The 44,719-nt window shown below is 46.4% G+C and carries 37 protein-coding genes, 1 pseudogene and 1 riboswitch; of the genes and pseudogenes, 21 read left to right on the top strand and 17 right to left on the bottom strand.

Annotated features, from left to right (window positions below):
• On the top strand, positions 1–238 hold a 238-nt coding region (locus tag YWE_RS31480; protein WP_029096631.1), incomplete at its 5' end, for a transposase.
• Positions 239–324: 86 nt separating this feature from the next.
• Here the strand turns inward: YWE_RS31480 and glpK are convergent.
• The gene (gene glpK, locus YWE_RS0115845) at positions 325–1,836 is read right to left on the bottom strand and encodes a glycerol kinase GlpK (RefSeq protein ID WP_029095430.1); all 1,512 of its coding nucleotides are present in this window, start codon (positions 1,834–1,836) and stop codon (positions 325–327) included.
• 47 nt (positions 1,837–1,883) lie between these two features.
• Positions 1,884–2,702, bottom strand: coding sequence for an MIP/aquaporin family protein (locus YWE_RS0115840; protein ID WP_029095429.1), 819 nt, complete (start codon positions 2,700–2,702; stop codon positions 1,884–1,886).
• 509 nt (positions 2,703–3,211) lie between these two features.
• On the opposite strand from YWE_RS0115840, the gene zapB reads away from it, so the two are divergent.
• Positions 3,212–3,454 carry a cell division protein ZapB gene (gene zapB / locus YWE_RS0115835; protein WP_029095428.1) on the top strand — a complete coding sequence of 81 codons (243 nt, stop codon included), beginning with the start codon at positions 3,212–3,214 and terminating at the stop codon, positions 3,452–3,454.
• Positions 3,455–3,596: 142 nt separating this feature from the next.
• Here the strand turns inward: zapB and rraA are convergent, their stop codons facing one another.
• The 7 genes from rraA to priA all read right to left on the bottom strand — a co-directional run bounded on the left by rraA (position 3,597) and on the right by priA (position 11,833).
• A complete protein-coding gene (gene rraA / locus YWE_RS0115830) occupies positions 3,597–4,082 on the bottom strand; it encodes a ribonuclease E activity regulator RraA (protein WP_029095427.1) in 486 nt (161 codons plus the stop codon).
• A 147-nt stretch (positions 4,083–4,229) separates the two neighbouring features.
• Positions 4,230–5,147 (bottom strand): 1,4-dihydroxy-2-naphthoate polyprenyltransferase, encoded by a 918-nt coding sequence (locus tag YWE_RS0115825; RefSeq protein ID WP_029095426.1) that lies wholly within the window; start codon positions 5,145–5,147, stop codon positions 4,230–4,232.
• Positions 5,148–5,424: 277 nt separating this feature from the next.
• Entirely contained in the window at positions 5,425–6,756 is a 1,332-nt protein-coding gene (gene hslU, locus YWE_RS0115820) for an ATP-dependent protease ATPase subunit HslU (RefSeq protein WP_029095425.1), read from the bottom strand.
• A gap of 11 nt (positions 6,757–6,767) precedes the next feature.
• Positions 6,768–7,298, bottom strand: a complete 531-nt coding sequence (gene hslV, locus YWE_RS0115815) for an ATP-dependent protease subunit HslV (RefSeq protein ID WP_029095424.1) — start codon at positions 7,296–7,298, stop codon at positions 6,768–6,770.
• Positions 7,299–7,492: 194 nt separating this feature from the next.
• Positions 7,493–8,278: a cell division protein FtsN gene (gene ftsN / locus YWE_RS0115810; RefSeq protein ID WP_071605884.1), complete on the bottom strand. Its 786-nt coding sequence runs from the start codon at positions 8,276–8,278 to the stop codon at positions 7,493–7,495.
• Between the two features lie 56 nt (positions 8,279–8,334).
• Complete coding sequence (cytR, locus tag YWE_RS0115805) at positions 8,335–9,357, bottom strand: DNA-binding transcriptional regulator CytR (RefSeq protein WP_029095422.1); 1,023 nt, start codon at positions 9,355–9,357, stop codon at positions 8,335–8,337.
• Positions 9,358–9,637: 280 nt separating this feature from the next.
• A complete protein-coding gene (gene priA / locus YWE_RS0115800) occupies positions 9,638–11,833 on the bottom strand; it encodes a primosomal protein N' (RefSeq protein ID WP_029095421.1) in 2,196 nt (731 codons plus the stop codon).
• A 226-nt stretch (positions 11,834–12,059) separates the two neighbouring features.
• Here priA and rpmE point away from each other — a divergent pair, with 226 nt between their 5' ends.
• A complete protein-coding gene (gene rpmE, locus YWE_RS0115795) occupies positions 12,060–12,275 on the top strand; it encodes a 50S ribosomal protein L31 (protein ID WP_029095420.1) in 216 nt (71 codons plus the stop codon).
• A gap of 195 nt (positions 12,276–12,470) precedes the next feature.
• Here rpmE and metJ read toward each other — a convergent pair whose 3' ends face one another.
• A complete protein-coding gene (metJ, locus tag YWE_RS0115790; protein WP_029095419.1) occupies positions 12,471–12,788 on the bottom strand; it encodes a met regulon transcriptional regulator MetJ in 318 nt (105 codons plus the stop codon).
• Positions 12,789–13,145: 357 nt separating this feature from the next.
• Between metJ and metB the strand changes: the two genes are divergently transcribed.
• The 3 genes from metB (at position 13,146) to metF (ending at position 17,874) form a co-directional block, all read left to right on the top strand.
• Positions 13,146–14,300: a cystathionine gamma-synthase gene (gene metB / locus YWE_RS0115785; RefSeq protein ID WP_029095418.1), complete on the top strand. Its 1,155-nt coding sequence runs from the start codon at positions 13,146–13,148 to the stop codon at positions 14,298–14,300.
• A gap of 10 nt (positions 14,301–14,310) precedes the next feature.
• Positions 14,311–16,746 (top strand): bifunctional aspartate kinase/homoserine dehydrogenase II, encoded by a 2,436-nt coding sequence (locus tag YWE_RS0115780; protein WP_036016286.1) that lies wholly within the window; start codon positions 14,311–14,313, stop codon positions 16,744–16,746.
• A 240-nt stretch (positions 16,747–16,986) separates the two neighbouring features.
• The gene (gene metF / locus YWE_RS0115775; protein WP_029095416.1) at positions 16,987–17,874 is read left to right on the top strand and encodes a methylenetetrahydrofolate reductase; all 888 of its coding nucleotides are present in this window, start codon (positions 16,987–16,989) and stop codon (positions 17,872–17,874) included.
• A gap of 195 nt (positions 17,875–18,069) precedes the next feature.
• On the opposite strand, the gene ppc is transcribed toward metF, so the two are convergent.
• Both ppc and argE read right to left on the bottom strand, forming a co-directional pair.
• Complete coding sequence (gene ppc / locus YWE_RS0115765; protein WP_029095415.1) at positions 18,070–20,706, bottom strand: phosphoenolpyruvate carboxylase; 2,637 nt, start codon at positions 20,704–20,706, stop codon at positions 18,070–18,072.
• 240 nt (positions 20,707–20,946) lie between these two features.
• Entirely contained in the window at positions 20,947–22,101 is a 1,155-nt protein-coding gene (argE, locus tag YWE_RS0115760; protein WP_029095414.1) for an acetylornithine deacetylase, read from the bottom strand.
• Positions 22,102–22,303: 202 nt separating this feature from the next.
• Between argE and argC the strand changes: the two genes are divergently transcribed.
• From argC to argH, 4 genes are all read left to right on the top strand, one after another.
• Complete coding sequence (argC, locus tag YWE_RS0115755) at positions 22,304–23,308, top strand: N-acetyl-gamma-glutamyl-phosphate reductase (protein WP_029095413.1); 1,005 nt, start codon at positions 22,304–22,306, stop codon at positions 23,306–23,308.
• A gap of 11 nt (positions 23,309–23,319) precedes the next feature.
• A complete protein-coding gene (gene argB / locus YWE_RS0115750) occupies positions 23,320–24,093 on the top strand; it encodes an acetylglutamate kinase (protein WP_029095412.1) in 774 nt (257 codons plus the stop codon).
• A gap of 99 nt (positions 24,094–24,192) precedes the next feature.
• Positions 24,193–25,413, top strand: coding sequence for an argininosuccinate synthase (locus tag YWE_RS0115745; protein WP_029095411.1), 1,221 nt, complete (start codon positions 24,193–24,195; stop codon positions 25,411–25,413).
• Positions 25,414–25,552: 139 nt separating this feature from the next.
• A complete protein-coding gene (argH, locus tag YWE_RS0115740; protein ID WP_029095410.1) occupies positions 25,553–26,929 on the top strand; it encodes an argininosuccinate lyase in 1,377 nt (458 codons plus the stop codon).
• Positions 26,930–27,007: 78 nt separating this feature from the next.
• On the opposite strand, the gene YWE_RS0115735 is transcribed toward argH, so the two are convergent.
• Entirely contained in the window at positions 27,008–27,586 is a 579-nt protein-coding gene (locus YWE_RS0115735) for an Ail/Lom family outer membrane beta-barrel protein (protein ID WP_029095409.1), read from the bottom strand.
• A gap of 547 nt (positions 27,587–28,133) precedes the next feature.
• On the opposite strand from YWE_RS0115735, the gene YWE_RS0115730 reads away from it, so the two are divergent.
• The gene (locus tag YWE_RS0115730) at positions 28,134–28,688 is read left to right on the top strand and encodes an RNA 2'-phosphotransferase (RefSeq protein ID WP_029095408.1); all 555 of its coding nucleotides are present in this window, start codon (positions 28,134–28,136) and stop codon (positions 28,686–28,688) included.
• 354 nt (positions 28,689–29,042) lie between these two features.
• Positions 29,043–29,936 (top strand): LysR family transcriptional regulator, encoded by an 894-nt coding sequence (locus YWE_RS0115725; protein WP_029095407.1) that lies wholly within the window; start codon positions 29,043–29,045, stop codon positions 29,934–29,936.
• Between the two features lie 17 nt (positions 29,937–29,953).
• Here the strand turns inward: YWE_RS0115725 and YWE_RS0115720 are convergent, their stop codons facing one another.
• Complete coding sequence (locus tag YWE_RS0115720) at positions 29,954–30,802, bottom strand: DMT family transporter (protein WP_029095406.1); 849 nt, start codon at positions 30,800–30,802, stop codon at positions 29,954–29,956.
• 364 nt (positions 30,803–31,166) lie between these two features.
• On the opposite strand from YWE_RS0115720, the gene xapA reads away from it, so the two are divergent.
• The 4 genes from xapA to YWE_RS0115700 all read left to right on the top strand — a co-directional run bounded on the left by xapA (position 31,167) and on the right by YWE_RS0115700 (position 35,416).
• Complete coding sequence (xapA, locus tag YWE_RS0115715; RefSeq protein WP_029095405.1) at positions 31,167–32,030, top strand: xanthosine phosphorylase; 864 nt, start codon at positions 31,167–31,169, stop codon at positions 32,028–32,030.
• A gap of 147 nt (positions 32,031–32,177) precedes the next feature.
• Positions 32,178–33,440, top strand: coding sequence for a nucleoside permease (locus YWE_RS0115710; RefSeq protein WP_345917566.1), 1,263 nt, complete (start codon positions 32,178–32,180; stop codon positions 33,438–33,440).
• A gap of 66 nt (positions 33,441–33,506) precedes the next feature.
• A complete protein-coding gene (gene deoC / locus YWE_RS0115705; protein ID WP_029095403.1) occupies positions 33,507–34,193 on the top strand; it encodes a deoxyribose-phosphate aldolase in 687 nt (228 codons plus the stop codon).
• Between the two features lie 23 nt (positions 34,194–34,216).
• The gene (locus YWE_RS0115700; RefSeq protein ID WP_029095402.1) at positions 34,217–35,416 is read left to right on the top strand and encodes a phosphopentomutase; all 1,200 of its coding nucleotides are present in this window, start codon (positions 34,217–34,219) and stop codon (positions 35,414–35,416) included.
• A gap of 158 nt (positions 35,417–35,574) precedes the next feature.
• Here YWE_RS0115700 and YWE_RS0115695 read toward each other — a convergent pair whose 3' ends face one another.
• Together YWE_RS0115695 and YWE_RS0115690 are read right to left on the bottom strand one after the other, a co-directional pair.
• A complete protein-coding gene (locus YWE_RS0115695; protein ID WP_029095401.1) occupies positions 35,575–37,023 on the bottom strand; it encodes a dihydrolipoyl dehydrogenase in 1,449 nt (482 codons plus the stop codon).
• Between the two features lie 115 nt (positions 37,024–37,138).
• Positions 37,139–37,870, bottom strand: coding sequence for a glutathione peroxidase (locus YWE_RS0115690; RefSeq protein WP_029095400.1), 732 nt, complete (start codon positions 37,868–37,870; stop codon positions 37,139–37,141).
• Positions 37,871–38,029: 159 nt separating this feature from the next.
• On the opposite strand from YWE_RS0115690, the gene oxyR reads away from it, so the two are divergent.
• From oxyR to YWE_RS0115675, 3 genes are all read left to right on the top strand, one after another.
• Entirely contained in the window at positions 38,030–38,947 is a 918-nt protein-coding gene (gene oxyR / locus YWE_RS0115685) for a DNA-binding transcriptional regulator OxyR (protein ID WP_029095399.1), read from the top strand.
• A gap of 146 nt (positions 38,948–39,093) precedes the next feature.
• The gene (gene fabR / locus YWE_RS0115680) at positions 39,094–39,729 is read left to right on the top strand and encodes an HTH-type transcriptional repressor FabR (RefSeq protein WP_029095398.1); all 636 of its coding nucleotides are present in this window, start codon (positions 39,094–39,096) and stop codon (positions 39,727–39,729) included.
• 20 nt (positions 39,730–39,749) lie between these two features.
• Positions 39,750–40,121, top strand: a complete 372-nt coding sequence (locus YWE_RS0115675) for a YijD family membrane protein (RefSeq protein ID WP_029095397.1) — start codon at positions 39,750–39,752, stop codon at positions 40,119–40,121.
• A 78-nt stretch (positions 40,122–40,199) separates the two neighbouring features.
• Here YWE_RS0115675 and trmA read toward each other — a convergent pair whose 3' ends face one another.
• On the bottom strand, positions 40,200–41,300 hold the full coding sequence (gene trmA / locus YWE_RS0115670) for a tRNA (uridine(54)-C5)-methyltransferase TrmA (protein ID WP_029095396.1): 1,101 nt from the start codon (positions 41,298–41,300) through the stop codon (positions 40,200–40,202).
• 154 nt (positions 41,301–41,454) lie between these two features.
• A riboswitch (cobalamin riboswitch) is annotated at positions 41,455–41,672 on the top strand.
• 69 nt (positions 41,673–41,741) lie between these two features.
• On the opposite strand from trmA, the gene btuB reads away from it, so the two are divergent.
• Entirely contained in the window at positions 41,742–43,604 is a 1,863-nt protein-coding gene (btuB, locus tag YWE_RS0115665) for a TonB-dependent vitamin B12 receptor BtuB (protein WP_029095395.1), read from the top strand.
• 35 nt (positions 43,605–43,639) lie between these two features.
• Positions 43,640–44,428, top strand: a pseudogene (murI, locus tag YWE_RS0115660) (glutamate racemase); the annotation flags it as partial.
• Positions 44,429–44,719 lie beyond the last annotated feature (291 nt).

The raw sequence follows: 44,719 nt of genomic DNA, 5'->3' as shown, positions 1-44,719 counted from the left end.
AAAACAACATCATGGTCACCGTTATGCCCGGTTCCGTGGACTAATGAAAGTGCAGATGCAGTGTCTTCTGGCGGCTACAGCGCAGAATATGAAGAAGATAGCGCTGATGGTGGCGCTTTTTTGGCTTTATAAGCAGTCCTGGATGAGGTTACAACTGATAATGAAGCTATCAAGGGCTCTAAACAGACAAAATGAATGTAGGCAAAAAAATATCGCGATCGCGACCTTCGGTCGCTAGAAAGAACGAACCCCATGTAAAAAACATGGGGTTCGTCAGCAGTCTGAGGCCCGCATTGCGGGCCTCTCAACTTATCAATACGCATACTATGCGTCGTGCTCTTCCCAATCCTGAGCGCGAGCAACGGCTTTCTGCCAGCCTTTATAGCGATAGTTACGCTCGGTAGTTTCAATACCCGGCTTAAATACCCGCTCAATATCCGCTTTGCTCTTCACTTCATCCAGATCGCTCCAGAATCCAACGGCTAAACCGGCAAGGAAGGCGGCACCTAACGCAGTAACTTCACGAACCGCCGGGCGTTCCACTGATGTGCCCAGAATATCTGACTGGAACTGCATCAGGAAGTTATTCGCCACTGCACCGCCGTCTACGCGCAGTGCTTTCAGGCGAGTACCTGAGTCAGCCTGCATCGCATCCAGAACGTCGCGAGTTTGGTAAGCAATCGACTCCAGAGTGGCTCGAATAATGTGGTTGGAGTTAACACCACGGGTCAGGCCTAGGATCGCACCACGGGCATACGGGTCCCAGTATGGTGCACCCAGTCCGGTGAATGCCGGAACAACATACACGCCGTTGCTGTCTTTAACTTTAGTGGCAAAGTATTCGGAGTCCATTGCATCGTTGAACAGTTTTAGCTCATCGCGCAGCCATTGAATAGATGCACCACCGATAAATACCGCGCCTTCTAAAGCGTAGTTAACTTCACCGCGCGGACCGCAGGCAATCGTGGTTAACAGGCCATGTTCTGATTTCACCACTTCTTTACCCGTGTTCATCAGCAAGAAGCAGCCAGTGCCGTAGGTATTTTTCGCCATGCCCGGCTGTACGCATAGGTGGCCGAACAGCGCCGCCTGCTGGTCACCGGCAATGCCAGAAATTGGAATACGCGTTCCGCCCTTACCACCGATATTGGTTTTGCCATAGATTTCTGATGACTGGCGTACTTCCGGCAGCATTTCGCGCGGAATATCCAGCTCTTTCAGCATACGCTCATCCCATTCCAGCGTACGGATGTTAAACATCATGGTACGGGAGGCGTTGGTGTAATCCGTGACGTGAGAACGCCCTTGAGTCATATTCCAGATTAACCAGGTATCGATAGTACCGAACAGCAGCTCGCCGCGTTTTGCCCGCTCACGAGAGCCTTCTACGTGGTCCAGAATCCATTTTACTTTGGTACCGGAAAAGTACGGGTCGACAACCAGTCCGGTATTTTCGCGAATATACTCTTCCAGACCGGCCTTTTTCAACTGCTCACAAATACTGGCCGTTCTGCGGCACTGCCATACGATGGCATTGTAAATTGGCTTACCGGTTTCTTTATCCCAAACTACCGTGGTTTCACGTTGGTTAGTGATACCAATGGCCGCTACTTCATCAGAACTAATACCGGTTTGCGCCAGAACTTCAACCAAGACGGCGCTTTGCGTTGCCCAAATTTCCATCGGATCGTGTTCTACCCAACCGGCATGCGGATATATTTGGGTAAATTCGCGCTGTGATACGCCAATAACATTGGCGTCATGGTCTAAAACCACTGCTCGTGAACTGGTCGTTCCCTGATCTAGGGCGACAATATACTTTTGCTCAGTCGTCATTGCGGTAACTCCGTGAATTGACGTAGTAAAAAAGGTGAAAACAGCCGTTATTTTTTATCTTCGATAGAACAGGCATCACACGGCAGATGACCACCAATAAATACCCGATAGCCCCATGCACCCAAACAGCCACCGATAATAGGTCCCAAAATTGGAACGATAAAGTAAGGAATATCACGACCACCGGTCATGGCTATATTGCCCCAGCCGGCGAAATAGGCAAACAGTTTTGGTCCGAAGTCACGCGCAGGGTTCATGGCAAATCCGGTTAACGGCCCCATTGATGCACCAATTACGGCAACTAAAATACCAATCAGTAATGGCGCTAATGAACCGCGAGGTACACCGTTACCGTCATCCGTTAAGGCCAAAATCAGCGCTAACAGAGTGGCAGAAATGACCACTTCGACACAAAATGCCTGAAATACGTTAATTGCAGGGTGTGGATAGGTAGAGAAAGTACCCGCCAGCGACAAACTCTCTGCGCTGCCTCTAACAATATGCTGTGCTGCTTCAACTTCATGAAACAGGCTGAAATACAGGGCGTACACCATTGCCGCACCACAAAATGCGCCGGCAACTTGAGAAAGAATATAAGGAATAACTTTTTTACGGTCAAAGCAGGCAAATAGCCACAGCGCGATAGTTACCGCCGGGTTAAGGTGAGCACCAGAAACGCCGGCAGTCAGATAGACACCCAACGCCACGGCTAAACCCCAGATAATACTAATTTCCCACTGGCCAAAGCTTGCGCCGGCAACTTTTAATGCAGCAACGCATCCAATACCAAAAAAGAGAAATAAACCAGTACCGAGAAATTCAGCAATACATTGACCTTTAAGGGTCGGACCGGCCGTTTGGCTCATAATAATATCCTGCAAAATAGAGGGAAAGGGGGTAAATTAGATGATTCAGGTTACCCGTAAAGCTTTGGCTGGCGAGCCAAAGAAATCGCGCTGATTTTAGCGTTATCGAGCCATTTCGAAGAATAACGAAAGTTTAATTCTGTGTTATCGGTCAAATAATTCGAGTTTTTTGCTCGAAAAGTGATATCTGGCGCAAGATTTTTGCTTAAGCCGAGTGTTTGAGTTCAATCTTATATAGAGGTAGCGGGCTATGTTTTGGTGTGAAATGCTAATCGTTCAACGTTATCTCACCAATAGCGGCTTTGTGGCTTCTATTTGAATTGATAATGATAATATTTTTGAACATTCGGGCTTTATATCAGTCTATTGCTAGACAGCGTCCTGTCGGGTTAATACAATCACTTTATTGATTTTAGCGTTCCACTATCGGGATGAGTATTTTACCGCTAGCGGCTGTTAGTAATTTTTGATTTTCCGCTTTGCGGTTATGTCTATAAGAGGACGAAATAATGTCATTTGAAGTATTTGAAAAATTGGAAGCTAAGGTCCAACAGGCCATTGATACCATCACGCTGTTGCAGATGGAAATTGAAGAACTGAAAGAGAAAAATAACTCTCTGGGTCGCGAAATTGAGGCTGCCGCCAACGGGCGTGAGTCATTAGTAAACGAAAATGCTCAGCTCAAGCAAGAACAACAAGCCTGGCAAGAACGTTTACGTGTGCTGTTAGGTAAAATGGACGACGTTAGCTGATATCCGCCATCTTTTAAGCTGCATCAACGTTGGCTGCGTTCAGTTACCATCTTGATGCAACCCCGATTATTTGGGATATAGTTTGCTTAACGACAAAACGCCGCAATAGCGGCGTTTTTTGTGGGCGAAGCTTGGCAAATTATTATTCTAAGTCTAGTGCTTCTTCCGACAGGATTATGCCGGTATTGTCGGCATAAAGATGGTCACCGGAGAAGAACGTTACGCCACCAAAGTTTACGCGGATATCACTTTCACCGATGCTCTGCGCATCTGCTCCAACCGGGATAGAGGCCAAAGCCTGAATACCGATATCCAGCTCTTCTAACTCATCGACCTGACGAACGGCACCGTAAACAACTAAGCCTTCCCATTGGTTTTGCGTAGCTAAACGGGCTAATTCTGCATCGATCAGTGCACGGCGTACAGAGCCACCTCCATCAACCAGCAGTACTCGGCCTTGGCCGTTTTCTTCTAGCAGGTCATAGAGTAACCCGTTGTCTTCGAAGCATTTTACTGTGGTGATTTGGCCGCCAAATGATGACCGCCCGCCGAAGTTAGAGAACAGGGGCTCCACAACGTTTACTTCTTCATGGTAGATGTCGCATAGTTCGGAAGTATCATATTTCATAAGATAGTTGCCTGTTTGCGTTGTCCGTTTATCGCTGGGAATTTTCAGTATATCCCGAACCCAGCCAAGATGGCAAAGCCATCCTTGATTTGGTTCGGATTATACGAACGTTTACATCAAATTTATGATGTAAATGAGTTGAGTGGATTAACTGAGTACCACACCAATAGCAAATAGCAGGTTTGTCAGCAGAGCACCTTTGACCATTTGTTCTAACATCGGGCGCATCGCGACCGCTGTAGGTTCATGCAGAACATACATAGCGTGGCGATAGAGTAGCGGAACGGCCAGAATAAATAACCAACCCACCCAACTGCGCAGATCGAACAGCGCAAAAAGAATTAAGCATAATAGCGCACCGGACAGCAGCATAAAGTGATAGCGGCGCCCCCACAGTGGGCCTAAACGAACCGCAAGGGTGTTTTTACCATTCATCCGATCGCTGTCGATATCCCGCAGGTTATTAATATTGAGTACTGCGGTGGCTAATAAACCACAGGCGGTAGCGGGTAGCATCACGACGCTGTCGAAAGTTCCGGCCTGAAGGTAGTAAGTGCCGGCAACGCTTAGCCAGCCAAAGAAGATCAGAACCGAAATATCGCCAAGGCCCATATATCCGTATGGTTTACGGCCAACGGTATAGGTAATGGATGCCACGATGGCCATTAATCCGAGTGCCAGAAATCCGAGAATGTCTTCAGGTTTTTTACAGGCAATAGCAATCAGGCCGATACCGGAGGCAACGGTCAGAACAATCACGATAATCAGCGCCCGTTTCATTTGGGCAAGGTTGATCAGGCCTTTTTGCATACCGCGATTAGGCCCGATACGGGTTTCGGTATCGCTACCTTTAATCGCATCGCCATAGTCGTTAGCCAAATTAGATAAAATCTGCAACAGACCGGCAGTTAGCAAGGCCATTAATGCGATATCTAGCTGGAAGTGGTTCATCCATGCAGCCAGCGCTGAGCCCGTGACAATAGATGCCAGCGCGAGTGGTAATGTTCTTGGACGTAGGCTTTCTATCCAGGCCGTCGTTTTACTTGTTGAGTGAGTTTGGCTCATGTTCTACTTTAAATTCTGTTCAGGTTCAATTCAGGTCGGTGACGAAAAAACACCGCTGATTATACGCGTATTATAAAAAATTTAACGAGAGTTTGCTTTGATTCTAGGATAAAACCGGTCCAATGCCAGTTATAAAGTGTCTTATAGACGAAAGCGGGAACAACGGATAAACCTGATGATTATTGGTTATCAATATTACGGGAGACTGATGTCTCCCGTAAATACAGCATTTAGAACATCGCTATTGTGAAATACTTTAGAAACGCGTGGCGATAAATTACAGAATAAATCGACTTAAATCTTCGTTCTCAACCAGTTCATCTAAGTGATTACGGACGTAGTCAGCGTTAATTTCAAACGTTGAACCCGCGCTTTCGCTGGCGTCATAGGAAATGTCTTCCATCAGACGTTCAAGCACGGTATGTAAACGTCGGGCACCAATGTTTTCGGTACGCTCGTTAACCTGCCATGCAGCTTCAGCAATCCGGCGGATACCATCGGTTGAGAAATTGATGGTCACACCTTCTGTTGCCATCAGCGCTTTATATTGCTCAGTCAGCGATGCACTTGGTTCAGTCAGAATTCTTTCAAAATCTTCGGTAGTTAATGCCTGTAGCTCAACGCGGATAGGTAACCGACCCTGTAGTTCAGGAATGAGATCTGACGGGCTGGCAGTCTGGAATGCGCCGGAGGCAATAAACAGAATATGGTCAGTTTTCACCATGCCGTGCTTAGTTGATACGGTACAGCCTTCAACTAAAGGCAGTAAGTCACGCTGTACGCCTTCGCGTGAGACGTCCGGACCTGAGGTTTCGCCACGCTTACAGATCTTGTCGATCTCATCAATAAAGACGATACCGTGCTGTTCAACCGCATCGATAGCCTGTTGCTTAAGTTCTTCAGGATTAACCAGCTTACCGGCTTCTTCTTCAATTAGCAGCTTGAAAGCCTCTTTGATTTTCATCTTGCGCGGCTTTTGCTTTTGCCCGCCCAGATTCTGAAACATCGACTGAAGCTGATTGGTCATCTCTTCCATGCCGGGAGGGGCCATGATTTCAACGCCCATTGATACGGACGCTAATTCAATTTCGATTTCTTTGTCGTCTAGCTGGCCTTCACGCAGTTTTTTGCGAAATGCCTGACGGGCTGCCGAACTGTCTGAACTTCCTTCCGACTGGCCCCAGTTATCTCGTGCTGGTGGAATAAGAACGTCGAGAATACGCTCTTCTGCCAGCTCTTCAGCGCGAAAACGCATTTTTTCCACTGACTGCTGGCGTACCATTTTAATCGCCGCATCGGTTAAATCACGAATGATTGAGTCAACCTCTTTACCGACATAACCTACTTCGGTGAATTTTGTTGCTTCAACTTTGATAAACGGAGCGTTGGCTAATTTAGCCAAACGGCGGGCGATTTCAGTTTTACCGACGCCGGTAGGACCGATCATCAGAATATTTTTGGGCGTCACTTCATGGCGCAGCATTTCGTCTAACTGCATCCGGCGCCAGCGGTTACGTAAAGCGATAGCAACGGCGCGTTTAGCTTTATTTTGACCGATGATATAGCTGTCGAGTTCACTGACGATTTCGCGAGGGGTCATTTCAGACATTATTTCGGTCCTTATTGTTTAGCCGTTAATTCTTCAATAGTTTGGAATCTGTTGGTATAGATACAGATATCACCGGCGATAGTGAGTGATTTTTCTACGATATCGCGAGCGCTTAAATCGGTATTCTCAAGCAGGGCTCTGGCCGATGACTGAGCATAAGGGCCACCTGAACCGATGGCGATCAGGTCATTTTCTGGCTGAACGACATCACCATTACCGGTGATGATTAATGAGGCGTTTTCATCAGCGACGGCCAGCAGTGCTTCCAGTTTGCGCAGCATGCGGTCAGTCCGCCAGTCTTTTGCCAATTCGACTGCGGCTTTGACTAAGTGACCCTGATGCATTTCAAGCTTACGCTCGAACAGTTCAAATAAGGTAAAGGCATCAGCAGTGCCACCGGCAAAACCGGCAATGACTTTATCGTTATACAGGCGACGGACTTTACGGGCGTTGCCTTTCATTACGGTGTTGCCCAGAGTAACCTGGCCATCACCACCTATTACCACATGACCATTACGGCGAACGCTTACAATTGTTGTCACGTGCATACCCTCATTAGCTGACAGAAACGGCCTTACAACAGTTGTAAGGCATATTGATTATGTAGATGGGGAAAGAACTATCAGATTTCAACCCTTATAGGTTAAACATCTCCATAAGAACTGTGTGGCTGATAGTATTACGGCCACCTGATGGTGACCGTAATACTAAGCTAATTATATGAAATTAAGCTATTTTACTTGCCGGACGCAACGGGAATACAGTTACCTACTCCGGCGCCTTTTAACCGTTGTAAAGTTTTGTCTGCACCATCTTTATTATTATATGGGCCCAGAACAACGCGGTTCCATCCGCCGCTGGCGGTGATCCGGCTTTCAAAACCGGCGAAGGCCAGACTGACTTTAACTGACTCTGCCTGCTCTGTTGTTTTGAACGAGCCACACTGAATAGTCCAGCGTTGGTTTTGTGCCTGTGCCGCAGTTTGTGTCGTTGATGGCGTAGCGGGCGGTGGAGTGACCGGTGGCGGCGTTCTCTTTGGCTGCTCTGCCGGGGTTTGAGTTTGTTGTTGAGCAGCCGGTTTTGCTCCACCGTCACGTGACGTGGCGTTAGACGGAACTTCGGCTAACTGTGTCGGCTGTTGGCGCATATCAGCCTGCATCTGCTCTAAAAACTGGCGCTGTTCCGGCGTTAAATTGGCCTGAGGGCTGATACCCGGCGTTTTTGCCTGTGCGCTCTCGGAGTTAGTCACCTGACGGTTTTCCAGCTCTTTAATATAGGTCCAGCGCTCTTCCGGCTTTGGCGGAAGGCCATTGCCCGGTCTGGCCGGCTGGCCGGTAACTTCCGGTGATGTATCCGGTTTATGCTGAGTAATAAAATAGAGGCCAGCCGCAAAAATCACCAATACGGCGGTGGCAAGCACGATCATGAGCTTAGAGGCGCCGCCCGATGAGCCTTTTTTCTTCCGGCTATTTTTTTTCCGCGTCCCTGAACGGCTACGGCTTACATAATCTCGTTGTGCCACTATAACTTCGCTACGTATGATTTCAAAAATAAAGAGAAAAGAGAGTCGCAGCAAACCTAACTATGAGGTTTGGCCGTGCTCTCACGAATAATGAGTTCACTATCAAGCAGTATTGAACCACTTTTTACACTATTTTTTTGCAGCAGCTCAAGCAGCAGTAAAACGGCCTTTTGGCCAATTTTATAACGGGGCTGCGCCACCGTAGTGAGCGGCGGATCGGCATATTGTGCCAGAGCAATATCATCAAAGCCAACAATAGAGAGATCTTCAGGGATTTTTATGCCCAACTGCTTGGCCTGATGAATCGCGCCGATAGCAACAATATCACTATGACAAAAGATAGCACTTGGTGGCTGAGGCAGTGACATTAGCTGAGATAATGACGTTGCACCGGTCTCAAAGCTTAATGGTCCCGAAATAATATAGCTTTTTTCAATGGCAATACCATTTCGCTGCAGTGCCTGAATATAGCCCTGTTGGCGATAATGGCTCAGGTGTAAATGTACCGGGCCGGAGATACATGCGATACGATTATGACCAATATGTTGTAAGTAATGAACGGCATTAAATGCCGCTGTCATGTTATCAATGTGGATCGTGGGCAGCTTTAGCTCCGGCAGATACTCATTGGCCATGACCATTGGTGGTAGTTGATGTGACTCCTCATCGTGCATATCAAAGGGAGTATTGGCACCTAACAGAATGACACCGTTAATGTGTCGCATGATGGCGGACAGAGAGATAGCTTCAATCGGCTGTTGGCGGTTATCAAGAAAAAGGACGATATAGCCGTGTGCTGCAGCAGTCTCTCTGATGCCCTGTATTACATCCGTGAAAAACGGATCGGTAATATCTAATGCCATAGCAAGGAAGATCTTAGATTCGTTGTTTTTGTTGCCCTTTGCCAACATATGGGGGACATACCCGGTTTGTAGTATTGCCTGTTCTATTTTATTACGGGTTTTATTTGCGACCTTATCAGGCAACATTAAAGCACGCGACACGGTGGCAGTAGAGACTCCGGCCAAATCGGCGACATCTTTCATGGTGACCGGTGGGTGAGTATTGTTCTGTTCCAACGAGAGACTCCTTCTTGCCAGCGTTTAGGCCGACCGCTGACAAGATGTTGGCTGATGTTTATATCCTCAATTTATTCTGATTAGAATGGGGTTTTGTGTGTGGCGATATCATTCCAACCGTATCTGGAAAATAATCATTTGTGCTGTGGGGGAGTTTCCAGTGATAGATGAATAAATAATAAGGGCTCGTTTTTAATAACCCACAGTTTTATTCTATTCTTTGGTGGAATAGTACGATGTAAATGTGTTTTTTAGATCTGGTTCGCAAAAGATGTCTTTTTTACCCTTCAATAGGGTCAACGTCCAACGTCCATTTCACTTTTTTTGCCTGCGGAAGCGTTGCTATTTGCGATCTTAATGTGTGTAAAACTTGCTGTAGGCGACCTCTCGAAGGGTGCTGAATTAGCAGTTGCCAGCGGAATCGACCACTACGCTTTGCCTGAAGTGCGGGAACGGGGCCGAGAACCCAAAGATGACTGTCATTCGCCTGATGAGCTTCTAGCAACTGCCGCAACGCTTGTAGGAATAATGAGGCCTGTTGGTTGTCATGATCTTCAGCACGAAATATGGCATGGTAGGTAAACGGTGGCAGAAATACGCTTTTTCGTTCCTGTAGCGCTTCTTTGGCAAATGCGTCATAACCCTGGCGCAGTAAGGTTTGTAATAGCGGGTGTTCCGGATGGTGGGTTTGTAATAGTACTTCGCCCTGTTTTCCGGCCCGCCCGGCCCGGCCTGAAACTTGAGTATAAAGCTGGGCAAAGCGCTCTGCCGCGCGAAAATCGGCAGAAAATAGCGCACCGTCGACATCAATAAGCCCGACCAGTGTGACGTCCGGAAAGTGATGGCCTTTTGCCAGCATTTGAGTACCGATCAGGATACGGGCGCCACCCTGATGAATATCTGATAAATGTTGTTCCAGAGCCCCTTTTCGACTGGTGGTATCGCGGTCGACTCGGGTAATCGGGGTATCAGGAAAATGTTTAGCCAACTCATGATCCAGCTGTTCTGTACCGACGCCGACCGGAACCAGATGAGTTGATCCGCATTTCGGGCACTGATACGGAATCGGCCTCTGGCTGTCACAGTGGTGGCAGCGTAGCATGCGTTGATTCTGATGTAGCGTGTAGTAGCGTTCGCAGCGAGTACATTCTGCGATCCAGCCACATTCATGGCACAACAGCGTAGGTGCATATCCCCGGCGATTAAGAAATAGAATCACCTGATTATTGGCGCGTAAGTGATCCTGCATTCTTTTTAGCATCGGCGGCGCGAGCCCGGCTTTAAGCGGCAGACCTTTTAAATCAAGAATATGCTGTATCGCTGGTTTGGCATGGCCGGCACGAATCGTCAGGCGTAAGTGATGGTACTTACCGCTTTGAGCGTTATACAAACTTTCAATTGCCGGCGTAGCGGAGCCCAGAATAATTGGAATGTTCTCTTCTCGGGCATGAAGAATCGCCAGATCTCTGGCATGGTAACGCCAGCCTTCCTGTTGTTTATAGGAGCTGTCGTGTTCTTCATCAATGACAATAATGCCCAGATGCTTAAAGGGAGTGAACAGGGCGGAACGGGTACCAATAACAATGGCGGTTTCTCCGCGGCGGGCCCGTAGCCAGACGGCCAGACGTTCACTGTCATTAAGTCCCGAATGGACAACGTCGACCGGGGCATTAAATCGTTCCCTAAAGCGCGCAATAGTTTGGGGCGTTAAGCCGATTTCAGGTACCAAAACTAGCGCCTGACGGCCTTCTGACAAAACGTTTTCTAATACGCTAAGATAAACTTCTGTTTTTCCTGAACCGGTAATGCCTTCCAACAGCCAGACGCCAAATTTCTTATCATCACTGCGGATAGCGCCAATGGCCGTTGCTTGTTCAGTATTCAGTTTTAGTCGTTCACCGTTAATTTGGAAATGAGTTTGCCAAGCAACGCAAGAAGGATAAGTGGCCTGTAAATCAGCCAGCTTTTTGGTTCGTAACGCCTGAAATGCCGCTTCGTTGAGCTCTAATTCACTGATTTGGTGACGATAGATATTAGTTTTCAGCAGCGCGGCTAAAGCCTGTTGCTGTTTAGGGGCGCGCTTGAGTGAAGCCAGATCGGTCGATTTGCCAGCTTCTGTCACTTCCCATTGCCAAATGGGTTGTTCCTGAGCCGGTTTTCCTTGGCGAAGCAGAACCGGTAACGCATGGAAAAGTACTTCACCTAGCGGAAATTGATAATAGCCCGAGGCCCAAATTAAAGTCTTCCACATGGTCTCTGGAAATAAGGACTCTTTATCAATCAGATGATTAATTTGTTTAAGCTGCGATAGCGGTAGTTCACTGGTTTCGCTGATGCCGATAATTATGCCAATTGCTTCCCGGTTACCAAAAGGCACGCTGACTCTGACGCCGATAGTGGCGCTCTCGCCCTGCGGCAGGAGATAGTCAAAGGAGCGGTCCAGAGGAACGGGTAAAACAATGCTAGCGACGGTCATTATGGCAATCCAGATCCGGCAAAGGTAAATAATAATATGCGAGCCAAGAAGCATACCACAAGCTGAGTTAACTGCTTATCTTGCGCTGATAATATCAACTCTGTATAATGCGCCTCCTTTGGTTCATTTAGGTGAATCCAAAACACGACTCATCATCATTATTTATATTTCGCGTGGTGTTCGGCAATAGTGACCGGATAGCGACGCGGCTTAAGAGAGGCCTACCATGAGAAAAGGTATTCACCCAGAATACAAAGAAATTACTGCAACTTGTTCTTGCGGCAATGTAATCAAAACTCACTCTACTGTGGGTCATGATTTAAACCTGGACGTTTGTGGCGAATGTCACCCGTTCTATACTGGTAAACAACGTGATGTTGCTACCGGTGGCCGTGTAGATCGCTTTAACAAGCGTTTCAATATGGTTGGCGGCGCGAAGTAATTTTGCTGAGCTCGAAAAAAGGCGCCTGAGGCGCCTTTTTTGTATCTGAATGATTCTTTCTTCATGCTAAAACTGGGCGCTAAAGCCAAAAATATCGGACTCCGAGCACCTAAAAAGGTGATATCCCGGAGTTATCTTAGCGGGCAAAACGGGCTCTAAAATCAGGTGATTTGTTCCTAGCGCCTGAAATCAGATTTAATATTCCCAAGAATCAGGATCAATGCCCATTTCACGCATTAAAATCTTAGCCGCCTCAGGTATTTCATCGCTGCGTTCTTTTCTTAAATCTTCATCGTTTGGCAGCGGTTGGCCGGTAAATGCGTGAAGAAAAGCCTCGCAAAGCAGTTCACTATTGGTGGCGTGTCGTAGGTTATTAATCTGACGGCGAGTACGCTCATCAGTCAAAATTTTCAGTACTTTCAGTGGAATAGATACTGTAATTTTCTTAACCTGTTCGCTCTTTTTGCCATGTTCAGCATATGGGCTGACATATTCACCGTTCCACTCAGCCATGGGGCACCTTACATTAGTTAAAAGCTGGAATGTTAAAGTTAGCTCAGATTGAGATAACTTTGCTGACTTATGAGTGCGCGATCTCACAAGTATGTTAAATGACTATGCCCTTAGTTCTTGAAGCTGTGCACACACTCTCACTTACTGACTAGAATAAGCTCATGGTGCTTCAGTTGCTCGCTATCTTGCCGTCACTTCAATGACTTTGGGTATCAACCTGACAATTTTAACGGATATTTATAATTTCCTCAATCTACACGTCAAGAGGTTTAGATGTCTAGAAGTATTGACGTCCATTGCCATTAAGTATTATCTTAGTCACATATTCGGTAATTCCCTTGCATTGAGGTGACTCTGGTGAAGCGCAAATTAGCAACAATCGCAGTACGTGGCGGACTTAATTCAGACGAGCAGTATGGTTGCGTCGTTCCTCCGATCCACCTTTCCAGTACCTATAATTTTGCTGATTTTAATCAGCCCAGAGCGCACGACTATTCTCGCCGAGGGAACCCGACCAGAGATATTGCTCAGGCTGCACTGGCTGAGCTTGAAGGCGGCAGCCGTGCAGTACTGACCAGCAGCGGCATGTCAGCGATTCATCTGGTTTGTACCGTATTATTAAAGCCGGGTGATTTATTAGTTGCTCCTCATGACTGTTATGGTGGCAGCTATCGTCTGTTTGACAGCTTAAGCCGCCGTGGTGCCTATCGGGTGCTGTTTATTGACCAGGGCGATGAGAAAGCGCTTGCAGAGGCGATGGCCCAGAATCCGAAACTGGTGCTGATTGAATCACCAAGCAATCCGCTGCTGCGCGTCGTCGATATCGAAAAAATTTGTCAGGCTGCCCATCAGGCAGGGGCATTAACCGTGGTTGATAACACCTTTTTAAGCCCGATACTTCAGCAACCGATTTCACTGGGTGCGGATATTGTTATCCATTCCTGTACTAAATATCTTAATGGCCACTCTGACGTGGTTGCCGGCGTAGTCATCACCAAAGATGATGAACTGGGCGTTGAGATGGCGTGGTGGGCAAATAATATCGGTGTCACGGCAGCGGCATTTGACAGCTACTTATTATTACGCGGTTTACGCACGCTGGCTCCGCGGATGAGGCAGCAACAGATTAATGCTGATGCCGTCGTTGCATATTTACAACAGCAGCCTCAGGTGAAAAAATTGTATCATCCGTCATTGCCGGATAATCAAGGGCATGAGATTGCCTGTAAACAACAGTCAGGTTTCGGTGCAATGCTAAGTTTTGAATTAGCGGGTGATGAACAGACCATGAGGCGGTTTCTTGCTGCGCTGGATTTGTTTACACTGGCCGAATCGCTGGGTGGCGTTGAAAGTTTAATTTCCCATGCGGCTACCATGACGCATGCGGGTATGGTTGAAGAGGCCCGTAAAGCTGCGGGCATATCAGACAGCTTATTACGAATTTCTGTTGGTATTGAAGACAGTGAAGATTTAATTGCCGATCTGGAACAGGCTTTCAGGGCGTCAGCTTAAGAGGGTTAGTATGAGCACATTAGGGGCCTCAGTGCTTCCTGCAAGCCGTCAGTTGCATAAGTTTGGCGGAAGTAGCCTGGCAGACAGCAAATGCTATCTGCGTGTCGCAGGGATAATGGCAGAATATAGCCGCGTCGGAGACATTATGGTGGTCTCTGCCGCGGGAGGAACGACCAATCACTTAATTAGCTGGCTTCAGCTAAGTCAGAGCGATCGGATTGCTGCCCATCAGGTTCAGCAAGAGCTGCGTCGTTACCAAAGCGATCTGATTAATGGTCTGTTACAGGCGCAACAGGCAGCACCCTTGCTTCAGCAGCTTATCGGCGATCTTGAGTATTTAGCCGGATTGCTCGACGGCCCGATGACCGATGCAGTATATGCTGAGGTTGTTGGTCACGGTGAGATTTGGTCTGCTCGTCTGATGTCGGCACTATTAAATATTCAGGGTATGGAAGCTGAATGGCTCGATGCCCGCGACTTCTTACGTGCGGAACGCTCGGCACAGCCACAGGTAGACGAAGGGCGTTCTTATCCGCTGCTTCAGCAATTACTGGCTCAGAATCCGAATAAACGGCTGGTGGCTACCGGTTTTATTTCACGTAATGAAATCGGCGAGACGGTTCTGCTTGGCCGCAACGGTAGTGACTATTCCGCCACCCAGATTGGTGCGTTAGCCGGTGTTGTTCGAGTGACTATCTGGAGCGATGTGGCCGGCGTATTCAGTGCCGATCCGCGTAAAGTGAAAGATGCCTGCTTACTTCCTCTTCTGCGATTGGATGAAGCCAGTGAACTGGCTCGCTTAGCTGCGCCGGTGCTTCATACTCGCACTTTGCAGCCGGTATCCGGCAGTGATATTGATCTTCAACTGCGCTGTAGCTATCAGCCGGAACAGGGTTCTACCCGTATTGAACGGGTTCTTGCTTCAGGAACCGGTGCTAAAATCGTTACCAGTCATGATGATGTGTGTTTAATTGAATTACACGTTTCGGCTCAGCACGATTTTGCCCAGATTCAAAAAGACGTTGAGCGGATACTTAATCGCGTTCAGGTTAAACCGCTAGCAACCGGCGTCCATCCGGACCGTAACTTACTTCAGCTGTGCTATACCTCTGAAGTGGTTAACAGTGTGTTACAGATTCTGGACGATGCGCGCCTTCCGGGGCGGTTACAGCTTCGCGAAGGTCTGGCATTAGTCGCTTTAGTCGGTGCCGGTGTGTGTAAGAATCCGCTTCATAGCCATCGTTTTTATCAGCAGCTTAAAGATCAGCCGGTTGAGTTTATCTGGCATGCTGAAGATGGAATCAGCCTAGTGGCGGTACTGCGCTTAGGGCCGACCGAGCATCTGATTCAAGGATTACACCAAAGCCTGTTCAGAGCGGAAAAGTGTATCGGTTTGGTGCTATGCGGCAAAGGCAATATCGGCTCACGCTGGTTAGAGCTGTTTGCCCGCGAGCAGAAAAATATTTCAGCCAGAACCGGATTTGAGTTCGTTCTTGCCGGTGTCGTGGACAGCAGCAGAGGGTGGCTGAATTATCAGGGATTGGATGCCAGTCGGGTTCTGGCCTTCTTTGATGATGAAGCACAGCCTTTTGATGACGCTTCTCTGGTGACTTGGATGCGTGAGCACCCGTTTGACGATTTGGTTATTTTAGATATTACCGCCAGTAAAGAGCTTGCCGGGCAGTATTTAGATTTTGCCAGCTATGGGTTCCATGTCATCAGCGCCAATAAGGTTGCCGGCGCTTCACCCAGTAATGTTTATCGGCAGGTTCGTGACGCTTTTGAGAAAACCGGTCGCCATTGGCTGTATAATGCGACGGTCGGGGCGGGGTTACCCATTAATCATACCGTGCGGGATCTGCGTGACAGTGGCGATACGATTCTCTCCTTGAGCGGTATTTTTTCCGGCACGCTGTCATGGCTGTTTCTTCAGTTTGACGGCACGGTACCCTTCTCTGAATTAGTGGAGCAGGCATGGCAGCAAGGGCTTACTGAGCCCGACCCAAGGGTTGACCTCTCCGGGCAGGACGTTATGCGTAAGCTGGTTATTCTGGCCCGAGAAGCAGGCTATGATATTGAGCCGGACCATGTACGGGTTGAATCTTTGGTCGCTGAAGGTGCTGAAGAGGGATCGGTTGATAACTTCTTTGAGAATGCTCAAGCGTTGAATCATCAAATGCTGGATCGTTTGGAAGCCGCCCGTGAGATGGGACTCGTGCTGCGTTATGTGGCTCGTTTTGACGCTAATGGTAAAGCCCGCGTCGGCGTTGAGGCGGTGCGGGACGACCATCCATTAGCCTCTTTGTTGCCGTGTGATAATCTTTTTGCCATTGAGAGCCGCTGGTATCGGGATAATCCATTGATTATTCGCGGTCCGGGTGCGGGCAGAGATGTTACCGCCGGGGCGATACAGTCAGACTTAAATCGCTTAGCCAAGTTACTGTAATTAAATTGCTTTTCACGTTATTAACGCCTGAGTGCCGGATCGGCTCAGGCGTTGTTATTTAAATATCCCCCTCGTTTCTTCCCCTGCATATTGACCGCCCGTCATTTATTCTTTCTTAATATTTATTTTTGGTGTTGACAGATTGAGCGACTTAAGTCATCTTGTTTAGACGTCTAAACATCCATACGTACGGATGTATAATAAAAGTGTCAGGTAATTAGCAAAATAGGATGACAGGATATGAGTTTTTTTCACGCTAACCAACGGGAAGCACTGAACCAGAGTCTGGCAGAGCTCAGTGGCCAAATTAATGTGTCTTTTGAATTTTTTCCGCCAAGTACCAGCGAGATGGAACAAACTCTGTGGCAGTCTATCGATCGTTTAAAAACGTTGAAGCCAAAATTTGTTTCTGTCACTTACGGTGCTAATTCCGGCGAGCGTGACCGAACTCATAGCATTATTAAAGGCATTAAAGATAAGACCGGCCTGGATGCTGCACCGCACCTGACCTGTATCGATGCCAGTAAAGGGCAGTTACTGGAAATCGCACAGGATTACTGGAACAGCGGTATTCGCCATATTGTCGCTCTGCGTGGAGATTTACCTCCGGGTGGCGGCAAGCCAGAAATGTATGCAGAAGACCTTGTTCACCTGCTGAAAGGCGTTGGCGATTTTGATATTTCTGTTGCGGCCTATCCTGAAGTTCATCCCGAGGCGAAAAGCGCTCAGGCTGACTTAATTAATCTTAAGAAGAAGATTGATGCCGGTGCTAATCGCGCCATTACTCAGTTTTTCTTTGATGTTGAAAGCTACCTGCGTTTTCGCGACCGCTGTGTAGCGACAGGTATTGACGTTGAAATTGTACCGGGAATTTTGCCGGTATCTAACTTCAAACAGTTGCAGCGTTTTGCAACGATGACGAATGTGCGCGTTCCTCAGTGGATGACTCAGATGTTTGCTGGCCTTGAAGATGATGCTGAAACCCGTAAGTTTGTCGGCGCCTCTATTGCGATGGATATGGTGAAAATTTTGTCCCGTGAAGGGGTGAAGGATTTCCACTTTTATACCCTGAACCGCGCAGAGTTGAGCTACGCAATTTGCCATACTTTAGGCGTGCGCCCGGCTTAGTATTATGGTTTGAAGACCAAGTAGTTTAATTTGGTTACAGCGAAAATTTCGTCCGCATAGTCAACATTGGAATATTCATTTTTTCTAGCGGCCGAGGGGGCAAAGTTTTTGAGTGCAGAGCGCTTTGGGCCTATCTTCAGTGTGTCATCAATAAAAAATGCCGCAGATTGCGGCATTTTTTTATCTCTTAACCCACTAACCGGTATTACGCATACCGGCGGCGATGCCGGCAATGGTTACCATCAGGGCTTGCTCTACGCGCGGATCCGGGGTTTCCTGCTGACGTGAGCGATGAAGCAGCTCAGCCTGCAGCACGTTTAGCGGATCGGTATAAACATTACGTAATCTAATTGATTCAGCAATCCAAGGCAGTTTCTCCATCAGATGCTGGTCATTGGCCAGTGTGAGCACCACTTTGATATCTTCTGACAGCAGAGAACGCAGCTTATTGCCCAGCGGCCAGAGATTCTTATCCACTAACCGCTGATCGTAATATTCAGCTAACCACAGGTCGGCTTTGGCATAAACCATCTCCAACATATTGATGCGGGTGTTAAAGAATGGCCAGTCTCTGCACATTTCGGCTAACTGCTGTTGTTTACCGCTTTTAATCGCGTGCTGTAATCCGGTACCCGCACCCAGCCAGGCCGGTAACATCAGGCGGTTCTGGGTCCATGCGAAGATCCATGGAATGGCTCTCAGGCTTTCTACACCGCCGTTAGGCTTACGCTTTGCCGGGCGAGAGCCCAGAGGGAGTTTGCTGAGCTCCAGTTCTGGCGTTGCAGAGCGGAAGTACGGAACAAAATCCGGCTCTTCGCGCACGATATCCCGATATTCCTGACAGGAAACCTCAGAAAGCTCATCCATCAGATCGCGCCACTCTTGCTTAGGTGCCGGAGGTGGCAATAAGTTAGCTTCAAGAATCGCACTGGCATAGTTGGATAAACTGCCCAACGTCACCTCAGGCAGGCCAAACTTAAAGCGGATCATTTCGCCCTGTTCGGTTACCCGTAGGCCACCTTTCAACGAACCCGGTGGTTGGGATAGTAATGCATCATGAGCCGGTGCACCGCCGCGACCAATAGTACCGCCACGGCCGTGGAACAGCGTCAGATCAACGCCGGCATCTTCGCAGGTTTTAATTAAGGCTTCTTGTGCATAGTATTGCGCCCATGAAGCCGCTAATACGCCGGCATCTTTCGATGAGTCTGAATAACCGATCATCACCATTTGTTTGTTGCCGATGAAGTTGCGATACCATTTGATATTCAGCAACTGGGTCATTACATCGTTGGCGTTATTTAAGTCTTCCAGCGTTTCAAACAGCGGGCAGACCGGCAGAGCGAAAGTACAACCCGCCTCTTTTAGCAGCAAATGCACGGCCAGCACATCGGAAGGCGTTCGCGCCATAGAGATAACATAGGCGGCAATAGAACCTTCAGGCGCTTTGGCGACTACTTTACAGGTGTCGAGAACTTCCTGAGTCTCGGCACTTGGCTGCCAGTCGCGCGGAAGCAGAGGCCTTTTAGATTGGAGTTCGTTAACTAAGAAGGCTTGCTTATCTTTTTCCGTCCATTCACTGAAATTACCCAACTCCAGATACTGGGTCAGTTCAGATAGTGCATCGCTATGGCGGGTGCTTTCCTGACGGATATCAATACGTACCAGAGGTAGGCCAAAGCAACCAATACGGCGTAAGGTATCCAGAAGTTGGCCGTTAGCAATAATACCCATTCCGCAGGCGCGCAGTGATTGGTAGCAAGCGTAGAGCGGATCCCATAGCTGATGGTTATGAACCAGCATATCGTCCGGACAGTTGACGCGTTCACCATTCAAGCGGGCAGTCAGATAACTGTGAGTACTCATTAACTGGCTGCGTAGCTGTTTCATTAGTTCGCGGTAAGGCTCAAGGACTTCGTCTCCGCCGGCTATTGCTCTGAGCTCAGGAGTACAGTCAGACATAGAGAGCTCTGAAACCAAAAACTGAATATCTTTGAGGAATAATTCAGCGGCCTTCCAACGGCCGTATAACATGACGTGTTCGGTAATTTTAGCGGTTACATTCGGGTTACCGTCGCGGTCGCCACCCATCCATGATGTAAAGCGAACCGGCACTGCCTGCACCGGAAGGTTATAGCCAAGGGAGTCGACTAACTGATCGTTAAACTCCCGTAGGAATGCAGGAACGCCTTCCCATAGGCTATTTTCAACGACGGCAAATCCCCATTTGGCTTCATCTACCGGCGTCGGGCGAATTCTTCTGATTTCGTCGGTATGCCATGACTGTGCCACCAACTGGCGCAGACGGCGCATAATTTTATCGCGCTCATAATCGGCCAGATCGTTATGGTCCAGTTGGCTAAGGCAATTGTTTACTTCAACCAGCTTGTGAATCATGGTGCGACGAGCGATCTCTGTAGGATGCGCAGTAAGCACTAACTCAATGGATAATTGATCAACCGCTTTACGGATTTCATCATCACTGAGATTCTGTTCTCTTAGCCGGTTAAATAAGTTGGCAAATACCACCGGATTTCCCGATGCTTCACCATGCGATGAAATGCTGTGATATTGCTCTGCGGTATTGGCGAAGTTCAGGAACTGGTTAAAGGCTCTGGCTACCGGCAACAGCTGGTCGTTAGACAGGTTTTGTAGCGTTGAAAGCAATGCCTGACGGTTGGCATCATTACCGGCGCGGGATGATTTGGACAATTTCCGGATGGTCTCTACCTTCTCCAGAATATCTTCTCCTAGGGCTTCTTTGATGGTGTCGCCGAGAAGTGTGCCAAGCATACTGACATTGCTTCGCATTGCTGAATATTGTTCGTTCATATGTCTCCTGCCTGGTTAACGAGAATTCTATTTTTTTTTCGCTAAAGTAGAGTTGTATCACACAAAATGAGTAGTTCCTCATTTTTGTTGAATCCTTTTAGCTTTTTTTACGCACTCATCCCTTAAAAATGGATAATCCACGCCATTTTCTTGTTTTTCGCACCAGTTCACCTCTATTACCTACCTGTTTATTACGATAAGAAAATAAAATAAAAGGGGAATAGGTGCGGCCAGTCCACACTACTTTTTAATGCAAAAATGCTGGATAACCTGCGTCAGCAAATGGCGGGTCGGTTGTATAAAAGAGGTGGCCAGAAATTCATCCGGTTGGTGAGCCTGCTCGATAGAGCCGGGGCCCAATACTAACGTCGGACACATCTGCTGTATAAACGGGGCTTCAGTACAATAGTTAACAACCTCTGCCTTGGTACCGACCAGTTTTTCAACCACCTGAATCAGCGGATCGTCCGCTGAACATTCATATCCGGGAATGGCTTCATGCAGGTGTTCTATCGCAACGCGCCCCGGCCAAACGTGACTTAACGGCGTTAAGGCCTGATTGACCAGTTCATCTAAATCATTCAGCGTTAGGCCCGGTAACGGGCGAATATCTAAGTGTAGTTCACAGCAGGCACAAATCCGATTAGGGGCATCGCCGCCGTGAATATGGCCGAAGTTCATGGTCGGATAGGGAATGGCAAACGCATCGTGGTGATAGCGTTCTTTTAAACCATCGCGCAGGGTCATCAGGTGACCGATAGCCTCATGCATCAGTTCAATGGCGTTAATACCACGTGACGGATCGCTGGAGTGGCCTGATTGCCCGGTAATGCGTATTGCATTGGCAATATGGCCTTTATGCGCTCGTACCGGTTGCAGCGACGTTGGCTCGCCGATAATGGCACAGTCAGGTTTTAAGTGGCTGGTGGTGGTGAAATAGCGGGCGCCGGCCATAGACGTCTCTTCATCGGCGGTAGCCAGAATGTATAACGGCTTGGTGAACTGCTTTTTATCAATATCTCTCAGGGCATCGAGTATAAAGGCGAAAAATCCCTTCATATCGGCGCTGCCTAATCCATAGAGCTTATTATCTTGCTCAGTCAGGGTGAACGGATCTCGCGTCCATTGACCATCGTCGAAGGGCACGGTGTCAGAATGGCCGGATAGCAGAAGCCCTCCCGGGCCTTCACCCAGTGATGCCAGCAGGTTGAATTTATGGCGCGTGCCCGGAACCGGCTGAACTTCAACATTGAAACCTAAGGTGGTAAACCACTCCGCCAGCAGATGAATCAGCGTTTCATTGCTCTGATCAAGAGCCGGATCGGTTGCACTAATGCTGGGAATGGCAATAAGTTTACTGTACAGCTCGATAAAGGGAGGTAATGTTTTATTCACAAGTAGCGGCCTATTTCAGTAATCAATCAATATAAATTCATTTATTTTGCATAAAAATACAATAAAGGATTGTTTAAGGGAACAGAATTTCGTACCTTAAGCACTAATTACTTCACATTACCGTAAGCGTGCTGCCCTTATCAATTGGCGCTACCAAATATCGTTGTCAGGTCATGCTCACGCACTTAAATAGGTCATTTTTATGTTAGATACACTTATTGTTGGCGCAAGTGGTTATACCGGTGCAGAGCTGGCAGCGTACTTAAGGCGTCATCCTGAGATAAACATTGCCGGTTTAATGGTGTCAGCACAAAGTGCCGACGCAGGAAAAATCTTTTCGGACCTTCATCCGCAGCTAAAAGGGCTGGTTGATCTGCCCCTGCAACCGCTGACTGACGTTGCTGAGGCCGCTAAAGGTATTGATGTGGTTTTTTTAGCCACGGCACATGAAGTGAGCCACGATTTAGCACCCCAGTTTTTGGCTGCCGGCTGTGTGGTTATTGATTTATCCGGCGCTTTCCGGGTTGATCAAGCCGAGTTCTATACTCAATATTATGGTTTTACTCATCAGCATGGTGATTTGTTAAAGCAGGCGGTTTATGGGCTGGCAGAGTGGAATGCAGATAAAATCAAACACACCCAGCTTATTGCCGTTGCCGGTTGTTATCCCACGGCATCACAGCTGGCATTAAAACCTCTGGTAGAGGCCGGTTTGTTAGATGAGCAGCAGTGGCCGGTGATTAACGCGGTAAGCGGTGTCAGCGGCGCTGGGCGTAAAGCCAGTATGACCACCAGTTTTTGTGAAGTCAGTCTGCAACCTTATGGCGTATTTACTCACCGTCATCAGCCTGAAATTTCAACTCATTTAGGTATTCCTGTTATTTTCACTCCTCATCTTGGTAATTTCCCGAGAGGAATTCTGGCGACGATTACCTGTAAGTTGAAAGATGGCGTGAGCGAATCTGATATTAACCGTGCGTTTTACAATGCCTATCACAATAAACCGTTAGTTCGGGTGTATGAAAAAGGGCTGCCGGCGCTAAAATCAGTGGTCGGGCAACCCTTCTGCGATATCGGTTTCGCCGTAGACGGTCGGCATATTATTGTGGTTGCGGCTGAAGATAATTTACTAAAAGGCGCGGCTGCTCAGGCCGTTCAGTGTATGAACCTGCGGTTTGGCTTTAATGAAACCCAATCCTTACTCTAGGGAGAAGAAGGATGAATCCGTTAATTATTAAACTTGGTGGGGCGCTGTTGGACAGCGATGAAGCAATGGAACGCCTGTTCGTTGCACTGGCAGGTTATAAAGAAAAAAACCAGCGGGATTTGCTGATTGTGCACGGCGGTGGCTGTTTGGTTGATGAACTGATGAAAAAGCTGGCTTTGCCGGTTATCAGAAGAAACGGTCTGCGGGTCACGCCGGAAGATCAAATTGGCACTATTACCGGTGCGTTAGCCGGGACGGCCAATAAAACCCTATTAGCCGTAGCGAAGAAGCACAAAATTAGTTCTGTGGGACTATGCCTGGCCGACGGTGATATGGTTGAGGTGAGTCAGCTATCCGATGATTTGGGTCACGTAGGCGAAGCTAAAGCGGGCAGTAAAAAATTTATTGAAACTTTGCTGGCCGGTGGTTACCTGCCAATTATCAGCTCGATCGGTATTACGCCGCAAGGCGCATTGATGAACGTTAATGCCGATCAGGCTGCAACGGCACTGGCGGCAACCTTAGGGGCTGATTTGGTGTTGTTATCCGATGTGAGCGGGATTCTTGATGGTAAGGGGCAGCGCATTGCCGAAATGACGGCAGAGAAAGCTCAAAAACTGATAGATCAGGGCATTATTACTGATGGAATGGTGATTAAGGTTAATGCTGCTTTAGATGCGGCACGTACCTTGGGTCGCCCGGTAGATATCGCCAGTTGGCGGCATGCAGAGCAGCTGCCGGCACTGTTTAACGGCGTGCCTGTTGGTACCCGAATATTAGCTTAGTGGTGTTACTGGTTAGAAAAGATCCGCATTTATTTTCTATCTTTTACTCAATAGTCAGTGAATTAAAAATTTCAGATTAGCAATCAAGGAAATATAGTGATGAATAACAACGGCATTAAAAAAATTGTTTTAGCATACTCAGGCGGTCTGGATACTTCGGCCATCATTCCATGGCTGAAAGAAAACTACGGTGACTGCGAAGTAGTGGCATTTGTGGCTGATATCGGTCAGGAACGTGCAGATTTAGAAGGCGTAGAGCAAAAAGCGCTGAATTCTGGCGCGTCATCTTGCTACGTTGTTGACCTGCGCGAAGAGTTTATCAGTGAGTATGTTTATCCTGTACTGCAGACCGGCGCACTGTACGAAGGCAGCTATTTGCTGGGTACATCAATGGCACGTCCTTTGATTGCCAAAGCTCAGGTTGAGTTAGCGCTGAAGCTCGGTGCAGACTCACTGTGCCACGGTGCAACCGGCAAAGGTAACGATCAGGTTCGTTTTGAAACGACGTATACCGCTTTGGCTCCGCATCTTAAAGTTGTTGCACCTTGGCGTGAGTGGAACCTGCGTTCCCGTGAGGCTCTGCTGGATTATCTGAAAGAGCGTAATATCCCGACGACCGCGTCATTAGAGAAAATCTATAGCCGTGATGAGAATGCATGGCACATTTCAACCGAAGGCGGCGTATTAGAAACGCCTTGGAATGCATCAAATAAAGATTGTTGGGTGTGGACTGTTGCTCCTGAAGATGCTCCCGATCGGGCTGAGCTGGTTACCGTTACCGTTGAGAAAGGAAAAGTCACTGCGGTTAATGGCAAAGCCATGAGTCCGTTCAAATGCTTAGAAGCACTGAATGAACTGGGTGCTAAACACGGTATCGGGCGTATTGATATTGTTGAAAACCGTTTAGTGGGTATTAAATCCCGTGGCTGCTACGAAACCCCGGGAGGCACTATTATGGTGACTGCGCTGCGTGGCGTTGAGCAGTTAGTGTTAGATCGTGATAGCTTCAAATGGCGTGAGCAGTTAGGTCTGGAAATGGCCTATGTGGTATATGACGGTCGTTGGTTTGCTCCATTACGCCGGTCATTACAGGCTGCGGCAGAATCACTTGCTCAGGATGTTAATGGCGAAGTCGTGGTTAAGCTCTATAAAGGTCAGGCAACGGCGATTCAGAAAAAATCACCAAACAGCCTGTATTCTGAAGAGTTTGCAACCTTCGGCGAAGACGAAGTTTATGACCACAGCCACGCCGGTGGATTTATCCGTCTGTTCTCACTTTCTTCACGTATTCGTGCGTTGAATGAGCTGAAGACCAAGTAATAAATAAAACGGTTAACGTTTATCTGATGAAACGTTATTCTGTACGGATAGGTAGTTCACATAAACTATAAGCCGAGGTTTATAGGATAAAACCAAGGGCGATGATGATATCGCCCTGATTTTTTAGGAGTAGGAAGGTATGGCATTGTGGGGTGGCAGATTCAGTCAGGCGGCGGACCAACGCTTTAAACTGTTCAATGACTCATTGCGTTTTGATTATCGCTTAGCCGAGCAGGATATTATCGGTTCGGTAGCCTGGTCAAAAGCGCTGGTAACCGTCGGTGTGTTAAGTTCTGAAGAGCAGAAAAAATTAGAACAAGCTTTAGACCAACTGCTGACCGAAGTTCAGGCCGATCCGGATGCTATTCTTGCCAGTGATGCGGAAGATATTCATAGCTGGGTTGAACAAAAGCTGATCGGTAAAGTGGGTGATTTAGGTAAAAAGCTGCACACCGGCCGTAGTCGTAACGATCAGGTCGCGACCGACCTCAAGCTGTGGTGCAAAATGCAGGTAGCTTTACTGCTACAGGGCGTTAAAGAGTTACAGCAAGCGCTGGTTATCACGGCTGAACAGAATCAGGATGCAGTAATGCCGGGCTATACGCATTTACAGCGAGCTCAGCCGGTTACTTTTGCCCACTGGTGTATGGCTTATACCGAAATGCTGGCCCGTGATGAAAGCCGTTTACAGGATGCGTTAAAGCGTATGGATACCAGCCCGTTAGGCTGTGGTGCCTTGGCCGGAACGGCTTATCCAATCGATCGCGATCAGCTTGCCGGTTGGTTAGGATTCAGCGCCGCTACTCGCAATAGTCTGGATAGCGTTTCCGATCGTGACCACGTGTTGGAATTGCTGTCTGATGCCTCTATCAGCATGGTGCATTTGTCTCGTTTTGCTGAAGATCTGATTTTCTTTAACACCGGTGAAGCGGGCTTTATTGAACTATCAGATCGCGTGACTTCGGGGTCATCCCTGATGCCACAGAAGAAAAACCCGGATGCGTTGGAATTGATTCGCGGTAAATGTGGCCGGGTTCAGGGCGCACTTACTGGCATGATGATGACGCTAAAAGGCCTGCCTCTGGCATATAACAAAGATATGCAGGAAGACAAAGAGGGGATCTTTGATGCGTTGGATACTTGGCTAGACTGCTTACATATGGCCGTGCTGGTGCTGGACGGCATCCAAATTAAGCGCCCTCGCTGTCAGGAAGCGGCTCAACAGGGCTATGCTAACGCCACTGAGCTGGCTGATTATTTAGTCGCCAAGGGAGTTCCGTTCCGCGAAGCGCACCATATTGTCGGGTCAGCGGTGCTGGAAGCTATTCAACAAGGTAAGGCGCTAGAAGAGCTATCGCTGGAACAGTTGAAGACGTTTAATATTGCGATTGAAGATGATGTCTATCCGGCATTGTCGCTGAAATCTTGTCTGGAAAAGCGCAGCGCCAAAGGCGGCGTAAGTCCGGATCAGGTTGCCAGTGCCATTAATGCAGCTAAAACTCGGTTAGATATTTAGTCTTAAAATTTTTACTAAAAAGGGGAAATAATTAAATTATTTCCCCTTTTTGTTTGGCGTTCAGCTTAAGTCTAAAACTTAGAAACGGTAGCCAAGGCCTACGTTAAATCCATTGATGGAATAATTTTGGCCATCAATATCTAATTGTGAGCCTTCATAGCCAACATCTACTGTAACACCTTCCCATGCATTAATTTGTAAACCTGCACCATACATCAGAGACGCTTTACGCTCGCTACCACTAATGGAGCCCATATTAGTGTAGTTTCCAAAACCTTCATAATTCAACCATGAAGACGAGTAATCAACTTTATTCAGATTAACGCCGAGCAAACCATAGATACTGACCATTTCGTTAATTCGATAGGCTGGTCCAGCAGACAGAGAGTAGTATTTAATCTCTGCGTGGGTGTTGATAATATCTCTGCTCACCATATAGCTGGCATCATCATTTCCACTCATATAAGTGAATGATGAAATAATACTTAAAGGGGAATCCCACTCGTAGCGATATTTTACGTTGATACCGTCAATATCATCAAAATTCTGAACGGTACTTTGAGCATATCCTAACGTTACCGTGTGGTTATCTGCCTGAGCGATGTTGCTTACACCTAGCGCTAAAAATACTGCAGTGGCTATAATTGCCTTTTTCATTCACTATCTTCCTTAATAAATATAAATAGTATGGAGCGCTGCGTATTATACATATTTTGAAAAATGTGTCTGTTGTTATTATTGATTTAATGGATGGGTGCTAGTCTAGTTGCATATTGTAAATGATATTCGAATTATTAGTGTATTGATGAAACAATAAGACCCGTTTCCAGAGAGATAGTGATATCTATATTACTATAAGTGATCGTTCCAGTATTATTATGGTTAAACATGTTGATGAGCTAATGTGAAAACATTTATTTAAACTTGATAAAGTCATGAAAATCATAGAAATGTAGGTGGGTGGTTTTTTTCTTATATGAATAGATTAAATTTTAAGCTGTTGTTAATCTAAGTTCGACAGTGATAACGATATTTTCTATATTCATTTTACTTTCTATTGTTAATTATTTTATCGGCGTATATTGAGTTTAAATTTTAATGATTAATTGGTACCAATCTAACGCGGACTATATTTTTTCTCTTAATTTTTCAGGTAAATGCGCTTAGTATCACGAGATATTATAAAGATAGCAGGATAATAAAAATGAGCAAACAGCACGATCAGGTGAGTAAATTCTTAAGTTTCGTCTTACGGCATCAGCCGCAAGCCATAGGCTTAATGTTAGACAGTGAAGGATGGGCGGACATTAATCAACTGATTACCCGAGCGGCCAGCGCCGGGCAAAGTCTGAATATTCCATTATTACAGTTAGTAGTAGATAGCAGTGATAAAAAACGCTTTGCAATTTCAGATGACGGTTTACGCATTCGAGCCGTTCAGGGGCATTCGTCACGACAGGTTGATATCCAATATCAGGAGAGAATACCACCCGAATCTTTATATCATGGTACAGCAACAAGATTTATAGATTCCATTAATCACCATGGATTGGTTGCCGGCAATCGGCAGTATGTTCACCTGTCTGCTGATGAGTTGACTGCAATTTCTGTGGGGCAACGTCATGGTAAACCGGTCGTGTTAATGGTGAACGCTTTGCTTATGTACCAGCAAGGATTTAAGTTTTATCAGGCAGATAATGGCGTATGGCTAACTGCATATGTACCGGCCGAGTTTTTATCTACCAATCTTAATATATAGCTGGTGGTTTATTATTTATCGGGCTAACTTTTTCAGGTAGATAATATTATTTATTATCTATTGATTAAATAAATATGATTAAAACACTTTGTTATTATTCTCTGTTTATCAGGTTATGGATATAGATCACATAGTGGGAAAGCATTTTGAAAAATGTTTAAAGTAGTAATAATCTTTCAGGCTATAATCATAGTACTTGATGATTAGTCGTTCTGTTTTTAAACCTTTCTAATCGTGCGTGTATTTAACTCTGCGTTTGCACCATAGTTATCTTTAGAGATTGAATTTTCAGACGATATTCTTATTGGAATAATAATTCGACTTAATCGTATTAGTAATAACTGGATATGTAATATGCAAAAGCTTCTTTTCTCTGGCCGTATTAATTTGAAAATGATTCGCTACTTCTTAGTGGTTTCAGAAGAACTGCACTTTGGCAAAGCGGCTGAGCGACTCCATATCTCACAACCTCCTTTAAGCCTGCAAATTAAAGAGCTGGAAGATGCCTTGGGCTTCCCGCTGTTTATCAGAGACAGCCGCAATGTGGTCTTAACCCTTGCCGGCGAGATGATGCAGGCCGAAATGAAGGATATTTTTGATAAAATAGAAAATTCATTAAGCCGGGTTTCTTATATTGCCCGTAATGAACAAAGTCATCTTAATATAGGTATGATTGGCTCGGCACTTTGGCAACAGCTATTAGATAAACTAAAAAGCTATAAGGCGCATAATCCGAGTAGCACTTGGTCATTACATGAACTTCCTCCAAGTAAGCAATATGAAGCGCTATTAAATAAGAAGCTGGATATCGGGTTTTGGCGCTGTGCTGATTTAGAGCGAAACCCTGCTTTGATATATAAGCGGGTAGAAAAGCAACGAGTTGCGGTGGCGGTATCGAATGAAAGTCCGCTTGCTAATAGTAATATCCTTTCATTGAAAGACTTATCCGGACAGGCTCTGATATTTCTAACCTTTAGTAACTCAGGTTATTCTAAAAATTTATATAATAGTTGTCTCAATGCAGGCTGTACGCCAAGTACTATTTACCAGTTTGATGAACCTCAAACCCAACTCGCATTTGTTAATAGTAACCTTGGGATCGCCCTCGTGCCTGAAAGCATGCAAGATATTCCCTGGCCTAATATTAAGTTTATTCCGGTCAAAGAGGAGTTATCTGCCGATCTGTTTGCGGTTTATCGCCCGGATAGCGCCTCGGAGGCATTAAACGGGCTTCTTGAGTTATTCTGAAATTGCTTTAAGTTCGATTACTTAGTTTTAACTAGAATCGTCATTGCGATCAGGACTAACGCGGCTCCGCTGGCGATTTCCTGCCACTGAATTGTTTGGCCTAATAGGGCATTCGTCGCTATGACCGAGAGGGGGATCAGGTAAACGTAACCGGATACCTTAGTTGGTGATAAGACAATGCAGGCTTTTTGAAACAGAAAGAAACTGAGCGCGGTAGCAAAAGCGGCCAGATATAAGACGCCACTCCAGGTTATGACGCTAATATTTCCCCATTTGATATCCGGTAACTGATAGCCAATCATTATCGTTAGCAACAGCGTTGCGCATATCAAACTCCAGCCGGTAAGTACCAGTGACGGCTCCCCGCGGTGCAGTTTTTTGACCACAATCGGATTTAGTGCCATACCCAGACAACCAAATAAGAATAGATAGTCAGATGGCATAAATGACAGCTGTAATACCTGAGTCAAATCCCCTTTAAAGATAATCAGCAGTGCACCAAGAATTCCGATCAGTAATGCAGTGGTGACTAACCAAGTCGACTTTGATTTAAGCAATACCATACTCATCACCATGCTCATTAATGGCACGGTGGTGTATAACGCACTTGAATTTATTGCGCTGGTTGTCTGGAGTGAAAATATCATGCAGGCAAAATAGAGCAGTGGCGGCAGGCTGATAAGCGTATATCGCCCTAAATCCCGCAGGCGGGGCAACTTCAGTAATCCTTGCCCCATTAACAGCACCATAAACAGCAGGCTCGCAATTGCATATCTCAACCATGTAATCACCATGGGGGGAAGGGAGTTGCTGATGGTTGCGCTGGCAATAAAAGATCCGCCAAGCAGGGCCGTAAACCCCAGCATTTGCAAATGTGCTTTCAATATTCCTGTCGTCATGTGCTTACCTATTACCATCTTGTAATCAACGATAATTGCGTGGAAACACATTCTGAACCATTACATTTTCAGTATGGATTAGGGGGATTTTAGTATTGGTCATGCAATAACCCACTACTTATGATGGGTTAGATTACATTTATCTATACCCGTCATCTTTCTAGATTTTCAGGGGTGTTGGCTGCGTTCGTTCGCCCGAGTCACTTACCTAAGTAAGCTCATCGGGATTCACTCACTTGCCGCCTACCTGCAACTCGAATGATGTTGGGTACTTATTACTTAACAGGTTTATTTGATAGCTATTAAATTAAAATAATTAAGGGGTTTTATGATGACAACCGTAAATTCAAATATGAACGTTGATACTGATTTCAATGAGTTACCGTTTCAGGCCGTTGAATATATTAAAAAAATAAAACCCGGATTTAAACCCCAAGCCGCCTTTATTTTAGGTTCTGGCTTAGGCGATCTGGTTGCTCAAATCTCTAATGAAACCACGATTAGCTATGCTGATATTCCTGGTTTCCCTGTGAGTTCTGTTCATGGCCATGCCGGTGAACTGGTTTTAGGCGACCTGTTTGGCGTTCCTGTGATGTGTATGAAGGGCCGTGGCCATTTTTATGAAGGCAAAGGTATGAGCATCATGACCAACCCGGTTCGCACCTTTAAACTGATGGGGTGTGAATTCTTATTCTGCACCAATGCCGCGGGTTCATTAAGACCAGAAGTATTACCGGGCTCAGTTGTGATGTTAAAAGACCACATTAATACCATGCCGGGTACACCGCTTGTTGGACCGAACGATGACCGCTTTGGCCCGCGCTTCTTCAGCCTGGCAAATGCATATGATAAAGACCTGCGTGCTGATATGGCAAAGATTGCTCAGCAGCTTGATATTCCGCTGACCGAAGGCGTGTTTGTTTCTTACCCGGGACCTTGTTTTGAAACTCCAGCAGAAATCCGCATGATGCAAATTATCGGTGGTGATGTTGTTGGTATGTCCGTTGTTCCTGAAGTACTGTCTGCCGCCCATTGTGGTTTAAAAGTCATTGCGATGACGGCCATTACTAACTTAGCTGAAGGCCTGTCAGACGTAGTGCTATCTCACGATCAAACGCTGAAATGCGCAAAATTAGCATCGGTCAATTTCACTAAGCTGATTGAAGCTTTCTTAAAAAGCAAAGCCGCTCACTGATTCTTATGACTGCGTAAAGTTCTAACATCGTCCCCCATTTGCTCAGGCCCAAGTCTTTGGCAATTAGGGGACACCTCTGAAGAGGGAAGTACCCTACACATACCAATAAGTAAAATATATTCCCTCAACGCTTTTGAATTACGGAGAATAAAAATGATAATAAAAAAACGGCTTAAAGTTATGTTCTTCCTTCAGTTCTTTATTTGGGGTGCCTGGTTGGTTACGCTGGGTGCCTACATGATGAATACGCTACATTTTACCGGCGCGCAGGTTGGCTTGGTGTACGGTGCTAAAGGCATTGCCTGTATTATAATGCCCAGTATTGTCGGGATTATTGCTGACCGTTGGGTTAAGGCCAATATATTATACGCCTGCTGCCACCTTCTGGGTGCTGTCGCATTATTCACTGCCGCACATATATCAGATCCAAACTTCATGTTTTTTGTGATGCTATTTAATGCCATGGTTTATATGCCGACAATTGCTTTGGCTAATACCATTTCTTATATCTGCCTAGAAAAAGCCGGTCTGGATACCGTTAAAGATTTCCCTCCCGTGCGAGTTTTTGGCACGGTAGGCTTCATTTTTGCGATGTGGGCTATCAGTCTTTCTGGCTTTGAGTTGAGCAATATTCAGCTTTATATTGCTTCCAGTGCGGCACTTTTATTAGCAGTGTATGCACTTTCATTGCCAAGCTGTCCGACATCGAATGTTAAAAAAGACCGTTCGTGGGTCAATCTACTAGGGCTTGATGCTTTTGTGTTATTTAAGCAGAAGAAGATGGCTATTTTCTTCCTGTTTGCCATGTTGTTAGGTGCTTCATTACAGATTAGTCATACCTTCAGCAGCCCGTTCTTACATGATTTCGCAAACAATCCGATTTACCACGATAGCTTAGTCGTCAGATATCCTTCGATCTTATTATCGATGGCCCAAATTGCAGAAGTGTTCTTTATTCTGGCGATTCCGTTCTTCTTGTCCCGCTTTGGTATCAAGCGTGTGATGATGATTAGTATGATTGCCTGGACCCTGCGCTTTACGCTGTTTGCCTATGGTGACCCGTCTGCAAGTGGCATTGTCTTATTACTGTTATCTATGGTGGTGTACGGCTGTGCCTTCGATTTCTTTAATATTTCAGGCGCAATCTATGTGGAAAAAGAGGTTGATCGCAATATTCGAGCCAGCGCACAAGGGCTGTTTATGACCATGGTTAACGGTGTCGGTGCTTATGTCGGTGCGATAACCAGCGGACACGTAGTGGATTACTTTACCGTCGATGGCGTGAAAGATTGGCAGAGTATCTGGCTGTCATTCGCCAGCTATACCGTTCTTTTAGTGATTATTTTTATCTTTGCTTTCCAATATAAACATAATCCTGATGAGTTAAAGAACACTCAGCTATCTCATTAATATATTGAAGAAAGCTGGGAATGTTTTAAAACCTATTTAATATTTTTAATACGAGGAACCACCCTGATGGCTAATGTAAATATCGCTAAAATGATCGACCACACATTGTTGAAAGCAGATGCTAAAAAGGAAGAGATCCTTAAGCTTTGCGGCGAAGCTAAACAGTATGGCTTTAAGTCAGTCTGTATTAATCCGGGCTGGGTAAACGTTGCCGCTAAAGCACTGGCAGGATCGGACGTTGAGATCTGCACCGTTATTGGTTTCCCGTTAGGTGCAAATACGCCTGAAACTAAAGCATTCGAGACGGGTAATGCAATTGCTAACGGTGCGACAGAAGTTGATATGGTGCTCAATATTGGTGCACTAAAAGCCGGTGATAGCGACGCCGTTCTGGCTGATATTCAAGCGGTGGTTGATGCTGCTGCCAGAGCGTCGAAGAAAGTGATTGTCAAAGTTATTCTCGAAACCTGTTTATTAACTGATGCTGAAAAAGAGCTGGCATGCCAACTGTGTGTTAAAGCCGGTGCTGACTTCGTAAAAACCTCAACCGGATTTTCTACCGGTGGTGCAACCGTTGCCGATATTCAGTTAATGCGTAAAACCGTTGGCCCTGATTTAGGCGTTAAGGCTTCTGGCGGCGTTCGTAGTTTAAGTGACGTAGAGAAAATGATGGCTGCGGGTGCTAATCGTATGGGCGCAAGCGCGGGTATTGCTATTGTCACTGATACTAAAGTGGAATCAGGCGGCTATTAATCGACTAACGGGAGATATCTGCAATGTCACGAGCCATAATATTGATGCTGGATTCATTAGGTATCGGCGGTGCTCCTGATGCTGATAAATTTGGTGAGGCCGAAGCGAATACCTTCGGTACGTTAGCCAGATTCAGAGAGCAGCAGGGCAGAACGCTTCATATTCCTAATTTGGTTAAATTAGGTCTTGCTAAGGCATCTGAGCTTTCAGTAGGCCAATATCCAGAAGGTGTGGAAAAGACGGAAGAGGTTGTAGGCGCTTATGGTGCCTGCAGTGAAATTTCTTTTGGTAAAGATACACCGAGCGGTCACTGGGAAATGGCTGGGGTTCCCGTTCTGTTTGATTTCGGGTATTTCAGTGATAGAACGCAATCTTTCCCTAAGTCACTTACCGATAAAATTTTAGCCAGAGCTAATTTAACCGGCTTTTTAGGCAACTGCCATTCGTCAGGCACTGAAATTTTGCAGGCGCTGGGCGAAGAGCATATGAAATCCGGGCTGCCGATACTTTATACCTCTAGTGATTCGGTATTTCAGATTGCCTGCCATGAAGAAACCTTTGGTTTAGAGCGGTTGTACGAGCTATGTAAAATCGCTCGTGAAGAGTTGGCCGATTATAATATTGGTCGGGTGATTGCTCGTCCGTTTATTGGCAACAACGCCGCTGATTTTCAGCGTACCGGCAATCGCCATGATTACTCTTTAAACCCACCGGGTACCACCGTACTGGAAAAATTGATTAATGAGCAACAGGGACAGGTTTTAGCGGTTGGAAAAATTGCTGACATCTATGCTCATCAGGGTATCTCTAAATATATTAAAGCGACGGGTTTTGATGAGCTGTACGATCGAACTTTATCTGCGATGGATGAGGCCCCAGAACAAAGTATCATCTTTACTAACTTTGTCGATTTTGACTCAAGCTTTGGCCACCGTCGTGATGTTGATGGCTATGCCTCAGCGCTTGAAGCCTTTGATTTGCGCCTGCCAGAGATTATGGCAAAGATGCGGCCTGACGATATTTTATATCTGACCGCCGATCATGGCTGCGATCCTGCGTGGCCGGGGTCAGATCACACGCGTGAACGAGTGCCTGTTGTAATGTATGGCCAGAATGTACCCGCCGGTTCAGTAGGTATCCGCGATACTTTTGCTGATATCGGGCAGACCGTGGCTAAGCAACTGGGACTAAGCCCGATGGAGTATGGGAAGGCAATCATTTAGTCAGTAAAAAGTTTTAATCAGTAAAAAGCTTTAATCAGTAAAAGTTCTCATCAGTACAGATAATAAATCCGGCCTATCGCTTAGCCCACGCCATCCCGTTGAAAAACGGGATGGCGATATAGTTGGCCTATGGCCGGATTAATACCTTCAGTAAGAGATTAATCTCCCGGGCAGCGCTGACAGCGCTCAATTTCACTGTGGCCTAGCTTCAGTTTGCTTTCTAAATCCCTCAGTGCGGTGCGCAGGCCTTCTTCAATAACCGGATGATAGAACGGCATATCCAGCATCTGCCCGACGGTCATCTCTTGCTGATGGGCCCAGGCCAATAAATGGGCAATATGTTCGGCTCCCGGGCCAATCATCTCGGCACCTAAGAAGCGGCCGGTTCCTTGTTCACCATAAACATGGAGTAGCCCTTTATTACGCAGCATAACCCGTGAACGTCCCTGATTTTCAAAAGAGACTTTACCGATTTCAAAACAGCCACAGGCGCTGAATTTTTGGTTTAATTCACGATAGGTTGAGCCCACCATCGCGATTTGCGGGTCTGAGAAAACCACTGAAATTGGGCTACGGCGCAGGCCGGGAGATACTTCCGGGAACGAACCCGCATTTTCACCGGCAATACGCGCTTGATCGCTGGCTTCGTGTAACAGCGGAAGCTGATTACTGGCATCCCCGGCGACAAAAATATGAGCCACGCTGGTTTGCATGGTTAATCGATCTGCAAAGGGAACGCCTCTCTCATCGAGCTTAAGTGAGGTATTTTCTAAACCGATATTATCAACATTCGGACGGCGCCCGGTTGCGGCTAACAAATAATCGACGGAAATTTCCTGAACTTGGCCATCTCGGTCCTGATAGCGGATAAATACCGTATCGCCACGGCGTTCGATCAGTTCTACGCTGGCATCCGCATCGAGATAGAATTCAGTATTTAACGTCGCGGCAGCATATTGGCGAATCGCACCATCAGTCAATGGACCGACACCACCGCCGACACCAAACATAGTCACCTTAACCCCCAATCGATGAAGGGCTTGACCGAGCTCGATACCGATAACGCCGGGGCCAAATACCGCTACGGATGAGGGTAAATCATCCCAGTCGAAAACGTCGTCATTAATCACCAAACGATCGCCTAAACTGTTCCACGCCGCAGGCCATGCCGGTCTTGAACCGCTTGCAATGACAATTCGTTTAGCCTGAATTCGAGTGTGGTCACCCACTTGCAGCGTGTTGTCATCGATAAAACGGGCATAGCCTTCGATTTTATCCTGCTGTGGGATCTCATCGACGCCTTCAAGAACAAAGCCGACAAACCGATCGCGTTCACGCTTAACGCGGTCCATCACTTCACGTCCGTTAATTTTGATGTCACCCTGCGGATGAATACCAAAGCCCGGTGCGCGTTCAATTTGGTGCACGGCTTCCGCCGCCGCAATTAAGAGTTTAGAAGGCATGCAGCCAACGCGGGCGCAGGTTGTTCCGTAGGGTCCGCCTTCAATCATGACGACATTAGGGGTTAAACGTTTCGCCGCCCGGTAGGCACCTAATCCTGCCGTGCCGCCACCAATGACCGCTACGTCGACCTGTAATTCTTTCATCCTGATGATTCCTTACTCTACATTTTAACTATAAAAAAGGCGGACCGGAGTCCGCCAAAACGACCATTGGCTAACTGTTGCTAAGCTTTATAGAACGGTTGTTTACAGTGAAATATTAAGCAGCAAAATATGTTTCTAAATCGTCGCTGCCACCAATATGGCGTCCGCCGATATAGATCTGCGGAACGGTAGAACGTCCGGTGATTGCACGCAGACTAACGGTTGTTGCATCAGTACCCAGAATAATTTCTTCATATTGTAAGCCGCGATCCTGTAGCATTTGTTTCGCTTTGGCGCAGTACGGGCATCCGGGCTTGGTCAGCAGTGAAATCGATTCTTGTAATTTACAGTCAGGAGCCAAGTAGTTCAGCATGGTATCGGCATCAGAAACTTCAAATGGGTCGCCCGGCTTGTTTGGTTCAACAAACATTTTTTCAATTACGCCATCGCGAACCAACATCGAATAGCGCCATGAGCGCGGACCAAAGCCTAAGTCAGCCTTCTCAACCAGCATATTCATGCCTTTAGTGAATTCACCGTTGCCATCAGGGATAAAACGGATGTTTTCAGCATGCTGGTCTGATTTCCAAGCGTTCATGACAAAGGTATCGTTAACGGAGACGCACAGTACGCTGTCCACACCATATTGTTTAAATATTGGGGTTAATTCGTTATAACGAGGAAGGTGGCTGGAAGAGCAGGTCGGGGTAAATGCACCAGGTAAAGAAAAAACGATAACCGTTTTATTTTTAAACAGTTCTTGAGTGCTAATATCGATCCATTGGTCTCCCTGACGGGTATGAAAAACGGCATTAGGTACTGTCTGGCCTTCCTGAGTGGTGAACATCTTGTCGCCTCTATGTTATTTAAGGGTACGTATTAACTTTTTTCTATTACGCATCATGTTTTCGTTATGATGATTATCCATATGTTAGATTAATAGGTATAATCGTTAGTCACTATCCTATCTATTGACATCATCTATCTTAAATTAAGGGATTGAGCTATGAATATTCGAGATCTGGAATACCTTGTTGCCCTTTCTGAGCACTGCCATTTCAGGCGAGCCGCTGACTCTTGCCATGTAAGCCAGCCAACATTAAGTGGACAAATTCGGAAATTAGAAGATGAGCTGGGCGTGATGTTACTTGAGCGGACTAGCCGTAAAGTACTGTTTACTCAGGCAGGAATGCTGTTAGTCGATCAGGCTAGAAAGGTTTTACGAGAAGTTAAAGTATTAAAAGAGATGGCCAGCCAGCAAGGCGAAACCATGTCTGGTCCACTACATATTGGACTGATTCCAACGGTAGCGCCTTATTTGTTACCGCATATTATCCCAATGCTGCATAAAGAGTTTCCAAAGCTAGAGATGTATCTCCACGAAGCTCAGACAAAAGACCTGTTAGCTCAGTTAGATAGCGGAAAATTAGATTGTGCAATTCTGGCCTTAGTGAAAGAAACTGAGTCATTTATTGAAATGCCTTTATATGATGAACCTATGCGTTTAGCGATATATTCAGACCACCCGTGGGCCGGCAGAGATAAAATAATGATGTCTGAATTGTCGGGTGAAAAGCTACTGATGCTGGAAGATGGCCACTGTTTACGCGATCAGGCGTTAGGATTTTGTTTTGAAGCCGGCGCTGACGAGGATTCGCACTTCCGGGCAACCAGCTTAGAAACACTGCGTAATATGGTTGCTGCGGCCAGCGGCATCACTCTGCTTCCTTTATTAGCCACGCCTCCTCAGCGTGAACGGGATGGTATTTGTTATTTATCTTGCTATAAGCCAGAGCCAAAAAGAACGATAGGTTTAGTCTATCGTCCGGGTTCACCGCTGCGTGCCCGTTATGAGCAATTGGCAGAAACTATCGCCGATCATATGCCGGGCGTTATTGCTGCTGAACAGCAACGAGCCAATTGATTTGAGTAAACTGCCCGATATGTGAACTAAAATGGTGGTTCATGATCGGCATCTCAGCAATCGGGTTTTAAGGCAGTTTATGATCGGTGGCTGCCGGGTAACATGAGTAGAATTGTGAGCAGTGAAATGATGAGGGTAAAGGCGTGATGGGAGTAAGAGCACTACAAAAAGAACGTACTCGCCGTTCGCTTATTCAGGCCGCGTTTAGCCAACTCAGTGCGGAGAGAAGCTTTGCAAGCCTGAGTTTGCGTGAAGTTGCACGTGAGGCTGGTATTGCCCCGACATCGTTCTATCGCCATTTTCGTGATGTTGATGAGCTTGGGTTAACTATGGTCGATGAAAGCGGATTAATGCTGCGGCAATTAATGCGCCAGGCTCGCCAGCGAATAGCCCGGGGCGGAAGCGTAATTCGCACGTCGGTGTCAACATTTATGGAGTTTATCGGTGATAATCCCAATGCATTCCGTTTATTACTGCGGGAGCGTTCCGGGACATCTGCCGCATTTCGTGCCGCTGTTGCCCGTGAAATTCAACATTTTATTGCTGAATTAGCCGACTATCTTGAATCTGCTAACCAGATGCCGCGCAGCTTTACCGAAGCCCAGTCTGAAGCGATGGTAACGATCGTATTTAGTGCTGGTGCCGAAGCGTTGGATATTGATGTAGCCCAACGAAAACAACTGGAAGAACGGTTAGTCTTACAGTTACGTATGATTTCTAAAGGTGTTTATTATTGGTATCGCCGCGAACAGGAAAAGGGCGCAACGATAATTTCGCTGTAATAACCAAGAGGGATGTTGCGATGACAGAAAAAGTAACCAGAGAGTACCGTACGCTTTTATTGGCTTTTATCACCGGTTTGTCTATTAATGGGTCGTTTAATGCACTGTTTGATTCAGTCATTAGTTTTTCGATATTTCCGTTAATCGCACTGTGTCTTTCCGTATACTGCTTACATCAGCGATATGTGACTCATCCAATGCCAGAAGGAACCCCGACTCTGGCAGCATCTTGTTTTCTATTAGGTATTTTCCTCTATAGCTCTGTGATTCGTGCTGAGTACTCAGAAATGGGCTCTAACTTCTTCCTGACCATTATTTGTGTAGCATTAGTATTCTGGATTGGTTATAAGCTTAATCTTACACAGAATAAAACGGCTAAACAGGCCGATTAGTTTCATTAAAATAATAAAAATAGAGCAAATTAAAACTTACTAGCCCCTATGGATATGGGGCTTTTTTATTGCCGGATGTTAGTGTTTTTCCAATAGCACGCCACATTCCATATGGTGGGTATAAGGAAACTGATCAAATAGTGCGAGGCGCGTTATTTGATGAGTTTGGCTAAGAATCGTTAGATTCTCACTCAAGGTTTCAGGGTTGCAGGAGATATACAGTATTCGAGGGTAGGCCTGAACCATTTTGATTGTTTGTTCATCCAGTCCGCTGCGCGGTGGATCGACAAAAATCGTTTCGCACTGATATTCACTCAGATCTATACCTTTTAAGCGATTAAACTCCCTAACTCCCTGCATGGCCTGAGTGAACTCTTCAGCAGACATGCGAATAATCTGTACGTTATCAATCTTATTAGCTGAAATATTGAACTGTGCTGCAGCCACCGACGGTTTGGCAATTTCTGTTGCCAAGACTCGGTTGAAATTCCCTGCCAATGCCAGTGAAAAATTACCATTACCACAATAGAGTTCTAATAAGTCGCCCTGAGAGTTAGTGGTGACGTTTTGTGCCCACTCCAACATATGAATATTTACCGCAGCATTCGGCTGGGTAAAGCTATTCTCTGTCTGGCGGTAGATCATTTCACGTCCGCTGACCATCAATCGCTCATCGGCATAATCACGGTCTAAGCAGATTTTTTGTTTAGATGCCCGGCCAATCAACTGTAGGTTAATCCCTTCCGCCTGCAAATTATCGCGAAGTTGTTGGGCATGTTGCTGCCACTCTTCATCTAATTGGCGGTGATAAAGCAAAGACACCACAATTTCACCACTTAAGGTCGATAAGTAGTCTATCTGGAAGAGTTTATGGCGCAGGCATTTATGGGGCTGTATACCTTCAAGCAATTTTGGCATTGCCTGATTAATGAGTGTGCTGGCAGCCGGAAATGTGTCGACGCGGATCCGCTGCTTGGTGGCCTGATCAAACATAATGTGATAGATATCATCGCCATCGTGCCAAATCCTGAACTCTGCCCGCATGCGATAATGGCTGACCGGTGAGCGAAAAACCTCAGGTTCCGGCGCTGAAAAAGCGGCCATTATGGATACCAGTCGGTCTTTTTTTTCAGCCAGTTGGGCATCGTATTGGGCAGTCGGCAGATTATCAGGTGTCATAAAGGTTCTCGGATATCAGAGCATCATATTCAGGTAATTTATTTATTCACGCGGAATTGTAGGGAATGATGGCGTGATGTCCAGCGTTGTGAACTTTATTCCATTATTGTGGGTTAAAATAAATAGAAGTCTAGATTTCTATCTTCGATTGCTTGTAGCATGTGTGCGTTCCGGCCTCTTTAATATCGAGTTAAAAGGGAATCTGGTGTGAATCCAGAACTGACGCGCAGCGGTAAATAGGAAAGCTACAACCGCACGGCCTAACATTAAATATTTATTTTGGGTTTGTGCAGACACTGTCTATATCGATGGGAAGTCGTTGTTAATTTATTCTCCTTAAGTCCGAAGACCTGCCGGAATTCCGTCGCATTTATTACAGCCGTCGCGTACTACGTGCTGTCTTCTTGCGGCATCCTGCAACTTAAGGTCGGATGCTTAACCATGACTACAAAAAAAATAGTATTACTCACTTCCCTTTCTGTTACGGCTTTTTCGGGACTAGCCCAGGAAGATACTGAAAAACTGGTGGTTACTGCCACTCGTTTCCCTCAACCCGTCTCTACCGTCTTAGCGCCAATGGATATAGTTACTCGAGATGAAATCGATCTCTGGCAAGCCAAAAGCATGACAGATGTATTGCGTCGTTTACCGGGCGTTGACATTGCTCAAAGCGGAGGACGAGGTCAAGCGGCAACGCTTTATGTCCGTGGTACTGAAGCCCGCCACGTTTTAGTGCTGGTGGACGGTATTCGTCTGCCGGTTTCTGGCATTATGGGGATTGCTGATTTTAACCAAATCCCAATTTCATTAGTGCAGAAAGTCGAGTTTATTCGAGGCCCACGCTCTGCGGTTTATGGCTCTGAAGCCATTGGCGGGGTCATCAATATCATTACTCAGTCTGAAACGGACGGCGCTAAGATTGATGCCGGCCTGGGCTCTAACCATTATCAGCTTTATGACGGTCGGGTGCGCCAAACGATTGCCGATAAGACAACGATCACTGCCGCTGGCTCATTCGAAGACACGCGTGGTTTCAACGTCAGCCCTGATTCTCCCTACGGGCCGGACAGAGATCGAGATGGATTCAGAAGTAAGTCATTTTGGGCCGGTGTCGATCATAAATTTTCTTCCCAGTTTTCGGCTTTTGTTCGAGGTTACGGATATAGCAATAATGCTGAGTATGATGCGAATTCTACTTACCCTAACTCGGCCAATGAGCGGCAGCTATACAGCCGTAATTACGATATGGGGTTACGGTTTCTGGAAGGGAATTATTCGTCACAGCTAGTCGCGAGTTATCAGACATATAAAGATTATAACTTTAATAGCGAAAATGGTCGTTATAACGATGGCACTTCGCTGGATGATATGACCCAGCGTAATATCCAATGGGGTAATAGCTATAAGTTAGGAAGTGCCGTTATCAACGGGGGAATAGACTGGCGTCAGGAGAAACTCGAATCGTCAGATAGCTATGCTGCTGATAGTTATCAACGCGATAACACCGGCGTTTATCTGACCGGGCAGGAGTCATTAGGTGACTTTATCTTTGAAGGCGCATTCCGTACTGATAAGAATCAGGTATTTGGCTGGCATGAAACATGGCAATCAGCCGTAGCTTGGGAATTTATTCCCGCTTATCGGGTAACGCTTTCTTATGGTACTGGATTTTTAGCGCCAACCTTAGGGCAACTACACGGTGCTTCACGCTTTGGTATTGTTTCTAATGACAACCTAAAGCCTGAAGAATCTCGTCAATGGGAAGCCGGATTAGAAGGGGATACCGGGCCATTGAATTGGCGTCTGGCTGGTTACAGAAATAAGATCACCAATCTGATTGGATATGAGTCTGACCCAGTGACTTACGATGGTCAGTATATCAATATTGAATCTGCAACCATTAAAGGTGTCGAATGGACCGGCAGCTTTGAAACCGGCGTACTGAATCACCGCATTACGCTAGAATATTTGGATCCGCGTCGTGATAAAGATAATGAAGTACTTGCCCGCCGCTCGAAACACAAAGCTAAATATCAAATCGATTGGAATATGTTTGGTTTAGATATGGATGTATCATATCAATACAATGGTAAACGCTACGATAATAATACGTCGGCTTATGCGAGTGAGCAGAAACGCTTATCAAGCTATAGCACCGTAGACGTATCAGCTGGTTATCCGGTAACTGAACATTTGACCGTTCGCGGTAGGGTTGCCAACCTATTTGATAAAGATTATCAAACTGCCTATAAATACCAAACTGCAGGGCGTGAATATTACCTCACGGCCAGTTATACCTTCTAACATCAGGCCATCTATATAAAGGAGCCACTCACATGCCAACAGCTCTAGTTTTTGATTCAGGTGTGGGTGGCCTTTCGGTCTATCAGGAAATCCGGCATTTAATGCCGGATTTATCAGTAATATATGCTTTTGATAATGCGGGATTCCCCTACGGTGAACAATCTGAGCAAGCGATTGTTGAACGGGTTGTCAAAATGGTTGGTGCAATCTGCCAGCGTTATTCCATCGATATTATTGTTATTGCTTGCAATACGGCCAGCGTAATTTCTCTCCCTGCGCTGCGTGAAAATTTTGATTTACCCATTGTTGGCGTGGTGCCTGCAATTAAGCCGGCAGCGAGTATGACCCGAAATGGAATTGTTGGATTATTGGCGACTAAAGTCACCGTAAACCGTCCTTATACTCATGAGCTGATTGCCCGTTTTGCTCAAGACTGTCGCATTGAACTAATGGGCGCCCCCCGGTTGGTTGTTATGGCTGAGGCGAAACTGCATGGCGAGACGATTGATCTTAATGAGCTTCGGGAAATTCTTTCCCCTTGGATTAACGCAGAACAATGCCCTGACACCATTGTCCTTGGCTGTACTCATTTTCCTTTATTACAAGAAGAATTAGCCGCTGTTTTACCGCAAGGAACACTCTTGGTTGATTCTGGTGCTGCGATTGCTCGTCGAGTTTCTTCATTACTGGAGAACGTTTCGAAAAAAAGTGACCATTCTGTCGAGAATATGGCTTTTTGCTCTTTAATTAATCATGAAACGGATAAGTTGCTTCCGGTATTACGTAAGTTTGGTTTTACTTCGCTCGAAGAACAGCCTATTTAGGCCTGTTTTGGTGAAAAATAAAGCGTTCAGATAATAATTGCGATTTAGCACTTGCCAGATGACTCAGAGTCCCTATAATGCGCAACCTCTGACACGGCAAACAGCCGCGCAGACCGAGATGTGGGTGAATAAATCTGAGATTTAACACTTGACTCTCTAACGGGTTAGCGTATTATTCGCAGCCCGTGTTGCAGGAAGTTTTCTCCCTACAACACCGCTCTTTAACAATTTATCAGACAATCTGTGTGGGCACTCACAAGACGGTATCATAGCCACCTCTGTGGCGAAAAA

The organism is Budvicia aquatica DSM 5075 = ATCC 35567, assembly GCF_000427805.1.
GTDB lineage: Bacteria > Pseudomonadota > Gammaproteobacteria > Enterobacterales > Enterobacteriaceae > Budvicia > Budvicia aquatica.
The sequence above is the reverse complement of the archived record's forward strand: the minus strand, read 5'-3'. Positions and strand labels throughout refer to the sequence as shown.

What these genes read in the sequence shown, in the direction of transcription:
- glpK (WP_029095430.1), bottom strand. Translation starts at nt 1,836, where the DNA reads ATGACGACTGAGCAAAAGTATATTGTCGCCCTAGATCAGGGAACGACC.
- YWE_RS0115840 (WP_029095429.1), bottom strand. Translation starts at nt 2,702, where the DNA reads ATGAGCCAAACGGCCGGTCCGACCCTTAAAGGTCAATGTATTGCTGAA.
- zapB (WP_029095428.1), top strand. Translation starts at nt 3,212, where the DNA reads ATGTCATTTGAAGTATTTGAAAAATTGGAAGCTAAGGTCCAACAGGCC.
- rraA (WP_029095427.1), bottom strand. Translation starts at nt 4,082, where the DNA reads ATGAAATATGATACTTCCGAACTATGCGACATCTACCATGAAGAAGTA.
- YWE_RS0115825 (WP_029095426.1), bottom strand. Translation starts at nt 5,147, where the DNA reads ATGAGCCAAACTCACTCAACAAGTAAAACGACGGCCTGGATAGAAAGC.
- hslU (WP_029095425.1), bottom strand. Translation starts at nt 6,756, where the DNA reads ATGTCTGAAATGACCCCTCGCGAAATCGTCAGTGAACTCGACAGCTAT.
- priA (WP_029095421.1), bottom strand. Translation starts at nt 11,833, where the DNA reads ATGACCGTCGCTAGCATTGTTTTACCCGTTCCTCTGGACCGCTCCTTT.
- rpmE (WP_029095420.1), top strand. Translation starts at nt 12,060, where the DNA reads ATGAGAAAAGGTATTCACCCAGAATACAAAGAAATTACTGCAACTTGT.
- metJ (WP_029095419.1), bottom strand. Translation starts at nt 12,788, where the DNA reads ATGGCTGAGTGGAACGGTGAATATGTCAGCCCATATGCTGAACATGGC.
- YWE_RS0115780 (WP_036016286.1), top strand. Translation starts at nt 14,311, where the DNA reads ATGAGCACATTAGGGGCCTCAGTGCTTCCTGCAAGCCGTCAGTTGCAT.
- metF (WP_029095416.1), top strand. Translation starts at nt 16,987, where the DNA reads ATGAGTTTTTTTCACGCTAACCAACGGGAAGCACTGAACCAGAGTCTG.
- ppc (WP_029095415.1), bottom strand. Translation starts at nt 20,706, where the DNA reads ATGAACGAACAATATTCAGCAATGCGAAGCAATGTCAGTATGCTTGGC.
- argC (WP_029095413.1), top strand. Translation starts at nt 22,304, where the DNA reads ATGTTAGATACACTTATTGTTGGCGCAAGTGGTTATACCGGTGCAGAG.
- argB (WP_029095412.1), top strand. Translation starts at nt 23,320, where the DNA reads ATGAATCCGTTAATTATTAAACTTGGTGGGGCGCTGTTGGACAGCGAT.
- YWE_RS0115745 (WP_029095411.1), top strand. Translation starts at nt 24,193, where the DNA reads ATGAATAACAACGGCATTAAAAAAATTGTTTTAGCATACTCAGGCGGT.
- argH (WP_029095410.1), top strand. Translation starts at nt 25,553, where the DNA reads ATGGCATTGTGGGGTGGCAGATTCAGTCAGGCGGCGGACCAACGCTTT.
- YWE_RS0115735 (WP_029095409.1), bottom strand. Translation starts at nt 27,586, where the DNA reads ATGAAAAAGGCAATTATAGCCACTGCAGTATTTTTAGCGCTAGGTGTA.
- YWE_RS0115730 (WP_029095408.1), top strand. Translation starts at nt 28,134, where the DNA reads ATGAGCAAACAGCACGATCAGGTGAGTAAATTCTTAAGTTTCGTCTTA.
- YWE_RS0115725 (WP_029095407.1), top strand. Translation starts at nt 29,043, where the DNA reads ATGCAAAAGCTTCTTTTCTCTGGCCGTATTAATTTGAAAATGATTCGC.
- YWE_RS0115720 (WP_029095406.1), bottom strand. Translation starts at nt 30,802, where the DNA reads ATGCTGGGGTTTACGGCCCTGCTTGGCGGATCTTTTATTGCCAGCGCA.
- xapA (WP_029095405.1), top strand. Translation starts at nt 31,167, where the DNA reads ATGACAACCGTAAATTCAAATATGAACGTTGATACTGATTTCAATGAG.
- deoC (WP_029095403.1), top strand. Translation starts at nt 33,507, where the DNA reads ATGGCTAATGTAAATATCGCTAAAATGATCGACCACACATTGTTGAAA.
- YWE_RS0115700 (WP_029095402.1), top strand. Translation starts at nt 34,217, where the DNA reads ATGTCACGAGCCATAATATTGATGCTGGATTCATTAGGTATCGGCGGT.
- YWE_RS0115695 (WP_029095401.1), bottom strand. Translation starts at nt 37,023, where the DNA reads ATGAAAGAATTACAGGTCGACGTAGCGGTCATTGGTGGCGGCACGGCA.
- YWE_RS0115690 (WP_029095400.1), bottom strand. Translation starts at nt 37,870, where the DNA reads ATGTTCACCACTCAGGAAGGCCAGACAGTACCTAATGCCGTTTTTCAT.
- oxyR (WP_029095399.1), top strand. Translation starts at nt 38,030, where the DNA reads ATGAATATTCGAGATCTGGAATACCTTGTTGCCCTTTCTGAGCACTGC.
- fabR (WP_029095398.1), top strand. Translation starts at nt 39,094, where the DNA reads ATGGGAGTAAGAGCACTACAAAAAGAACGTACTCGCCGTTCGCTTATT.
- YWE_RS0115675 (WP_029095397.1), top strand. Translation starts at nt 39,750, where the DNA reads ATGACAGAAAAAGTAACCAGAGAGTACCGTACGCTTTTATTGGCTTTT.
- trmA (WP_029095396.1), bottom strand. Translation starts at nt 41,300, where the DNA reads ATGACACCTGATAATCTGCCGACTGCCCAATACGATGCCCAACTGGCT.
- btuB (WP_029095395.1), top strand. Translation starts at nt 41,742, where the DNA reads ATGACTACAAAAAAAATAGTATTACTCACTTCCCTTTCTGTTACGGCT.